This window comes from Parabacteroides sp. AF39-10AC, from assembly GCF_003635405.1.
Lineage (GTDB): Bacteria > Bacteroidota > Bacteroidia > Bacteroidales > Tannerellaceae > Parabacteroides > Parabacteroides distasonis.
Window position 1 is genome coordinate 8,720 of sequence record NZ_QTLP01000024.1, and the last position, 57,671, is coordinate 66,390.

Annotated in this window: 37 protein-coding genes, 1 pseudogene and 1 riboswitch (1 of these 39 cut by a window edge); of the genes and pseudogenes, 17 read left to right on the top strand and 21 right to left on the bottom strand. The window is 44.3% G+C overall.

The features are described from left to right. The first annotated feature begins 318 nt into the window (after positions 1 to 318). The 5 genes from DW033_RS18475 (at position 319) to DW033_RS18495 (ending at position 9,695) form a co-directional block, all read left to right on the top strand. A complete protein-coding gene (locus DW033_RS18475; protein WP_005859616.1) occupies positions 319 to 2,001 on the top strand; it encodes a putative transporter in 1,683 nt (560 codons plus the stop codon). A gap of 109 nt (positions 2,002 to 2,110) precedes the next feature. Further along, positions 2,111 to 2,316, top strand: a riboswitch (cobalamin riboswitch). 37 nt (positions 2,317 to 2,353) lie between these two features. Beyond that, positions 2,354 to 4,357 (top strand): TonB-dependent siderophore receptor, encoded by a 2,004-nt coding sequence (locus tag DW033_RS18480; protein WP_034526476.1) that lies wholly within the window; start codon positions 2,354 to 2,356, stop codon positions 4,355 to 4,357. Positions 4,358 to 4,377: 20 nt separating this feature from the next. After that, a complete protein-coding gene (locus DW033_RS18485; RefSeq protein WP_005859612.1) occupies positions 4,378 to 5,742 on the top strand; it encodes a DUF5074 domain-containing protein in 1,365 nt (454 codons plus the stop codon). Next, positions 5,742 to 6,860, top strand: a complete 1,119-nt coding sequence (locus DW033_RS18490; RefSeq protein ID WP_005867452.1) for an ABC transporter substrate-binding protein — start codon at positions 5,742 to 5,744, stop codon at positions 6,858 to 6,860. The genes DW033_RS18485 and DW033_RS18490 overlap by 1 nt, the downstream gene beginning before the upstream one ends. A gap of 63 nt (positions 6,861 to 6,923) precedes the next feature. Continuing rightward, the gene (locus tag DW033_RS18495) at positions 6,924 to 9,695 is read left to right on the top strand and encodes an FAD-binding and (Fe-S)-binding domain-containing protein (RefSeq protein WP_044544685.1); all 2,772 of its coding nucleotides are present in this window, start codon (positions 6,924 to 6,926) and stop codon (positions 9,693 to 9,695) included. Between the two features lie 100 nt (positions 9,696 to 9,795). Here the strand turns inward: DW033_RS18495 and DW033_RS18500 are convergent, their stop codons facing one another. From DW033_RS18500 to carB, 3 genes are all read right to left on the bottom strand, one after another. Then, positions 9,796 to 11,172 carry an NAD(P)/FAD-dependent oxidoreductase gene (locus DW033_RS18500; RefSeq protein ID WP_008772856.1) on the bottom strand — a complete coding sequence of 459 codons (1,377 nt, stop codon included), beginning with the start codon at positions 11,170 to 11,172 and terminating at the stop codon, positions 9,796 to 9,798. A 202-nt stretch (positions 11,173 to 11,374) separates the two neighbouring features. Beyond that, entirely contained in the window at positions 11,375 to 13,435 is a 2,061-nt protein-coding gene (locus DW033_RS18505; protein WP_048927110.1) for a transcriptional regulator, read from the bottom strand. A gap of 77 nt (positions 13,436 to 13,512) precedes the next feature. Next, positions 13,513 to 16,731, bottom strand: a complete 3,219-nt coding sequence (carB, locus tag DW033_RS18510; protein WP_122383018.1) for a carbamoyl-phosphate synthase (glutamine-hydrolyzing) large subunit — start codon at positions 16,729 to 16,731, stop codon at positions 13,513 to 13,515. A gap of 316 nt (positions 16,732 to 17,047) precedes the next feature. Here carB and DW033_RS18515 point away from each other — a divergent pair, with 316 nt between their 5' ends. Further along, positions 17,048 to 18,766: an ATP-binding protein gene (locus DW033_RS18515; protein WP_048927111.1), complete on the top strand. Its 1,719-nt coding sequence runs from the start codon at positions 17,048 to 17,050 to the stop codon at positions 18,764 to 18,766. Positions 18,767 to 18,959: 193 nt separating this feature from the next. Here DW033_RS18515 and DW033_RS18520 read toward each other — a convergent pair. The 14 genes and pseudogenes from DW033_RS18520 to DW033_RS18590 form a co-directional block, all read right to left on the bottom strand. Next, positions 18,960 to 19,335: pseudogene (locus DW033_RS18520) on the bottom strand (DUF6078 family protein). Positions 19,336 to 19,409: 74 nt separating this feature from the next. Then, positions 19,410 to 20,756: a family 10 glycosylhydrolase gene (locus tag DW033_RS18525; RefSeq protein WP_005867464.1), complete on the bottom strand. Its 1,347-nt coding sequence runs from the start codon at positions 20,754 to 20,756 to the stop codon at positions 19,410 to 19,412. A 52-nt stretch (positions 20,757 to 20,808) separates the two neighbouring features. Next, positions 20,809 to 24,039, bottom strand: a complete 3,231-nt coding sequence (locus DW033_RS18530; protein ID WP_057326220.1) for an efflux RND transporter permease subunit — start codon at positions 24,037 to 24,039, stop codon at positions 20,809 to 20,811. Next, entirely contained in the window at positions 24,029 to 25,522 is a 1,494-nt protein-coding gene (locus tag DW033_RS18535) for a TolC family protein (RefSeq protein ID WP_005867468.1), read from the bottom strand. Before DW033_RS18535 ends, DW033_RS18530 begins: the two co-directional genes overlap by 11 nt. Beyond that, complete coding sequence (locus tag DW033_RS18540) at positions 25,519 to 28,584, bottom strand: efflux RND transporter permease subunit (protein ID WP_011967319.1); 3,066 nt, start codon at positions 28,582 to 28,584, stop codon at positions 25,519 to 25,521. Before DW033_RS18540 ends, DW033_RS18535 begins: the two co-directional genes overlap by 4 nt. Positions 28,585 to 28,611: 27 nt before the next feature. Beyond that, positions 28,612 to 29,679 (bottom strand): efflux RND transporter periplasmic adaptor subunit, encoded by a 1,068-nt coding sequence (locus tag DW033_RS18545; protein ID WP_022192521.1) that lies wholly within the window; start codon positions 29,677 to 29,679, stop codon positions 28,612 to 28,614. A gap of 100 nt (positions 29,680 to 29,779) precedes the next feature. Beyond that, entirely contained in the window at positions 29,780 to 31,588 is a 1,809-nt protein-coding gene (locus DW033_RS18550; protein ID WP_009275349.1) for an O-antigen ligase family protein, read from the bottom strand. Between the two features lie 2 nt (positions 31,589 to 31,590). After that, the gene (locus DW033_RS18555; protein ID WP_008777849.1) at positions 31,591 to 33,000 is read right to left on the bottom strand and encodes a transglutaminase domain-containing protein; all 1,410 of its coding nucleotides are present in this window, start codon (positions 32,998 to 33,000) and stop codon (positions 31,591 to 31,593) included. A 6-nt stretch (positions 33,001 to 33,006) separates the two neighbouring features. After that, positions 33,007 to 33,867, bottom strand: a complete 861-nt coding sequence (gene lepB / locus DW033_RS18560) for a signal peptidase I (protein WP_057319078.1) — start codon at positions 33,865 to 33,867, stop codon at positions 33,007 to 33,009. 95 nt (positions 33,868 to 33,962) lie between these two features. Continuing rightward, positions 33,963 to 35,015, bottom strand: coding sequence for a BF3164 family lipoprotein (locus DW033_RS18565; protein ID WP_005859567.1), 1,053 nt, complete (start codon positions 35,013 to 35,015; stop codon positions 33,963 to 33,965). 187 nt (positions 35,016 to 35,202) lie between these two features. Next, entirely contained in the window at positions 35,203 to 35,433 is a 231-nt protein-coding gene (locus DW033_RS18575) for an NVEALA domain-containing protein (RefSeq protein ID WP_005859565.1), read from the bottom strand. Between the two features lie 206 nt (positions 35,434 to 35,639). Further along, the gene (locus DW033_RS18580; protein ID WP_005859563.1) at positions 35,640 to 36,494 is read right to left on the bottom strand and encodes a DUF1573 domain-containing protein; all 855 of its coding nucleotides are present in this window, start codon (positions 36,492 to 36,494) and stop codon (positions 35,640 to 35,642) included. A gap of 12 nt (positions 36,495 to 36,506) precedes the next feature. Further along, positions 36,507 to 37,556: a TolB-like 6-bladed beta-propeller domain-containing protein gene (locus DW033_RS18585; protein WP_005867481.1), complete on the bottom strand. Its 1,050-nt coding sequence runs from the start codon at positions 37,554 to 37,556 to the stop codon at positions 36,507 to 36,509. A gap of 8 nt (positions 37,557 to 37,564) precedes the next feature. Continuing rightward, complete coding sequence (locus tag DW033_RS18590; protein WP_009275352.1) at positions 37,565 to 37,783, bottom strand: NVEALA domain-containing protein; 219 nt, start codon at positions 37,781 to 37,783, stop codon at positions 37,565 to 37,567. Positions 37,784 to 37,975: 192 nt separating this feature from the next. On the opposite strand from DW033_RS18590, the gene DW033_RS18595 reads away from it, so the two are divergent. Then, positions 37,976 to 38,977 (top strand): helix-turn-helix domain-containing protein, encoded by a 1,002-nt coding sequence (locus DW033_RS18595; RefSeq protein WP_227154234.1) that lies wholly within the window; start codon positions 37,976 to 37,978, stop codon positions 38,975 to 38,977. 239 nt (positions 38,978 to 39,216) lie between these two features. Here DW033_RS18595 and DW033_RS18600 read toward each other — a convergent pair whose 3' ends face one another. Continuing rightward, the gene (locus DW033_RS18600) at positions 39,217 to 41,199 is read right to left on the bottom strand and encodes a discoidin domain-containing protein (RefSeq protein ID WP_121961552.1); all 1,983 of its coding nucleotides are present in this window, start codon (positions 41,197 to 41,199) and stop codon (positions 39,217 to 39,219) included. 771 nt (positions 41,200 to 41,970) lie between these two features. On the opposite strand from DW033_RS18600, the gene DW033_RS18610 reads away from it, so the two are divergent. Further along, the gene (locus tag DW033_RS18610) at positions 41,971 to 43,143 is read left to right on the top strand and encodes an ATP-binding protein (protein ID WP_005859561.1); all 1,173 of its coding nucleotides are present in this window, start codon (positions 41,971 to 41,973) and stop codon (positions 43,141 to 43,143) included. Between the two features lie 72 nt (positions 43,144 to 43,215). Here the strand turns inward: DW033_RS18610 and DW033_RS18615 are convergent, their stop codons facing one another. The 3 genes from DW033_RS18615 to DW033_RS18625 all read right to left on the bottom strand — a co-directional run bounded on the left by DW033_RS18615 (position 43,216) and on the right by DW033_RS18625 (position 46,740). Beyond that, a complete protein-coding gene (locus DW033_RS18615; protein WP_122383019.1) occupies positions 43,216 to 44,376 on the bottom strand; it encodes a DUF4221 domain-containing protein in 1,161 nt (386 codons plus the stop codon). 30 nt (positions 44,377 to 44,406) lie between these two features. Then, positions 44,407 to 45,669 carry a DUF4933 domain-containing protein gene (locus tag DW033_RS18620; RefSeq protein ID WP_009275353.1) on the bottom strand — a complete coding sequence of 421 codons (1,263 nt, stop codon included), beginning with the start codon at positions 45,667 to 45,669 and terminating at the stop codon, positions 44,407 to 44,409. A 129-nt stretch (positions 45,670 to 45,798) separates the two neighbouring features. Continuing rightward, the gene (locus DW033_RS18625) at positions 45,799 to 46,740 is read right to left on the bottom strand and encodes a DMT family transporter (protein WP_005859559.1); all 942 of its coding nucleotides are present in this window, start codon (positions 46,738 to 46,740) and stop codon (positions 45,799 to 45,801) included. A gap of 99 nt (positions 46,741 to 46,839) precedes the next feature. On the opposite strand from DW033_RS18625, the gene DW033_RS18630 reads away from it, so the two are divergent. The 9 genes from DW033_RS18630 to DW033_RS18670 all read left to right on the top strand — a co-directional run. Then, positions 46,840 to 47,142 carry a PAAR domain-containing protein gene (locus DW033_RS18630; RefSeq protein ID WP_005859557.1) on the top strand — a complete coding sequence of 101 codons (303 nt, stop codon included), beginning with the start codon at positions 46,840 to 46,842 and terminating at the stop codon, positions 47,140 to 47,142. Positions 47,143 to 47,224: 82 nt separating this feature from the next. Beyond that, positions 47,225 to 48,277: a tryptophan--tRNA ligase gene (gene trpS / locus DW033_RS18635; RefSeq protein ID WP_005859555.1), complete on the top strand. Its 1,053-nt coding sequence runs from the start codon at positions 47,225 to 47,227 to the stop codon at positions 48,275 to 48,277. Between the two features lie 149 nt (positions 48,278 to 48,426). Then, a complete protein-coding gene (locus DW033_RS18640) occupies positions 48,427 to 48,939 on the top strand; it encodes an RNA polymerase sigma-70 factor (RefSeq protein WP_122383020.1) in 513 nt (170 codons plus the stop codon). A gap of 88 nt (positions 48,940 to 49,027) precedes the next feature. Then, positions 49,028 to 49,837: an outer membrane beta-barrel protein gene (locus DW033_RS18645; protein ID WP_122246229.1), complete on the top strand. Its 810-nt coding sequence runs from the start codon at positions 49,028 to 49,030 to the stop codon at positions 49,835 to 49,837. Between the two features lie 201 nt (positions 49,838 to 50,038). After that, positions 50,039 to 50,881, top strand: a complete 843-nt coding sequence (locus DW033_RS18650) for a FecR family protein (RefSeq protein WP_122383021.1) — start codon at positions 50,039 to 50,041, stop codon at positions 50,879 to 50,881. Positions 50,882 to 50,894: 13 nt separating this feature from the next. Beyond that, entirely contained in the window at positions 50,895 to 53,558 is a 2,664-nt protein-coding gene (locus tag DW033_RS18655) for a TonB-dependent receptor (protein WP_122383022.1), read from the top strand. 3 nt (positions 53,559 to 53,561) lie between these two features. Further along, positions 53,562 to 54,584, top strand: a complete 1,023-nt coding sequence (locus DW033_RS18660; RefSeq protein ID WP_121961549.1) for a DUF4249 domain-containing protein — start codon at positions 53,562 to 53,564, stop codon at positions 54,582 to 54,584. Between the two features lie 140 nt (positions 54,585 to 54,724). Then, positions 54,725 to 57,484, top strand: coding sequence for a TonB-dependent receptor (locus DW033_RS18665; RefSeq protein WP_121961548.1), 2,760 nt, complete (start codon positions 54,725 to 54,727; stop codon positions 57,482 to 57,484). A gap of 4 nt (positions 57,485 to 57,488) precedes the next feature. Continuing rightward, positions 57,489 to 57,671 carry the beginning of a DUF4249 domain-containing protein gene (locus DW033_RS18670; RefSeq protein WP_005867500.1) on the top strand. 933 nt of this gene lie beyond the right edge of the window, so the window shows 183 of its 1,116 coding nt (coding positions 1-183); its start codon is at positions 57,489 to 57,491; its stop codon lies beyond the right edge, outside the window.

The window sequence follows — 57,671 nt, forward strand, 5'->3', positions numbered from 1 at the left end:
CATTCATTAAAGGCTGTTTTTGCTCGAGGGATTAGGAAAGCAGTACGAAAAGATAAGCAATATCTTAAAAGGAACAAAGACGTATGAAAAGGATCTGTTCGCACTGTCGTGCGACATTTGAATGGCCGGTAACCCTTTTGCCGGAAGAGGAAAGTTTGTCTAAATTATCAGCATAAGAAATAGAAAATATATTAGTAAATGTTGTTAGAATGGATGCCAGATTAAACTGGGATACTAAATGTTCAATATGTGTATCTCTGCCGAAGTGATTCGCCAGAGGTACTTTTTTATCTTAAATTAATATATACATGAATAGATATGGAATGGATTAATGAATTGTTATGGGGAGAAGGGGTAGGGCATTCTATCCTTTTGTTATCCGTTGTGATCGCTCTGGGGATCCAGCTTGGTAAACTGAAGCTATTCGGTATCTCTTTAGGGATTACCATGGTACTGTTTGTCGGGATCTTTCTCGGGCATTTCGGTTTTACGGCGAATCCGTCGGTCGTTCATTTTTTTAGAGAGTTTGGTTTGATCTTATTTGTTTACTCGGTAGGTATGCAAGTAGGCCCCGGATTTTTCTCTTCGTTTCGAAAGGGAGGGATCACGTTGAATATGCTTGCTTGCGGTATTGTTTTTCTAGGGGTGATTACTGCCTTGATTATACATTATATTACAGGCATTCCTATACCGACAATGGTAGGTATCTTATCCGGAGCAGTGACGAATACACCGGGATTGGGCGCTGCTCAACAGGCTTATTCAGATATGACGGGGATCTCGGATGAAACGATCGCTTTAGGATATGCGGTTGCCTATCCGTTAGGTGTGATCGGCATTATCTTGTCGATGATTTTTATCCGTTATGTTTTCCGTATCTCTTTTGCGAAGGAGACGGAACAATTGGAAGAAGAGACGGATACGGAATCGGGAGGAGAGGCTGTACCTATCTCTTTGGTGGTGAAGAATCCGGCGATTTTTGGTCGTAGCGTAAGTGAGCTATCTAAATTGTTGGAACACCGTGAATTTGTTATTTCCCGTATTTTACGTAACGATACGAATCGGATAGAGATCGTGGCGGGGAACACGGTATTGAATGGGGATGATAAGATTTTTGTTATTACCGCAGAGCATGACGTGGAGGCGATAAAGACTTTTATCGGTCAAGAAATACAGATGGATCGTAAGCAATGGATTCCGGCGGAAAGCCAGTTTATCAGCCGGCGTATTTTGGTTACCCGGTCTGAAATCAACGGTAAGCAATTAGGGGCTTTGCAGTTACGCCGTTTACATGGAATTAACGTGACTCGGATCAATCGTGCGGGGCTGGAGTTGGTAGCTACTCCTAATCTGGTCTTGCAAATAGGCGACCGGGTGACAGTGGTCGGTAGTGAATTGGCGGTGGAGAAAGTTGCCGAGACGCTGGGTAATTCAATGAAACGCTTGAATGAACCTAATTTGGTGACTATTTTTGTTGGTATAGTTTTGGGTATTATCGTGGGAAGTCTTCCTATTAGTTTTCCGGGTATTCCTCAACCGGTGAAATTAGGATTAGCGGGAGGTCCGTTGATCGTTGCGATATTGATAAGCCGGTTCGGTTATCGTTATAAATTGGTTACTTATACCACGCAAAGTTCTAATTTACTATTGAGGGAATTAGGAATCACGTTGTTTCTCGCCTGCGTGGGATTGAGTGCGGGTGAAGGTTTTGTCGATACGATAGTCAATAAGGGTGGTGTAGCTTGGATCGGTTATGGTTTTATAATAACGTTATTGCCTCTACTGATTATCGGTTGTGTGGGAAGGTATTTTTATAAACTGAATTATTTTACGTTGATGGGATTGATTGCGGGAAGTACGACCGATCCTCCTGCGTTAGCCTATTCCAATATGGCGGCAGGAAATGATGCGCCGGCGGTTGGATATGCGACGGTTTATCCATTGACCATGTTTTTGCGTGTGTTGACCGCACAGTTAATGATATTATTCTTTTATACATAGAATAAATATTTTGTTGTTAGTAATGTTTAGAAAAGTGTAAACTCCCTAGCCTTCCGCCGAAGTGATTCGCCGGGGGGCTTTTTTGTTGCTAATCAAAAAGTAAACATGTATCTTTGCGGCCAATCAAGGTGTAGATGTTATCGATTCCGATAATAATCAGTAAAAGGGAATCCGGTGCGAGTCCGGAGCTGTACCCGTAGCTGTAAGTCCTTGGAGCCCCGGCAAATCTTGTTGCCACTGCCTATCGGATAGGCGGGAAGGTAGCCGACAGAGGGTGGACGAGCCAGAAAACCTGCCATGATTTTGTTATGCGACGTTTCGGGTGAAGACGTTGGTAAATCTAAATGTTGCTATGCGAGATTTATATCTTATAAGATGCCTATGCGTTTTTAGCGCATGGTTATTCTCTTTGGGTGTCGCTTACGGTCAACAGATCGATACGACGGCCTATCACGAGCTTTCCGGGGTGGAAGTGGTGGAGAAGGTACGTCCGTCGGTCACCCGTGAAGGTACGCCTTTGCAAATTATGGACCGGGCGGGAATCGATCGCTTGGGAGTACAAGACCTATCCGAGGCCGTGAAACGCTTCTCGGGAGTTACGGTACAGGATTATGGGGGGATCGGAGGATTGAAAACGGTCTCGGTACGTAGCTTGGGGGCGAAGCATACCGCCGTCAGTTACGATGGGGTGACGATTACGGACGCGCAAAGCGGGCAAGTCGATATCAGCCGTTTCTCGTTGGATAATGTGGAGATGGTTTCCTTGTCAATCGGGCAGTCGGATGACATTTTCCAAACGGCAAGGGTGTATGCTTCGGCAGGCGCCTTGAATATACAAACCGGAAAGCCCACGTTTAAAGACAAATCGTTTCATACTTATCTTAAGGTTAAGGGAGGTTCCTTCGGGCTTTTTAATCCTGTGCTGCATTATGATCAAAAATTAGGAAAGCGTTGGAGCGCATCCTTACATGGTGATTTCGTGCGTGCGGATGGACAATATCCCTATACATTAATTAATGGGGAATTGGAAACGAGAGAGAAGCGAAGAAATAGCGATATCCATTCTTTCCATTTGGAAGGTAATCTATTCGGCGATTTTGGAAGGGGAGGCGAACTTTCCTTTAAGGCGTACTATTTTGATTCGGAGCGGGGGCTTCCCGGTTCTGTTAATTTATATAACAAGAACACTTCTGAACGATTATGGGATAATAACTTTTTCGTGCAATCGGGGTATAAGAATGTTCTTAATGAGAAATTTACGCTACGGGCCATGGCTAAGTATAATTATGCTTTTACTCGTTATTTAGATATAAATGATAAATATGCTGCGGGCGAACAAGTCGATTTGAATACACAGAATGAGTATTATGGCTCTGTAGGTTTGCTGTATACTCCTATAAAGTATGTATCGGCGACGTTGACTACGGATTTAACTCGCTCTATGCTGGACAATAATTTTGTGAACGGCCCTAATCCAAAGCGAATGGCCTCTCAATCAGTACTAGCGGTGCAATATAAGAACAGTCGATTCACGGCTACCGCTAGTTTATTGGGAACATATATCACTGATAAAGTGGAGCAAGGGGAAAAACCGGATGATAAGAGGCGTTTATCCCCGGCTGTAAGTTTGTCTTGGCGGCCATTCTCGGAAAGTACTTTGCGGATACGTGCCTCTTACAAAGATATATTCCGGGTTCCTACATTTACGGACTTGTATTACCTCCGTATGGGAAATACAAATTTGAAACCGGAAGAAACTTCCCAATATAATGTAGGGGTAACATGGAGTTCTTCCTGTGGGGATTGGCTGCGGCATTTCAGTATTTCGGCGGATGGATATTATAATACGGTGAAAGATAAGATCGTGGCTTTACCTACCATGTATGTTTGGAAGATGATGAATATGGGCGAAGTGGATATTAAAGGGGTAGATGTAAATTTATCTACACAATTCCGATTGCCCTTACGAATGAGCTTGCTTTTGGCTTCCACTTATTCTTTTCAATACGCGGTTGATGTGACAGATCCGGAAGCTAAGAATTATAAGGATCAGATTCCTTATACACCTCGTCATTCTGGCACGGTTTCCGTAACCTTGGAAAATCCATGGGTAAATGTCTCTTATATACTGACTGCGGTTGGTGATCGTTATGCATTGCCGCAAAATATAGATCGGAACAGGATTGATTCTTATATAGAACAGAGTATTTCTATAAATCGAGATTTTCGTTTTCGATATTTCGGTTTGCGTTTGCAAGGTGAATTGTTAAATCTTGCGAACGTGAATTATGATGTTATTCAGTATTATCCCATGCCGGGCCGTTCTTGGCGTTTAAGTATTTGTTTATCCTATTAGTAAACTATAAAAGTAAAGTAATGAAAAAGAAGAATTTAGTTTGTGTCTCTGCCTTGTGTGCATTGATGTCTTTCTCGTTTGTCAGCTGTGATGATGACAATGAGCCTTCACTGAACATACCAAATGTATCTGTAACTAATGTCAGTTTTACGGATGAGAATCCGGAAGCTTTAAAAGTTAGCGGAACCTTAAATTGGACAGCTCCGTCTTCTGTTGACAATGTAACAAAGTACGTGATTTATGGTTCCTCTGATGGAACCGCTAAAGATATGAAAATTGCGGAGGTAGAAGTTGGAACACATTCATATGCTATTACGGATGTCGTAAATATAGGCTATTTATTAGTTATAGCCGCAAATGCGGAAGGTGAGTCTTCTGTTTATGCTTCCGTAAGAGTTATTGATTTTGTGAAGGATAGTTCTTTCATGGCTTTATATTTCTTGAATTCGGGCAATATGGGAAATAACAACTCTTCTTTATATATGTACGACATAGAAAAGGATGAGGTTGTCCCCGATTATTTCTTGGCTCAAAATGGCAGGGGGCTGGGAGATACGGCACAGGATATGATCGTGTATGGCGATAAGATGTATATCGCGGTATATGGAGAGTCTACGATAGAAGTGACAGATCTGAAGGCAAAATCCATTAAGCAAGTCAAGACAGAGGGGCAGCCCCGTTATATGGTATCAGAGGGTGGAAAAGTCTATATTAGCTATTATAATGGATATGTCGCTCGTTTGGATACCGCATCCTTGGAGGTTGAGGCGAAAGTAAAGGTCGGACGGAATCCGGAACAATTGGCGGTATCTTCTAATAAATTGTTTGTCTCAAACTCCGGAGGTATGGATTACAGTACCGAGGTTGGGTATGATAAAACGGTATCAGTGGTTGATCTGTCTACTTTTACAGAGATAAAGAAGTTGGATGTAGTATTGAATCCCACACGGATACAGGCGGATGAGCAAGGAAATGTATATGTGGTTTCTATGGGTAACTATGCGGATATACCCAATACGGTACAAAAGATAAATACGGAGACTTATGAGGTTACTTCCCTTACGAATTGTCCAAACGCAACGGAGATGGCCTATGAGGATGGCAAGCTATTTCTGTTCTATGCGCAATGGGGAATGTCTAGCCCTGCATTTTTAACATTTGATACAAAGAGCCAATCTGCGGGAACGAGCTTTATTACAGATGGAACCTCAATACAATCCCCTTATTCAATCAGTGCCGTGGGTGGAAATGTCTATGTCGCAGAGTCTGATTATAAGAATAATGGCGATATCTATTGTTTCGGAGGTGACGGTAAATTGTTCAAGAAGTTTGAGGCCGGTTTAAATCCCATGAAAGTAGTCCTCGCTCAAAAAGATAATATCTAATGCGATTACTGATTCTCTTAGGGTTCGCTTTCTGGATGGTGGCATGTACGCCATCCGGAAAGCAAACTTCTTCCAAGGAAGCTCTTTCCTCTGATAGTATTCAATATGCCCAAGGTTTCACGGTTCAGCGCTTTGATACCTATATAATGGTGGAAGTTCGTGATCCGTGGGATAGCACCCGTCTGCTTCAACGCTATTTATTGGTAGACCGGACAAAGTCGGTTCCCGGCGGATTACCCAAAGGGACGATCGTGAAGGTCCCGGTAAAAGATATTGTGATTTATACTTCTGTCCATGCGGCTATTATTGATCAACTGCACGAAACCGATAAGGTTATAGGCGTTTGTGAGCCTCGTTATATGGATACTCCTGCCATACAAGAGGGTATACAGGCCGGAAGAATCGCTGATTTAGGTGAGGCTACCTCTCCGAATATAGAGAAAATGATAGAGATCGGCGCGGAACTCGTGATAGCTTCCCCATTCCAGAACAGTAGTTATGGGCCTGTCGAGAAGATAGGGATACCCATTATCGAAGGAGCCGACTATATGGAGGCATTTCCTTTGGGGCGTACGGAGTGGATTCGCTTTTATGGTTTGCTATTCGGAAAGGAAGAGATGGCCGATTCTATATTTAAAGAAACAGAGCAAGCCTATTTGTCTCTAAAGGACTTAACCGCAAATATAGATAATCGTCCTACTGTTTTGTCGGAGAAAAAGTTCGGCTCTTCGTGGTATGTACCATCCGGAGATAGTTATATGGCTCATCTTATCGAGGACGCCGGAGCTGATTATATGTTTAAGGATTTACCGGGTGCCGGAAGTACCCCCTTAGCGTTTGAGACCGTGTTTGATAAAGCGATCCATGCGGATATTTGGCTTGTTAAATATAATCAGTCTTCTGAGATGACCTATAACGATTTACGCTCCGAATATACTCCTTACGAGAATTTCGACGCTTTTAAAAAAAAACGGATTTATACCTGTAATACAGGTGCAGTTCCTTATTACGAGGAATTCCCTATACATCCGGAATATTTATTGAAAGATTTAATCTGGATTTTCCATCCGGAGCTAGTATTCGGGTATTCTCCCCGTTATTTTAGAGAAATGCCCTGATTGTCTTAAAGGTTTCATATCTTTGTTGAAATGTCGTTTCTAGACAAATAAAGGTATTAGACTATGAAGATAAAAAAGGTATATGCTGATGCTTTAACTACATTAGCGAAGGGAACAGATGCCGGGATTTACAGGTTGAATCCCAAACGAGTTGAAATCGTGAGTCGTGAGCAAGATGTAAAACGTGTTCTTGCTGAATGTGAGAAGACTGGTAAATCTGTAACCTTTAAAGCTGGGGGGACCTCTTTATCCGGCCAGACTATTACAGATTCTGTATTGATGGAAATCAGTCCTGACTATGGAAAGGTTAAGATTTCAGGAGATGGGAGTTTGGCTAAATTCCCTTGTGGTATAACTGGAGAAGAGGCGAACCGCTGGTTGAAACCTTATGGCCGTAAGCTAGGGCCTAGCCCTGCCTCCATCAAATCCGCACGTATCGGCGGGATCGTAGCGAATAACTCGAGTGGTTCTAGCTATGGTATTATCCATAACTCCTATAATACGGTCCGGGATATGGAGATTATCTTTGCGGATGGAGCCTTTTTGGATACTTCTTCGTTAGCGAGTCGCAGGGATTTCATGCAAACGCATATAGGCTTATTGGAGAAGTTGATGAATTTCCGTTTGGAGATCTTGTTGAATCCGGACATGGAAGACCGGATTCTATCTAAATATGAGTTGAAGAATACATGCGGTTATGGAATGAACTCTTTCTTGGATTATACCGATCCATACGATATACTCATGCATTTAATGGTTGGCTCGGAAGGAACCTTAGGGTTTATTTCTTCGGTTACTTTCGAGACAGTCCCCGATGAGGCTTTAAAAGCTTCCGCCTTGATTTATTTCCCCTCTTTGATGGAGGCGTGCAGAGCCATAGCCCCGTTACGCCAATGCAAAGTGTCCGCCGCCGAGTTGATGGATAGAAACGCCTTACATGCGGTAGAGGATGAACCGGGGATGCCGGAGATATTACATTCTTTACCCGAGGATGCGGTAGCGTTGCTGATCGACACGTCTTCTAATTCGGAAGAAGAACTTCAAATCCAATTCCGGGATATAGAGGAGCGGCTAGCAGATATACAGACCTTATATCCGGTATCATTTACGACCGATCCGAAGCTTTACGCTACTTATTGGCGGGTACGAAACGGTTTATTTACTTCCGCTGCGGGAAGACGGCCACGGGGTACGGTATCTATTATTGAAGATATCGCTTTCCGGGAAGAGGTTTTAGGAGAGGCTTTGGAACAAGTGCGTGGGGTCTTGTCGGATTATGGATACGGAAATGCGGTGATGTGGGGACATTTATTGGATGGAAACGTTCATTTCACGATTTTTCCGGATATAAACGCACAGGAAGGTATCGATCATTACGCTTCTTTTATGCGTAGCCTTGTAGATGTGGTACTTTACTACGACGGTAGCTTGAAAGCGGAGCATGGCACGGGACGAAATATGGCTCCATTTGTTAAAGATGAATGGGGTGAGGAGATTTATGAGTTGATGTGGAAGATCAAAAGGCTCTTTGACCCGGAAAATATATTAAATCCGGGTGTCCTTTTAAATCGGGACCCGGATGTGTTTATAAAGAACTTAAAGCAAATACCGTTGGCGAATGAGCTGATCGATAAATGCATCGAGTGTGGTTTTTGTGAGATACAATGTCCGTCAAGGCATGTGACATTGACACCCCGGCAACGTATCGTGATCTATAGGGAATTATCGGCTTTGGCGGAACAGGGGGAAACAAACTCTAAGCGATATAAAGAACTCAAGAAAGCCTTTAACTATAAAGGTAACGCTACCTGCGCTACCGATGGCCTATGTGCTACGGCATGTCCGGTTGGCATTAATACCGGTTTATTGATCAAAGAGTTACGGTGGAAAGAGAATGGTGTCTTGGCGAATGCTATCGCTTCGGGCATCGCCGGGAATATGGGAACCGTAACGGGTATGCTTCGTCCTTTGCTTAAGCTGCCCCATGTGCTTTCAAAGCTGGTGGGGTATAACGCATTCGAGAGATTTGCCTCTTTCTTGTTTAGGGCTTCCGCTCATAAATTCCCGCTTTGGACTCGGCATACACCTTCTGGCGCGTCAAAGTTCAAGGAACTGACGGGTGTAGAGAATGGGATGGAAATGGTTTATTTCCCGTCTTGTATTACCCGTACGATGGGAGCTTCAGCTGATTATGAAGATGTGGATTTTGTAAGTGTAACGGAACAAATAATCGCTTTATTGACAAGAGCGGACTTTACGATTCGTTATCCTGAGAATCTAAGTAAGCTTTGTTGCGGCATGGCTTTTAGCAGTAAAGGGTTCCGGAAGCAAGCGGCGCAGAAGGCGGAGGAATTGAATGAGGCTCTTTTGCGGGCGAGCGATAACGGTCGCTTGCCTATTTTGTGTGACATGAGCCCTTGCTTGCTGCATATGAGGGAAACCTTGGATAAACGTTTACGATTATATGAACCTGTGGAGTTTATCTATGACTTTATGCGTGATCGTCTGAACTTTACTAAGTTGCCGGTTACGGTAGCGGTACACTCTACTTGTAGTACAACGAAGATGGGAGTACAAGACAAGCTGGTGGAACTGGCGGGCTTATGCGCGAACCGGGTGGTCTCTCCCGCTCAAGTTACTTGTTGCGGTTGGGCGGGCGATCGTGGTTTCTTCTATCCGGAACTAAACGCTTCCGGTCTTCATTACTTGAAACCGAATTTGCATGGGGCGACGGAAGGATATAGCAATAGCCGTACGTGCGAGATCGGTTTGACGATGAATAGTGGGATATCCTATAAATCGATCGTCTATTTAGTGGAAAAGGCTACTCGTTAAAAATCAAAAACCCCGGTTTCGTACAACTGAAACCCGGGGCTTTGTAGTTTGGCATTCGAAATTATAGGGAGTTTTATTTCATAGATTTTTTTTATTCATATTATGCGTAACCGTTAAGCATTCCGTTGAAATACATCGGTTTTAAAATATATACCTTTAAGATCCAAGCAAGCCATTGCTCTTTTGATGTATCGATCATCGAGAATGGGAATGAAATGTCTGGTTTCTTTTCGTAGTCAAACTCACAAAGCAACACATGACCGTAATCCGTGACGATCGGGCAAGCGGCATAACCGTTGTATTTCTCGGTCGGCTCTTTGCCTTCCATGAGCGCGATCAGGTTCTTGGCGGCGATAGGTACTTGCTTACGGATAGCGGCAGATGTTTTACTGGTCGGGATACCGGCTACATCACCCAGAGAAACGATGTTCTGGTATTTCTTATGTACCAAGGTCTCTTTATCGACCATTACCCATGCGTCCGCGGCCAATTTACCTTCTGTCCAACCTAATCCGGCATCACGAACGAAATCAGGAGCGGACATAGGCGGGGTGAAGTGTAAGAAATCGTAATCCTCTACGAACGGCGTTACGATCTTTTCTTCGCCTTTTGTCTCTATCTTCTCAAAATGTACTTGCTTCGCGGATGTGTCTACACCTTTTACACGTACATTCAAGTTAATAGGTATGTTACGTTCATTATATATTTCTAGCAAGCGAGGTGTGAAATACGGGATATCGTATAGTTCCTTCGATGCGGTAAAATAATTCAATTGCAGTTTGTCGCGTGTCCCTTGTTTCCTTGCGTAATGCTCGGATAATAAACAGATCTTTTTGGGGGCGCCGCCACATTTATGTTTTGTATAGGTATCGGTATAAATACCTTTGCCTCCTTTTTTCGCGAATTCTTGAAGAGCTTTCCATGTCTTTTGGGCTCCTTCGAAATCGTAAATAGAGTTTGCGTTTCCTTGTCCCAAGGTATCGTGGGTAATACCCTCTACTTTTTCCCAGTTACATTGTAATCCCGGGGTCAGTACTAAAAAGTCGTATGGAATCTTTCCGTTACTTTTGGTCGTTACTTGATTCCATACGGGATCAACCGCGGCGACCGAGTCCTTTATCCATTTTATACCGCTAGGCATACAATCCTCTTGCTTCTTCCAAACATCTTCCGGTTGGTACACACCTGAGGCGATCAGAGTGAATCCCGGTTGATAAAACTGACGATCGCTGGGGTCAATCAGGGTGATATCCGGTTCATCAAGCCAATGTTTTAATCGGGCAGCCATACTGATACCAGCGGCTCCTCCACCGATAATAACGATTTTACCTTTTGCGCTGCTTGAAAAAGCGTTTGCTTTTCCGGTATTAACTCCCGCGATCAGTCCTGTCGCCGCTAATAACTTAAAGAAATGTCGTCTGTCGACACCTTTCTTTTCTAGCGCATCTAATTGTTTCTCCAGTTCGTGTTTCATCATGTCGAAAGAATTTAAGATTTTATTCGCCGGCAAAGGAAACATAATAAATTACGGTAGCCATGAAAATGACTACTACACGACTTGCGCAAATGATTTTTTTATTGGATAAGACTACTACAAGACTTTCTCAATCTCTTTCTATGTGCGTTTAATATGCTGTTATGTAGAATATTATATATTAAGCATATTCTAGAAAATATTTTTAGTAGTTCATTAAGAAATCGACAAGATTCGTATCCCCATCAAGGGCTAATCGCTTTCTTAAGCGGTATCTTCTTAGCTCGATAGCTCGTACGGATACATTCATTAACGACGCGATTTCCTTCGTGGAAAGGTTCATGCGGAGTAAACAACAAATGCGCAAATCGCCTGCCGTTATATCTGCGTATTGCTGGCGTAAACGATCCATGAAATTCTGGTGGGCGCTATTAAAATAGGTCTCGAACTGCACCCAATCCGCTTGATCGTTCAAGGTAGATTCGATCAAGGAACGTAAACGGGTATATAACTTATTGGGATATCGGTCACCCAATGTCTCTTTCTGTTTATCCAGTTCTTCCAACAAAGCTTGGATTGCCTCGTTTCTTTTTACCAAAGCTGTTGTCTGGAGAGTAAGCTCATTGTTTTTGTTTTGCAACTCCGTTTCCAGCATCTCGCTTTTCATTTGTTGAAGCCTTTGCTGTTCGGCTTGTCGTTCAGCCTCCAACATTTCTTGTTCTTTTTTTCGCAAGTTCCTTAAATGATACCGAAGCCCTTCTTGAATGGCGAACCATATCAAAGCGACGTAGATCAAATAGGCCCATACGGTATTATACCAAGGAGGGCGCACCGTGATTTGCATCGTGATCTCGGGAAACGGACCCCGGGTTACATATTTACGTACCCTTAGCTCATAAGTTCCTTCCGGAAGTTGTAAGAAGGTAATTTTGCCGTCTTTCTGCCAAGAAGACCAATCGGCGGATACACCTTCCAGCTTATAACTGATTTGGTGATTAGGGGTGAATACCGTTGTCCCGATGTATAGCGAGAGTTCTTGGAAGTTATGGGGCATGTTGATTCTTTGAGTATCTGGATATAAATAATGTGTACCTTCTTGATCTTGATACTCGATGCGCATAAACCGTGGCATCGTCAATCCTCCTAGGCTTCCCTCTATTAATTGGCGGGTGTTGATTAATAGGGTTCCTTGCATGGCGGATACCAAATCAAGAGAATCATTCAAGGGGATGATCCGTTTGCCGTTGGTCACCAGATTCAGATCGTAATTATCGAATAGGATCCGGCATTTTAAAGTTCCTGTACCGTTTTCCCGATGGAAGAGTCCGGCCTCATTCTGGATCGTGAGCCAATACAAATTGTCTGGAACCGGGTAAATACTTTCTGCGTTGGCGAATACGCCCAATACATCTTTATTCTTAAATAAAGTGCTTACCGATAAATGATTGTCGGCCGTATCCGGATGGATATATGAACGTCCGATCTCACCGGATATCGGGGTAAACTTATCACCAAACATCAAGCTCCGGCTGAAGTAGCCGAGATTTGTCCGGATATAGAGGCGGTTATCCTCTTTTACAGCGTCTTCCAACTTTCCGATCTGGCTTCTTTTACCTAACATGGCGATGGGAGGATTGATATCTATTTGGGAGATACCATTATCCAAGGCGACCCAGATTAAGTTATTATCCTGTACGCAGATGGAACGTACGATATTATCTTGTAACTGATTATTGATGTTGAGATGTTGAAAGATCTCCCCTTCGTCGTTGGTGATATAAATGCCGGACGTAGATGTTCCCGTGAAATTGAGACCTCCGGCGCTAGCGAAAGAAGTAGGGTGCTTTTCCTCGATTTCTTTCGGGATCGTGTAGTTCGTCTCGGGGTTATCGAAACCGACGTGCGATGGGAGCGTATCGATCGGATGGTATTCCAGATTCCCGAGTTCGTCGTATAGCCAATAGCCTAACGATGATTTGCCTTGGGTATAGATAGAATCGTTCTGGAAAGATACTTTATAAATAGGGGTTTTATCCGGTAATGGATATGTGTTCCATGTATTCCCGTCAAAAGTAACCAGACCGGAATTATTAGCTACATATAAGATGCCATGATAGGAAACCGCTAAATCCCAATTCTGGCAACTAGCCTTATAATCGTCTACGGAATAATTTTGTACGAGGATAGAGGGAGCGACCACAGACGCACGCAAGGCGAAAACCGCCAGTATAGATAATAATATGATAAAAGGTAGCCGTCTGTACATGGTCTTTAAACTATAGAGACAAGGCATAAAGCCTTGTCTCTTTATATTACACACATGCAAATATAATCAAATTTTGATTACTTGTACTCCTGCCAGCTCTTAATCTGTATATCTTCTACGTTCATATTGCAGAAAGCGTCGATAAAGGCGCTAGCCAGACGGGCGTTCGTGATCAATGGAATGTTATGATCGATCGCCGCACGGCGGATCTTATAGCCATTGGTCAACTCACGTTTGCTATGATCTTTCGGGATATTTACTACCAATTCGAAAGCGTGATTGCTGAACATATCCATGATATTCAAATTACCTTCCTCATCCGGCCAGCAAACGGCGGTTGCCTTGATTCCGTTATCGTTCAGGAACTTGGCGGTTCCGTGCGTACCATAGATCGTGTAACCCTTGGCATCTAGCATGCGGCAAGGCTCCAATAGATCGACCTTACTCTTAGCTGCGCCGGAAGATACTAAAATGTTCTTCTTAGGAATACTGTTGCCTACGGCGATCATGGCGGAAAGCAAAGCCTCGTTGAAATCGTCGCCGATACAACCTACCTCGCCGGTGGAGCTCATGTCCACACCTAATACAGGGTCTGCCTTGTGCAAACGGGCGAATGAGAACAGGGAAGCCTTGATTCCGATCCAGTCGATATCGAATGCGCTCTTATCCGGTTTCGTATACGGAGCATCCAGCATGATACGGGTAGCCGTCTCGATAAAGTTGCGTTTCAATACTTTAGATACAAACGGGAAACTACGTGAGGCACGTAAGTTACATTCGATTACTTTCACGAAGTTATTCTTCGCCAAGAACTGGATATTGAACGGACCGCTGATATTTAACTCCTTTGCGATCATCTTGCTTACTTTCTTGATACGGCGGGCTGTCTCGAAGTAAATCTTCTGAGCCGGGAACACCAAGGTAGCGTCACCGGAGTGAACACCGGCGAACTCTATATGCTCGGAGATCGCGTACTCAACCACCTCGCCATTCATAGCGACAGCGTCGAACTCGATCTCTTTCGTTCCTTGCATGAACTCGGATACGACCACCGGATATTCCTTGGAAACCTTAGCGGCCAAATCCAAGAACTCGATCATCTGCTCTTTCGTATGGCAAACGTTCATCGCCGCTCCGGACAATACGTAAGACGGACGGATCAAGATCGGGAAACCTACTTTCTCGATAAACGCGTCGATCTCTTCCATGCTGGTAAGCTCTGCCCAACGAGGTTGGTCGATACCTAGCGAATCCAACATCGCGGAGAATTTATGACGGTTCTCGGCACGGTCGATCGATAGCGGGGAAGTACCTAATACCGGAACATTCTGGCGGTACAGTTTCATCGCCAAGTTGTTCGGGATCTGTCCACCTACGGAGACGATCACGCCCTTCGGCAATTCCAGATCGATCACGTCTAGCACGCGCTCGAATGAAAGCTCGTCGAAGTACAGACGGTCGCACATATCGTAGTCGGTAGATACGGTCTCCGGGTTATAGTTGATCATGATCGATTTATAACCTAGCTTACGAGCGGTCTGGGCGGCATTCACCGAACACCAGTCGAACTCAACGGACGAGCCGATACGGTAAGCTCCGGACCCCAAGATAATCACGCTCTTCTCATTCGGGTAGTAGGTGATATCGTGCGGCGTGCCGTCGTAAGTCATATATAGATAGTTGGTCAATTCCGGATGTTCGGAAGCGATCGTGTTGATACGTTTCACGGTAGGGAGAATGCCCATTTTTTTACGCAAGTTACGTACGCGGATATTCTCTTTCTCCATATTTCCTTCCGGGTTCTCTACGTAACGAGCGATCTGGAAGTCTGAGAAACCAAGGCGTTTCGCCTCTTTCAATACATCTTCCGGAAGATCCTCGATCTTGTTGTAACCTTTCAATACGTTGGCGTAATCCACGATATTCTTCAAGCCCTCCAAGAACCAGCGTGTGATCTTTGACAACTCATGTATCTTGTCTACGCTATATCCCTGTTCCAAGGCTTGCGCCACGGCGAAGATACGCAAGTCGGTAGGGTTCGCCAACTCCTCGTCCAAGTTATCGAAATGGATATCGTTGTTACCTACGAAACCATGCATTCCTTGTCCGATCATACGAAGACCCTTCTGCATGATTTCCTCGAAGCTCTTACCGATCGACATGATCTCGCCGACGGATTTCATGCTGGAACCGATCTGGCGGCTGACACCCACGAACTTCGTCAAGTCCCAACGCGGGATCTTCACGATCATATAATCTACCTCCGGCGCTTTGTACGCGGAGTTCGGAGTACCCATCTCGCCGATCTCGTCCAATCCGTAGCCCAACGCCAACTTAGCGGCGACGAAAGCCAATGGATAACCGCTGGCCTTGGATGCCAAGGCGGAAGAACGGCTCAAGCGAGCGTTCACCTCGATCACACGGTAATCGCAAGTCTCGGAGTTGAAAGCGTATTGGATATTACATTCACCCACGATACCTAAGTGGCGGATCGTCTTGGTAGAAAGTTCTTTCAATAAATCTAATTCTTTCTCGGTCAAGGAGCAAGTCGGAGCTACTACGATACTCTCGCCGGTGTGTACGCCTAGCGGGTCTACGTTCTCCATGCTCACTACCGTGAAGCAATGGTCGTTCTTGTCGCGGATCACCTCGAACTCGATCTCTTTCCAACCCTTCAAAGATTCCTCGACCAAGATCTGGGATGAGTAAGCGAAAGCGCTTTCCGCCAAGGTGCGAAGCTCGGCCTCGTCCTTACAGATACCACTGCCCATACCACCTAATGCGTAAGCGGAACGGATCATTACGGGGAAACCGATCTTATAAGCGGCAGCCACGGCGTCGTCCATGCTTTCTACGGCTTGGCTGATCGGGGTCTTCACTTCTATCTCGTTCAGTTTCTTAACAAATAGGTCACGGTCCTCGGTGTACATGATAGCCTCAACGGATGTACCCAATACTTTCACGCCATATTTAGCCAACGTGCCGCTGGTGTAAAGTTGAGTACCGCAGTTCAAAGCGGTCTGCCCGCCAAACGCCAATAGGATTCCGTCCGGTTGTTCTTTTTTGATAACTTCCTCCACGAAGTAAGGAGTGATAGGCAAGAAATATACCTTATCGGCTACTCCCTCGGATGTTTGGATAGTCGCGATATTCGGATTTAGCAATACGGTACTGATCCCTTCTTCTTTCAGAGCCTTTAACGCTTGCGAACCAGAGTAGTCAAACTCCCCGGCCTGTCCGATCTTCAGGGCACCCGAGCCCAGAACAATCACCTTTTTGATATCACTTTTCGACATAGTAATTTGGGTTGTTTTGTTTATTATAATGATTTTAGAATATTATATTTATATTATATCACCGGACCGATGGACACAAAAAAAATGCGTTAGTAAAAGTAACCAACGCATCTTATATAACCAAATTATAATCCCGTAAAATAGAGAAAAGAGCCTCAACCTCCGACATATAACCGGAATAGAACTTCGGATTATCCTTATGTGTCTTGTTTGTCATCTGCTCTCTCTTCAAAATTTCGGCAAAGATAGGGCTTTTGTTTGAAAGAACAAGTTATTTTCTTAAATTTGTAGTATTGTATCAGAAAAAAGAAAGCTTATGGCACGAATAACGATTCCTTATGCGGTAGCGGATTTTGTAGAGATGCGGGAACGCAATTTCTACTATGTGGACAAGACCGATTTCATTCCGGGCTTGGAAGACTATAAGGCTCCAGTCTTCTTGCGTCCCCGTCGTTTCGGGAAAAGCCTGTTTATCTCTACCTTGACCTGTTACTACGACCGTACCAAGGCCGACCGGTTCGAGGAACTGTTCGGCGGGACTTGGATCGGGGAGCACCCGACGGAGGAGCATAATCGTTATATGATCGTGCGCTATGATTTTTCCAAGATGGTGATGGCCGATGACATGGAAGGGTTGGAGCGGAATTTCAACGATCTGAATCGTTCTCCCGTGGAGATCATGGTAACGCATAACCGGGACTTGTTTAAGGATTTTCAGTTCTCCAGCAAGAAAGAGGCCTCCAAGATGCTTGAGGAAGCTTTGGGGTACGCCCGTGAGCATGGACTGCCTAAAGTGTATGTGTTGATCGATGAGTACGATAATTTCACCAATCAGTTGTTGACGGCCTACAAGGATCCGCTCTATGAGCAGGTAACCACGAAGGATAGTTTCCTGCGCACTTTCTTCAAGGTGATCAAAGCGGGTATCGGCGAAGGTAGTATCCGTACATGTTTCTGCACGGGGGTTCTTCCCGTCACGATGGACGATTTGACAAGCGGATATAATATAGCGGAGATCCTGACCTTGCATCCGAGGTTTCTGGATATGCTTGGTTTTACGTATGAGGAAGCGAGCGCTTATCTTCGTTATGTCCTTGACAAATACGGCACGGGGCAGGACTCTTTTGAGGAACTTTGGCAACTGATCGTGAACAACTACGACGGCTATCGTTTCCGTCCCGGCGCGGAGCCTTTGTTCAATTCCACGATCTTGACCTATTTCTTTAAGAACTTCGCCACGATGGATGGTATGATCCCGAGTGAGCTGGTGGATGAGAACCTGCGTACGGATATCGGTTGGATCCGTCGCTTGACCCTCTCGCAAGAGAACTCCAAGGAGATGCTGGATGCGTTGGTGATTGACGACGAGTTATCCTATAACGTTTCCGACCTGTCGAGCAAGTTCAACAAGAGGAAATTCTTCGACAAGAACTTCTATCCGGTCAGCCTCTTTTATCTGGGTATGACCACGCTGCGGAATAATTACCGCATGGTGCTACCCAACCTTACGATGCGCAGCATCTACATGGACTATTATAACGAGATGAATCATATAGAGGGAAACGCCCAACGCTATGTGCCTACTTACGAGCGTTTCACGGAAGAGCGTCGTTTCGAGCCGCTGGTACAAAACTACTTCGAGCAATACCTCGGGCAGTTCCCGGCGCAGGTGTTCGACAGGATCAACGAGAATTTCATCCGTTGCTCCTTCTTCGAGCTTTGTTCCCGTTACCTGAGCAGCTACTATACGTTCGCCATCGAGCAGAACAATTCGGCGGGCCGTTCGGATTTCGAGATGACCGGTATCCCCGGTACGGACTATTACAAGGATGACCGGTTGGTGGAATTCAAGTATTTCAAGGCGAAGGAGGCGGAGCGCATGCTGGCGCTCAGCGATCCCCGTCCCGAGGACGTGGCGCAAGTACTCGCCTACGCCAAGGATACCAAGGAGAAGTTCCCGTACTACCATGTCCGTTCCTACATTGTATATATCTGTGCCAACAAAGGATGGAAATGCTGGGAGGTGACTCCGTGATATCAATCCAATTGCTTTATTAATAGTACTTTGTGGTGCCAATGATGTGCCATGCTATTGGCACAGTTGTGCCACCATGCTGGCACGCCCGTACCACCTCGATGGCAAAGGCGTGCCACTGCGATGGCACACGCATGCCACGGTGATGGCACGTTCGTAACATGGGTAGTGGCACAAGCCTCTCTTCCTTGGTTTACCAGTCGTACTCTTCGAAATAAGCGTCGAAGTCTTTTGGTTCCTTCACCCCACAGCGTTTAAGCGCATTCAATACGACCTGTTGTTCGGAGGGTGAAAGCGGCCTTTCTCCCTTGCGGACACGGTAGTAAGTACGCCGGCTGAAGTGCCTCATGAGTCCCGGGATAACGGAGAGCATCTGTTTGTGCGGCAAGCTCTCCAATAGGCTTACGAATCCCGCGGCATAGCGTACTTTCTTGTTCGGACGGTAATAAGGGCAAGTTCCCTTCAATGAGGCGAGGTGTCTCGGGCTGATGATCTGCCAATAGGCCGTCTCGTCGGGCTTTATTAAGTATTCTTGTTAAAGGTGATTGTTTGTTTCGGCGTTCTGGAATAGGGGTGTTTACGCGTGCGGCCTACCTCATGAATTTACGAGGTAGGCCGCATAAAAATAGCTATTATCAAGTACTTATTTAACCGTAACATTCCATCCGGAAAGAATACCTCCGTAGAAGTAAAAGTCTACGCAGAATGTTTTTCCTGTGTTTAGCTCTTTGACCTCGTAGTATTTCGTGGCACCTTTTTCGTTCACCAATTTATAATCGGCGATATTCGGAATAGGCACGTTGGCGAGCTCCTTGATCTTTGCGTTTATCATGTTCAAGATATCCATGTTCTCGAAAGGATTCGTTACTTTGGTACTCTTGGATAAAGCCGGATTCACCCCATTGTTCTCGGCACGAACCGCACGAACACTATCCGCATAAGCCTTGAACATCGCACGGCTTTCCGGAGTGCGTAAAGCGGATACGGTAAAGATAGAGATTCCTTCCGCCCCATGATTTAGCGCGGCGTCCATGCTGGCTTGCATATCGTCTGAAACCATTAAGCCGCAGTAAAGCGTTGTTTTCGGGTTCTTATCCCGAACATCCTCTATCATACAGTCTGAGATAAAACTAATATCTTCCGTGTAGAAGTTATGGTATACCATGGGGAAGACAATGTCCAGATTCCATTTACCCCAGTCTTGACGAACCATTTTGGACGCCATCTTGGGGGTTGGGAAAGGAGAGGCCGCCATTTTCTTTCCATAGGAGTGAACCACGTCGGCGATCATATTGGCAACCTCGGTAATCTGGTCACAACGGAATTGAAGCCATTTCTCGTCTTGCGAGGGATCTTCTTGTTCCCTTGGATCATATCCGTAAGCGGCCTTGAACTTCTCGATCATAGCCGGGTGATAGCCAAAATCCCATTGCGGATATTCTTGATCTTGCACGATACCGTATTTCGGCCAAAGGGTAGTCGGCAGGATAACGTCCACGAAACGGTTGTAATCGATAGCGATACCGTTCAAACCCTCTACCTCGCAGTAAGCCTCTATTTTCTTCTTGATAAACTCCCGTACCTCGGGTAAGGCAGGGCACATAAATTTGTAGTAATCCACGTAAGCGGTCGTATCGGCCAAGCTTTGTCCGTTACGGTTTACGCTGAACCATTCGGGATGTTCTTTTAAGATAGCGTCTCGGTCATGTTCCAGATTCATCGTCCATAACCAAGCGTAGACCTCTATCCCATGTTTTTGGGCGATGGGAATAGCGGCCCGATAATCATCCGGAGTAGGGGCGTTTAGCATGACACCGTCTATCCCCGCCTCATTCATGATCGTGCAGATGGAGTCGAAATTCATTCCGGGCTGGTAATCCAACCAAGTCCAGAACATCGGATAAGCATCTTTCGTATCATTTTTCGGGGAACTGCAAGCACCTACGCAGCAAGCTACCAGAAGCAATACTAAATAATTTATGTGTCTCATAAGTTTAATGAATTTGATTAACGATTTATCCGTTAAAGATACGTATTCCTGTTTAATGCCGTTCTTTTTTCAGCGTAAATATCGGTAAATAAAAGAAGATGCCTAGGATAGACATGATAAGGCCGCCTATCGTTCCGGCGGCGAGCGGGAACCAAAAGGCTTCTTTATCGGTGCCTAGCATGAACGGGATAAATCCGAGTATGGTCGATATAACGGTTAGGAAAATCGGCGTGATCTTGGCGTTCCATGCCTTTAGATAAGCACGGATTGGGGAAATAGCGGGTATCCGTTCCCGAATTTGGTTATATTCGTTTAAGATATAGATACTGGCGTTTACCGTGATACCGCATAATAAAACGAAGGAGGCGAATCCACCTTGGTCGAAGTTCAGTTTGAACCAATAGAAGGTCAGGAATACCCCGATATAAGAGATCGGTATGACAAAAATGACCGCCAGCGGTTGTTTCAAGGAATTAAACAAGATACTGGTCGTAAAGAAAATAATAACGATGATCAAGAATAATAACGCATATTGTTTATTATCTTTCTGATCCCATGACCAATAGTTCTTTTCCGCTTTAGCCGTATATCCCATAGGCAGGATCTTGTTAAACTCTCTAAGTTCCCTTTTCTGTATCTTCTCGCCTTGTGAGGAAGCTCCGATATATTCATATTGCAGGCAGAGCCTGTATTGCTGGTTTACTTTCGCTATCTGTTGAGGGGTCTGGCTTTTCTCGACGATAGCGAGTTCGGACAACTTATAGGATTTATCACGGATGGTTTGAGGTACATATTGCATACTCCATATATCGAACTCCTTTGATTGGCGGGAAGAAAGTTTTAGCTTTTCCGTCTCGTTATCAACGACGATGGTACCTGCGTAGATATCTTTACCGAAAACGGGCCGGATAGACGCGAATAAATCGATAGGCAATATATCCGCTTGCGCCATACGGGATTTATTCAAGTTGAAGTAGAATTCCTGATAATCATCCTTCCACCAAGAAAACTCGGAATTGATCAATACTTCCTTGATACGGCGATACGTAAGCAATTTCTCCCGCAGTTTCTCCGCCCATTCGTATAGCTCGTCATAATTATATCCGTACATCTCGATCCGGAAAGAACCTGCGTTCTCACGGACATCATTGCTGAAACCTTGGTCCATAAGTCCCCATACGCCCCAACTTCCACCACCTAATTCCAACGCTTTGCTAATCACCCTGCTTTTCAAGGTGTAGGGGAAACCACTTCGCTCGTTCTCACGGGTGAAATAGACGTTGATACTGGCTTGACGTGCGTTATAGATACTGGTCTGGAACTGCCGTATTTCCTTATAGGTACTCAAGTAAGCCTCCATTCGGTTGATCAAGTGGTTCATTTGATCAAGGGTCGTACCGTTTGGCATGGAAGCGCTGATACTTAATACCGTTTCTTCATTCCGGGTAAAATAACTTCCCTCGTATACCTTTTGGACAAATAGGCGCAAGGTTCCTCCCAAACTCTTATCGACGATAGGTTTTATCGTTTCCTTCCAAATATCTTTCGCTGCGAATTCATTGTAGCGGGCGATCCACAAAGAGTCCCTTGCGGATAGATCCTTCTCTTCCGGCTCGATCTTCTCCGGCAATAAAAATATCGGTAGTCCGAAAGCCAGTACTAGAATAAGGCAAGCCAGCTTTTTCCAATTGCAAAGGAAACGGATCTGCGTCCGGTAATAATGAGAGAAATAGACTGGGAAACGGTGTATGAACGACCGTATCGGACGGACCACCGGATGTTGTTTCCAATGACTCCGAGCTTTTGGGGAAGAAGAAGCGGCTTTCTTCGGGTGCAAATTCATCTTATCGATCAATGCCGGAACCAAGAATAACGCGATGAACAAAGATACGGCCAGATTAATGATCACGACAGCGGCGAAATCTTGTAAATTCAACCGTATCTTCTCATCCAAGAAGAAGATAATCACGAGGGCACCCATAGTCGTCAAAGTTGCCGCCAGAATAGACAAGAAAGCTTTCCGGTCATGATGGTGCCGGATGTGATCAGTCATCACGATCGTATTATCGATCACCAAGCTGAGAGAGATCGTGATACCCGCCAGCGAGTACAATTGCATCTCCAACCCTAATAAATAATAAAGGATAACGGCTATACACAGGTTGATACTTAAACTGATGATGATCAAGAATAGATAATGTACATTCCGGGTAATCAGCAGAACGAAGAGCAAGAGGATCAAGATGGTCAAGCCTGTACGGACGTAGATTTTATCCAATTCTTCTTGGATAAATTCGGTAGCGTCGTAACTGGTATGGATCTCGTAACCGGGAGGAAGCAAGGTGCGGATATGTTCCATTTCTTCCTTCACTTTCTTGGCTAATTGCAACTGGTTGGCAGTCTCTTCCGCACGGATAGACAGGTAAATAGAGTTTAAACCATTGATCCGGTAGTAACTTTGCGGGGCCTCTTCTTGCCGGGTTACCTTTATCAATTGATCCAGCCGGATTAAGCTACCATCTTTGTTTGCGACGGTGATATGCGATGGTTCGAACCCATTCGTGATCTTTTCCGGCATTAACGCCAGACGAATCCATTCCTTGCCGATATCTCCTTGTCCCATATTAGCGGTTCCAAGGAACTCTTTTTTGTAATATTGGCTGATCGCCGATTGGATATCCTCTATCGTGATCCCCAGATCCCGTAGCTGGCGGCTATCGTATTCCAAGCGCCATTCCATAGGGGTTGCCCCGCTAACATCGATACGATAAATACCTTGCACGCTGCTAAGCCGGGGCTTTATCTGATCCTCGGCGAATCGCTGAATGAATATCGGGGTAGCGGAAGCGTTCAAGGTATAACTCATGAACGGGCGTGATTCCTTGTCGTCCGGACGGCTCATCTCTAAAATCGGATAACTTAATTCCTCCGGAAGGTCCGGCCACGTCTGCCTTACAATGGTTGATGCCTCGAAACGTGCGGCGTCTATATTCGTATGTTTATCTAGTTCTAAGGTAATCCTTCCCCATCCGTTTCCCGAGGTCGAGGAGATCTCTTTAATTCCTTTGATACGGGCAAGCATCGCCTCCAACCGGGAGGTTACCTCCATCTCGATAACCCTCGCTGAGTTGGAGGGCATATTATAGCTGATACTTAATTTCGGCAGCGTACGGGAGGGAGATAGCTTGATCGGCAATAAAGGCACGAAAGCGATCCCCGCCAATGCGATACAAAGGAAGGTGACGATGATCGTAAAGGATGATATGTTCGGCTTAGAACCCATGCTCGTAATCAAATTCATTGGCTAATGAGATGCCTGTCTCGAAATCATGTAAGGTGAGCTTACGTATTTTGTAATAGCTCAACCAATAATTTTGCAAGGCCGTGATATAATTACGTTGCGCTTCCTGCTGTCGGTTCAAGGAGAGCGTAAGGCTATTGATATCCGCTTTGCCGATCATGAAACGTTGCTTGGTCTCGTTATAGGCCATGATCGCGATGTCCAAAGCCTCTTCGGCGCTGGCGATCAGGTTTTGCTGTACATTGAAATCGCCGACAGTCATGATTACGTCTTCCTCCAGAGTGACTTCTGTCTGCCGTGCGGATATTTGCGTAACATTTAGATTGCTTTTGGCTATATTGTATTTACCCTTCCGTACTCCCCAGTCTATAAGGGGAATAGAGATAGATATCGATACCAAGTCCTGCTGCAGCGGATTCTTGTAAACTTCCTTAAACTGGGTCGCTACTTGATTGAAACCGATACTGGCATTCAAGGAAGCGTTGAATAAGGTTTCCTTTTTGGTCTTATCCACTTGTTGCTCGGCCTCTAACACCTCTTGTCGCACTTCCAGAAACTTGGGGTTATTCTCCCGGGCTAACGTCAATGCTTGATCCACCGGAATATCCATATCATGGGGGCGTGACGGCAGACGAAGCCGTATCTCCGTATTCTTATCGAAATTCAAATACGAGGCCAAGCTGAACATGGCTCGCTTCAAGGCTATATCGGCGTTTTGTAACGTATTGCGGGCATTGATCGCATCCAGCTTGAGTGTCAGTAAATCCGCTTGACTAATAGCCGCGATCTTATGCCGCTCTTGGCCGGTACGGTATAACGTATCGGTTGTCGCTACATTTTCTTTGGCCATATCATATTCTACTTGAGCCATGGCTAAAGAGAAAAAATAAGTGGTGGCTTGCTCGCTGACGGTCTCGATATTATAAAGCAACTCTTTCTTTACTTTCTCATATTTTAGAGGCTCTATCTTCTTCTCCCACCGGAAAGGATTGTATCCCAATAAATCTTGGCTGTATCCGATACGGATTGGAACGGAGGTGAACTGATTATAAGTATTCGAGCCGAAATAGCGCATATACCCCAGATCCGTATCCACGAAGAAACTACCACCCAGCATATCGAAGTTCTGCTTGATCTTTAAGTTTCCTCCCGCATAAAAGGACTGTTGCTTACGGTATTCGTCAATGTCTTTTTCTGAATCGTATCGTTTCGTGATATCCCGGTAATATTCGGCGGGTGTGATATTCAATGTAAGACTAGGCAGTCGCTCCGCTTTGTAATTACGAAACTCCCAGTAGCCGGACAAGAATAGGTTTTTCGTACGAAAAGCCTCCAGCGAGCTATCGGCGGCCAATGAGATCGTCTTCTCAAGGGAAAGGACGAGCGATTGGGCCGATACTCCTTCGGCTAATAGCGAACAGAACGCGTATAAAACTAGGAATGTCCTCTTGTATCTTTTTTTCATAATGCATGTCTCCTATAGATAAACCAATAAACCAAAGGGATAATAAATAAACTGACTACCGTACCGATCAGCATCGCCGAGATCATGGCAATGGAGAGTGGCTTTTGCAACTCACTACCCATATCGAACGTGAATAGTAGCGGTACCATACCGAATATAGTTGTCAATGAGGTCATGATAATCGGGCGCAGACGGCGACGACCCGCCTCATGGATCGCTTCCATCAAGGGTACACCTTCTTTCCGAAGCTCATTGATCGCGTCCAGTTTCAAGATAGAGTCGTTTATGATGATACCGCAAGTTACCACGATACCGATAGCACTCATCAGGTTTAAGGTATGCCCGCATATCCATAATACCAGTAAGGAGGCGGCTACGTCTATAGGTATTTCCAGCAGGACGATCAAGGGCTGCAAGAAGCTCTCGAATTGCGCCGCTAAGATAAAGTACATCAAGAGAATGGATATGAACAAGATGACGACCAGTTCATTCAGCATTTGTTGGTTCGAGAAGAAGCTTCCCGAGAAATCGATGTCCCAATTCGTCTTATCTTTGGATTCGCTGCGGACGAGCTCCCGAATATTTTCCATTAACTGTTCCGCATTCTCTACTTGATAGAAGCTAAAAGGAATATATTCCCCGTTCTTTCCAGCGGTGAGTATCTTCAAATCCTCTCCGGGAGTAATTTTTGTTACTGCGCTAAGAGGGACATGATTCGTCTTTTGGTTTTCGTCCGGTTGCGTACGGATTAACGTATTATGTAGGATATGATCGACCGTTTGCTCGTTTCCGGCTAGCGTGATCGGTAAATACTGTTGATAAGAGCGTAAAGTAGCGACTTCATTTTCCTTGAAGGCCGTCTTAAGTACCCGGTAGACCTCTTCATAGGAGATATTATAAAGTAATAGTTTCTGATGGTCTATGGATATGTTTAATTGATTCTCGAAAGCTACGCCAACGGGAGCGAGACCGGTCTTACTCTCTAGTGTTTTCTCTAGTTTTTGCAAAGTAGGGGCATCCGGAGCTTGTTCTTTGTTACGGGCATAGAACTCGGCTACGATATCGGCCTCACCGGTTACGAACAGTTTCTCAAACACGGTCTCCGGCGGAGAGAACGATAATACGGCTGTCGGGTAATTTCGCTTTACCCAAGCGGAGATTTCTTGTTGTAAAGGAGCGATAGCATCGGTCTCTTCTGTCTTGAAATAAAGCTCTACTTCCGAGATGGATAATTCCCTGTCTCGGTTTAGCAGGAATTGTTGCTGTCCGATATAGGCCGTGTGTTGCGCACCTAACCGATCGGCCTCACCAAATAATTCGGTGACTCTCTTTCTATTCTCATCAATATGGATGTTCTCATTCCATTCAACATGTGCGATTAACTCATTCTGATCGATTTCCGGCATCCGGCTTTTGGGGATCATATAGAATAGGATCGCGCAAAGGGGGATAGTGACAGCTACAAATAGTAGGCTAGTGGTTTTATGCCTGAATATGAAATCAACCCCTCCGTCATAGAATCGGTCTAGCGTATGCTCCTTGATCAAATTGTTTATTTTCAGATTGAAAAAGGAATGCTTGATCTCCGGTATGCTGTAAACTAATTTGTAAAGTACAGGCAGTAACATGATTCCGGTGAAATAAGAGACCATTAAACCAACCGTAACAGCAAACGCCTGATCGAAGAAAATCGCTCCCGCTATACCACTCATAAATACCAGCGGGACGAATACGGCGATCGTGGTAAATGTGGAACTAAGCATGGGGGTGATTACTTCTGTGGTCCCTTTTATACACGCTTCTTCCAGATTATCTCCTTTTGCCCGGTATTGCGCTATATTCTCCGTCACGATGATGGAACTGTCTATCATCATACCCAATGCCAAAATCAATCCGGATAGGGAGATGATATTTAAGGACATATTGAAAAGGTAGAAGAACAAGAAACTAATGATGATACTGACTACCATACTTAGTCCGATTACCGCCGGGCTTTTTACGTCCCCGAGGAAAAGGATCGCCACGATGCAGATAAATAAGAAACCTAACGATAGATTCTGTTTGAGGTTGGAGATCGTATAATCCAATAACTCGGTCTGGTTTCTTGTGATCGTAAATTCAATATCCGGGTAAATAGACTTGAAATAATCGGTAACCTCGGCAAGCGCCTCTTTCATATTGTCCATATTCTCATCCGCTTGCTTGATAACGGCTAACGTGACGGCCCTTTCCCCGTTGGCTAGCGATAAGCCGGTTTCTTTTTCCGGTACGACAGCTACTTTTGCCAGATCTTTTATCTGGAAGATCCGGTCATTCTTACGGATATAGATATTTTGTACGTCTTCCGGTGTACGTAATAAGGTAGAAAATTTGATATTGTACTCATAATAACCATCCCGTACGGTCATGCTTCCCGGCTCTATATTATTGGCAGACAAGGCTGATTCCAAATCATTTAACGTAATATCAGCCATATCCAAGAGCTTCATATCCGGTACGATCTGTAATTGCCGTCCTAATATGCCCGTGATATCCACCATTGCGACTTCCGGCAACTGTTCGATCCTTCGTTTGATTACTGTTTCCGCGAATTGGCAAAGATCGAGGAAAGCCTCGTCGTTTTCAATTGTCTTGAGTGTGAGGTTGAGGCAAAACACCGGAATGTCCGTAGCGCTCGCCTTGACTACCCGTGGACGTTCTACCTCACGGGGCAGGTAATTCATGGCGGCGTCTATTTTCTCATTGACCTCTATAAAGGCAAGATCCGTGTTCGTGCCAAAGTCGAAGCTAAGGCGGATAATACCCGCTCCATCACGAGTCTCGCTATGGATATCCCGTAATCCTGCCACTTGCATCAATTGCAAACGGACCGGCTTCACGACGGTGTTTTCCAATTCCCGTGCGGATGTATTTTGTCCGGATATCTGAACGGTAATCTCAGGTATGGCGATATCAGGCAATAAGGAGACCGGTATGGTGAAATAAGTCACCAACCCCACGATAAAGCAAGCCGTAAAAGCCATCAATACCGCTATCGGACGTTGTAGCAGGAAGCGAATCATACGCAACTAATTTTCAATTCTCAATTCTCAATTTTCAATTACCTTGACCGGTGACTCATGCGCCAGATTAATATTGCCGCTTGTAATCACGACATCCCCTTCTTTCAATCCTTCCAAAAGGGTATAACTATCCGCGTTTTCCAGTCCGGTGCGCACGTAGTTCCAATAAGCGTGCCCATCAACTAAAGTAAATACGACTTGTTTTCCGGAACGTAATACCACAGCCGTTTTAGGTACGACCAATTGCTTCCCAAGCGAGCGTTGTACGCTAACCCGTACATTCATGCCTTCGAATAATTTACCTTTGTCGTTTACCGCCGCTTTCACTTGTACCATCCCGTTCTCATCCACTAGCGGGTTGATCTCGGATATACGTCCTTCAGTCTTTAAGCTGGTGGTGGCGAAAGGGGTAACTTCCACTTTATCTCCGTTTTGGATAAGCGGCAACTCACTTTCCAATACGGTGAAAGAGGCTTCCAGACTATGAGGATCGATAACGGTACAGAATGCGTCCGTCGTAGACACCACGTTCTCTTGTTTAGCGAAAAGGTTTGCGATAATACCGTCGAAAGGCGCGATTAGCGTCGCATTCTGTTCCTCATATTGGGCAAGTTGATATTGGGCGAGCGCCAGATCATATCCACTTTTTACCCGTGCTAGGTTGAGCGTTGCGGGCGGGACTTTCGCTGAGTCTTCCAGCATATATCCTTGACCGATCAATACATCCTTTAATTCAAGCCTCGCTTTCTCGAGGGCGTCTTTGGCTTGCGCTGTTTTGTTCGTGAGCCGGAAAGTAGCGAGTTCCGCTATTTTCTGTCCTTTGTTTACCCGGTCTCCGTTCTTCACGTAGATACGGGCGATGGGTTCCGCCGACTCAAACCGTAAGTCCACCAACTTGCGAGCGGACAGTTTACCATTGCTTATCAACTCATGATTAAATTCCGTTTGCTTCAATGTCATGATCGTGACTTCGTTCGCCTCATCCGGCAATACGGTCTCTACGGAATCCTGTGTGGCATCTGTATCTTTCTTTTCTCCGCCGCATGCGCTTAAACAGAATAAAAGCGTAAAGGTCAACAATTTATAGTATTTCATACTCGTATGATTGATCGGTTTGTACAATTTGTCATTCGCAAATATAAGTATTTATTGTTACGATGTAGTCATAATTGCTATAAAAATAAGGATATTGTATTCATATTGATGTGTTGTTTAACATACTTCGTGCTTTCTCTTTCATTTCTTTAATAGCGGAACTTTCCACTTTGGGTTTCTTAGTTAATACGGAATCAATCGCCTTTTTCAATTTTGCAGGTTGAAAATAAGATGGTTCCGTATAAAGATTCATTAACAGATAATACGGATAGATACGTTCCGGTAAAATATCAATGGCATGTAACAGGTGCTTTTCCGCTTGTCGGTATTCACCTAAACACTGCTCATTTTTAGCCATTACGTAATAAAGCATGGGATCGGAGCTTAATAAGACAGCTCTTTCCAGATATCCATTCGCTTTCTCGTATCGTCCGGTCTTGCTTAGGCATTGAGCGACCTCGAAAAGGAATTCCGGTTTATGCTTCAATAATGGATACAAAGGTTCATATACCTCCAAGGCCGCTTCGTAAGCTTTATTATTGTAAAACATTTGCGCCTTATTCCATTGTTGATAAGCCTTATAATGATCTTTTTGCATCCAGAACAAACCAATTCCAAGAATAGCGATTCCCATAAAAAATATCTGTTTGCCCCATCTATGGCCATTTGATTCGGCTTGGTTCTCACGGATCTCATCCTTGTCCGGTGTTACGCTCATCACCCCTAGGAATATCAATACTACCCAAAACTCCGGCAATTGCAATGGATAAGAAGAGAAGGCGAATATAGCCATAGACATCAATCCCCCGCAACAAGCATACCTTTTGTTCTTTATTCCTTTATAAAATAGAAGCCCCAGCCAGCCTATAAATAGGGCTAATCCTACTAACCCCTGTTCTAATCCAATCTGCAAGTATTCATTAAATGCGTACTCCGGGCATCCGGCAACCAACTTTTCCTGTTCAGTCGCTTTTCCCGAAGCCATGTATTCCGCTTGTGTTTCAGCGTAAGCGGCAGGGAACCCACCTAGGCTGGTACCTGTAATCGGTTGTTTTTGTATCGCTTTCGTCGTGATCTTCCACATCAGAAACCTTCCGTCTGCCGAATCTTTCTTTAATGTATAGAGTGATGCGCTCCCGCCAAGAAGCAATATGCCGCCTAGGATACCGCCTATGATATACCACCTTTTGTGTTGTCTCAGTCTGGTCGCTGCCTGTTTCCTGTCAAGGCGGTACAGGGCATATACCCAGGCGCAAGAAACGACCACCGCTATCCATGCCGATCGGCTCATTCCCGCAGGAAGTACAACGATCGCTGTGCCTATACATCCCATGGACAGGTAATAGGGCATATTTCGTTTGGACTGTTCCAGCAAGATGCCAAGAGCCACCGGTAATGTGATCGCCAAATATCCGGAATAAGGCCCCGGATTGAAAAAAGAGCCGGTCAGCCGAAACAGGGAATGGTTCGAATAGGCCCATCCCTGTAATTGACGGAAGCCCCAGATGGCTTCTATAAGGCCTGTCGCGATAAAGAACATTGAAAAATATCCTATGAGCACCGGATATTCATGGAACACCTGCCGAAGCAGATACCACAAGACAACCATTTGTCCGATAAACAGGAGCTTTTCCGGCTCCGGGTGTATGGAGTAGGGATAAGAGAGGAGGATAAGCCCCAAGAGGGAAAGGGGGAGGATATCCACGTAAGTCCATGGGCACAGCCCCTTGCTTGGATTCAACCACAAACCTTGTAGGGACACGGCGGATAAGAACAGGGCGATTAGTTGAATCCAAAAGGTTTTCTCTGTCACCAAGTGTGTGGATAGCATTCCCAATCCTGCGAAAGGGGCGCTTAGCAAAAGTGTCCCGAGTAGGGTATATACGCCGAGTTTCAACAGCTCTTTCATGGTTAATATCTTTTTACCGTATCGTTTTCCACCAAAAAGATACGATCTTCCGCAGCCTTTTCCGGTCGCGAGATCATCGCTTTCAACAGGCTCCCTTTAGGTATCTTGCGAATGAGGATGCCACCGGGTATCGTGTCTGTCGGGAAATATCCGTTTTTAAAACACTGCTGTTCCTGTTCCCAATAAGCGAGTGTATACGGCACTTGCTGTTGATACGGGTTGTCCGAGGCGATAAAGATGGAATCGGTTCGGGCCGGATCGGGCTTAATTTTCGTGATGATCCCCGTATTGCTCACATGGAAAGGGGATGTGATGAAGCGTAGTGAGCCATAAGCCTCTTTGTCATATTCGGCGATGATAAACACATCATCGCCTACGATCTTCGGGAAGGTACAGCGGTTGCCGATCCGTTCGCTCATGGCGAAAGGCCTCCAGTTACCATGATTATAGGTACAGAGGTAAATAGGTGCTCTTTTTGATCTCACCGGGAGGTCGCAAGTCGTATGGATATCTGCGACAGGTGGTAGGTATTGCTCCGTGACAGCGGTCAATAACGGATTTTTTAAGAACGTACGGTATTCATCGGTCGACTCGGTCGTTACCGGATGTAAGGGGGCGAATCCGTATCTGTAAACCTTGGCCGGGGTCAAGAACGGCTTGGTTAGGTTGTAGATCAAGGAATCCGGGCCTTCGTACTCCGGAGCGAAAGGTAGGAATCGCCCATCCTCGTTTAAGAATGCGCACCAATAATGTTCCCCGTTCCTACGAGTCCAGATCGTATGTTCTGCTACAGTGGGAATACCGGCCGCACGCATCAGCTGGATACCATACAAGACTACCCCATCACAACGTCCAACCCCTGTCCGGTGGATCTCCTCTGCGGTTGGATAGTGGATGGGTATCTCCGTTTGATAGGTGACTCGGGTTCGTAGTATCTTTTGTAACCTCACGGCCGCATCGTACGTGTTATCAATATGCAAACTATCCAGCAAAGGGAGGTACGTCCGCATCAGCTCCTCACGTAAACCGGAGGGCTGTTCGTATAACCCCCGGTAGGGAAGTATATACCTGCAAAAATTCTCGAAACTTACCGATTTATTCCAGGGCTTGGGCCACGCCTGAAACGCCAGCTCGATATTACGGATTAGATAGTCCGAGGATAGGGTGGTGATGTCTGATACCCTCTCTCGCTTCTCATATCCGAAATGATAGACCATATTGCGTATCAAAAAGCGGGCGGCCTCTCTTTTTAATGAATCCCCTTCATAGTATTTGATGACATATTCCAACTCTTTCCTGTTATCGCCGGCTTGCGACAACGCATATTCCAACATACTTTCTTCTTGGCTTTTTGAGAAACCGCAAGAGTGCAGACAGATCCAAGCGCATACATATAAAATAAGCTTATTCATAATTCTTCAATTGTTTCGAATATTTTTCCAAAAACGTCCCTTTCTGTATTCCCCCGTGTAAGGGTCAACGGATTTCCACACTTTCCAAGCTACCCCTACGATAAATTCCTCCGGTATAAGTCCGAGATAACGGGAATCTCTAGAGTTTTCTGTCTTATCTCCGGCCACGAAGTAATAGTTGCTTTGGAACCGGTATTGTCTTACCTGTTTGTCTCCTATATAAACTTTACTATCTTTCCACGATAGGGAATCTTTTGATTCCCACTCGATCATTTGTTTGTATAGCTTATAATTTGTTTGATTCACGGTAATTCTATCCCCTTTTCGGGGGATATACAAAGGACCGAAATCATGAACATTCCAATTGAATGTAGAATCAAAAGGGAAACAACGGTAGACACCGTCCGGCATCCGATCCGCTTTTTGTCTGGATAGGTTCGCTTGACTTTCCACATTCCCCAAAGGCTCTTTTGTATGGTTGTTTCGGTAGAATCCCTGTTCGATCCGGATGGAGTCTCCCGGTAACCCGAGGCAGCGTTTGATATAATATTGCATGATGTGCATTTCGATCCGCTCCCATGAATAGGGATGCGGGTAGTTGAATACGAGAATATCATTCCGTTTGATTTGCCCGACTCCGGGTACTCTGTATATATCTACCCGCTTCCCTTTCATAGATGCGAAAATATTGAATAACCTAGGTCCGGCTATCCATTTGTTTACTAATACTTGATCTCCGGTTTGGAGTTGAGGCTCCATGGAATCGGAAGGGATTTTGAACGTGCTGAAACAGAAGATGAGGAGGAATGCGTATATGCAACCAATACCAAATACCCCATAAAATATAAGTGTCAGATATCGTAACATCTGATTTATATTTGTTTTGTATATACGTTTTTCTATTCCCATTCTTTTATGTTTATGCCTCATTTCCTAAATCCAAATTCTTTGGATATCAGTCATCAATAGTCGAACACTACGATATGATATTCCGGATCATCACTGATACCATAGATCTTCCGTTTTTGATTGTCTACAGCGATGGAGGAGACTCCTTGGTCTAATGTGTAATGGCATTCAAGGCTACCGTCCCATCCGATTACAAATAATTCTTTGCATAATATATTGTAATTAGGCTCTGTCACCATTTTTCCATTATAAAGAACAAATAAACTATTCCCCACGTTTACAGGACTATAAAAAGCGTCTCTATAAGTTTGCGGGCTCGCTTTACTTCCGATAATGTCTCCATCCCTAAATTCTTTGAAAACAGATGCGAAATGATCCGGTCCCCGTAATTGTTTTTCCAAGGTCCCGTTCACGTTATAGATGCAAATTAAATCAGTGAAGTAGTGAGTGATTGCAACCTTCTCTTTTCGGTTGGTGGTTAGGTCTGCCCGAAACGCATTGATTAATTCGGCAGGAGTATACTCCTGCTCAGTTTTAGGATAAGTACCGAAATCCATCGTTTTCTTACCTGTTTGATCAAAAAGGAATCCAGGACTCGTCTCTTGATAGGATACGCCTAAGAACCCGTTGCCCAAGCTTCGAATATTGCTCCATAGCGGTTTTGTATCTAGGGAGATACGGCTGGCGTATTCCGGTTCTTTTCCACTGGTAAATTCCGGGATAGAGTAAGTGAAAATCGTAGAGGTCATCATATCAAAAATGACTACGGAATCGTTCCGATTGACGAAACATGGTGTCATCATCTCTTTAGGCCCTTGTCCTACAGGAATACATTCTCCTTCCTTATGTGCCGTATTGAGGTTGAAGATGTGGAATTGTTTTTCCGCCCCTTGATTGCAAGTAACTAGGAAGGAGTCGAATAATTGGATTTGTGAAGGTCGTAAAATAAGACTGTCAAATTCAATAGTTTTTCCGGATAGTGATTTTCGGACTTTGAAATCACTTCTCTGGAAGGTTATGTTTTTGTCATCTTGTTTTTGATCATCGGTACAAGCGATGAATACTAATAGGATGAGTGAAAGATGTAAGATAATGTATTTCTTCATGATACTGATTTTTTAAGGAGGGCATGCCAAATTAAGGGATTGAACACATTTTCTTCTTGCTCAAGATACCTAGAGTCTATGAAATACAAATTAAAAATCAATGAGAAAACATCTGCATTCCATTGATTTACCGACTGTATTCCATTGTGATTTTTTTCGTTTTGGCACACCCTCCTTTGATTAAATTTTAGTTCCAACGTCCCGGTATGTAAGTGGATGTCCCATCGGAATATTTGATAATACATCCTCCCCCAGAGTAACTGCAATATCCGCTTCCACCTTCCCCACTAGCCAATGCCTCCACATTGTCAAGCGCTAAATCAGAGAGTTTAATCTCGTTTTCACTCTGGTTGATGTTCCATGCCGCAGCTACTGCTACGACTGCCATTACGGCTATTCCTAAAATCTTTTTTCTCATGATATTTCTTTTTTATAGTTTATGTTTTTGAGAATTTAATCTCTTGCTTACTATTCTTCTGCAAGATAAGGATATTCTCGAATTCCTCTTTCAATTTAATTTACTACTTTTGTGTCACCTCCTTTCTGCTTCATGAGTAAAAGTGGGGTGGGAGGCTTGCTTGTGATCGTTCCAATATATCCGGCAAGCTCTCCCTTCTCTTTTATTTATTGAGCCATCCCCCGAATGTTTAATTTTATCAGTTGATTCGTATTGCATTTCACGGAAATCGTCTCGTCAAAGACTCCTTTGTCTTTCGGTGTCATGATGACTCTTACTTGAAGGATCTCTCCCGGCTTGGCGGGATGTTTGTCGAAAGATGGGCGGGCACAGCCGCAGGTTGTAGCCGCGTCTAGTATGACTAACGGGTTGTTTCCTGTGTTTGTTAATCGGAAAACAGCTTCTTTGCTTTCTCCCATTTGGATAGTTCCTAGCTGTATGGATGCCTCTTCCACTTTCACGGTGGTCTGTATTTGTGAAGCGGGTTGTTTTCCGGTGATCTCTTTTAGGTATAGCTCCCGGATATTCGGGTTGTGGATAGGATTTCCTATCACTACGACCTTATTGTCCTTATCCAATAGAAAGGTTTGAAATCTCCCGTCGGCCGGGAAATGATTCAGTTCGTTCAGTCTGTCTGATTGATCCATGCAGATAGGTTTGTCGAAATTGTCTTTTTTCAATAGATACCGTATTTCTTTCTTGTCATCGGACTGGAAGAAAAAGAGGAAGGGAACCGTTCCTTGGGTAATGGAGTCGGTGTATTGAATCAGTTCTTTCCATCGGTGCAGTTGGAGTTTGCAACTGGTACATCCTATGGAATCCACGAAAACCAGCACCTTGTGGGGGGATTTTGGCAGGGTGAAGTCTACCGTATCGGTTGCAAACCGTGCAAAGACCATGTCTTTCGGAAATCGTATCTCTTTTCCTTGCCATTCGGATACTAAATGCTTGATCTCGTCTTTTTTCTTGTCTTGGCAAGCTAGAAGGAATAATAATAGTATGATTAGATTTAAGTATTTCATGATATTTTGTCGTTATATTTTAAATGAAAGAATCGGATCGTTGCTGTTTACATCCGTGGCAAGGATCGTCCCCGTATCCTCATCTACGTCGATACCATAAATGGCATGGTCGAGCACGTATTTCCGGACGGGGTTTCCTTTGAGGTCGAATACATAGATGTATCGCCCGCCATCCTCGATATCTTCCCCTCGTTGGTATGCCTGCCCGATATCTTTGAAACTACGGCCATGAAATACGGTATAAATGAAATTGTCTGTGATATGAACATCACTGAATCCCATGATACCCGTTGGAATTCCCTCCGATTGTGAGATTGCGAATTGAGGTTCTCCATTAGGTCCGTATCGTACGGTTTGTGTAGTATCTGTGAAGTTGTATATTTCTAATGCTTCTCCTAGTTGGGTTGCCATGACCAAGATGCCTTTTTGGGGATTATAGTCGAAGAAGCTTCGCCACGCTTGCGCCAATGCGGGGCGAGCGATGTCTTCATAATTATTTTCGGTTGGGATCTGATTAGCGGAGTGAATCCATTTCCCTTCTCGGTCTGTCCACTTTTGTCTATATTCACCGAGGTAGTCAGATACCAAAAAGCCCGATTCCATCGGGTAAAAGTCCAATGCCCTAACCAGCCGCTTGTCCATATCGATCGTTTCTACGGGGATGATGTTGTTCATATTTTGTTCAATCTTCCACCGGGTTGTTCGCATTTTGTTCGCATCGAGCGTCCAGATAGAATCCTTGGAGATAAATCGGAAGCAATCTGCCGATGCCATTTCTTCAGGTCCCTCGCCTCGTTTGCCAAACGATGTCATATATTCCCATTCGGGGTAAGAGAAGGCATGGAAGAAATAATCTACGTTGTGCAAGTCCATGATAATAGCGATACCATCCTTGACCGCTACCCGGAAAGGATAGCGGAACAAGGCGGTATCTAGGTGGATAACCTGCGCATTTAATGCCTTTTCATCGGGAAAATCCTCGTAGCGGGGGAAGTGCCGTGAGGATTCCGAACAGGATACCAGACTACCTATTAATAGAACTATGTATACGTAGTAGTTCATGTGTTGTTTTAACGGTTGTATATATATTTGTAATATCCTCCATTACATGATAGAGAGCCAGCCATATAACAATCTTTGGATCCACTTTCACCGGAAGCTAGCGCTTCAATATTAGAGAAAGTAAGATCTGAGAAATTTTGTTTTCCTTCTTTCAAAAGAAAATACGAAGCACACAAGGCGCAAATGAAAATGATAGCGAAAGCTTTCTTGAAAGTAATTTGTTTCATGTCGTTTCTAATTTTTGTTACAAACGTACGGCTTGGTCTTTGGATAGCCAATCTTTTTAGGTGACTTTTAGCTGACAGTTGAAAAATAAGCCTTTTGTCTACCTATAGTCATCTTTCATCTTGCGAGTTGAATGAATTTATTCGTAGAAAGGGATGGAAAACGTATCTTTGCAGTTTCAACGAGGAATAATTATGGAGAAGCAAAATTGGAAATTTTATTGGAAGTGGAGTGTATTTGTTCTGATGACGATGATTTGCTTGTTGTCTTTTTATAAATCATACCAAAATGTAAAGTATGAATTACAAGAAGAGTCTCAAACGTTATTTCAGCAGGCAGTTCAAGATGATACAAATAGGCGGATAAAAGATTTAGGGGATGCTTTTTGTTTTTCCTATTCAGGCGCTAATCGATTGGAACGAGATAGCATTACAATCAAGACTGCCGATGCGATTATACATATGAGGAATAATAAGGAGGTGGCACGGAGGATGTCTTCACAGGAGAAGTCTGATTTTTGTCTCCAACATTGTTTGTCCATGGAGAATCCGATTCAAGTAACCTTACTGGATAGTGCTTTTCGTGCATCTTTGTATGAACATGCGATTTCGGCTCAGACCGTAACTTGTTATACCTTTATAGACAAGACGGAATGTAGCTCTTCAGATACTTCTTTTTATCAATCTTTCATACCATTAAAAGAAATTGTTTTTGGAGCGAATCGGGCGATCGTTTTGCGAGCGTTTGTTCAATTTCCTTTCCTTTATATAGTAGGTGAAGTGTTTTTGCGAAATATATTTTGGATTCTGGCAATGGTTATTCTCTGGGTTATCGCTATTGTCTTGACATGGAAAAGACCAAGGATAAATATCTTACCGCTACAAGAAGCACCTAAAGAGATGATACAAATAACAGAAGATATCTTGTTCGATGAAACACATGGCGTATTGCATTATCATAGGCATCGTATCGAATTGGCAAATCAACGGCTGAAACTGTTTTGTATTTTATTAGAACATAAAGGATATTTCATTGAGTCCGATCGGCTGAAAGAAGAAATCTGGCCGGATGGAAGTGTGTCCAAAGACGCTCTTACCGCTACGGCTAAAAGGCTTAAAGAGGATTTGTCTCCTATTCCGGGTTTGGTGATTGAGAGTGCTCGGGGGCATGGCTATGTGCTGAAGTGTGGTGGGTAGGTTTTACAAGGTGGGTTAGTGTATTTTTTTGAATGTTTATATTCTTCTCGACTTCGTCTTCTAAAAAACACGTACGTGAATTTTTAGAAACACGTACGACTTTTAGTAAAAACACGTACGAGTTTTTCGGAAAATATAATGATGTTTTTTACACGCTGATTATCAGTTATTTATAGATAAAATTAAAATTGCCTACTTGTTGTAATTAATTTAATATGGTTCTCATGGAATAATAAAGATTACCACCAAACTTGTTTGTCATTTTCATATGTGAATATGCGTTCTTCTTCCCCTTTGGTTAAGTCTTTTAACAACAAGAGAGTATTGTCTGGTACATTTGTATAGGTTAGCTTTGATTCAATAGCTCTTTGTTGGCCTAATGACATCCAATGGTTATATTCCCAATAGAATAGCTCATATAGATCACCTGCGTGGATGTTATTATCATCGTTTCTTGGCGTATAAATGATCTTATTGATAGATACCGGTTTGTTGAAGTCCAAGCCTACCCATGGATAATCAACCGTAGAAGGGGCTTCATAGTAAGTTAGGATATCTTTGTCAAATACTTTGGATTTATCCATTGGCATAGTATCGTAACGAACCGAGGCATTTGTTCCAATGATTGTGCCGGTTAATTCTTTTTCCTCCTTGTCTGAGTAGAAAGCGAGTTCGGCTAGATTACAACCCTTGTTTTTTGCTGATACATAGCGCCAATAGCGATATGTTTTTTGAGGTTTTATCTCGAAAGAATCTGCGGACAATAACCAATGAGAAATCGTATGTATTGTATCAGGATCGGAGAAATCCGGATTATTGGAAGCTTCAAAATGTCCTCCGGTGAGAGTTTTTGCATAATCGAAAATATGTTTTGCGAGATAGTATTTCCTAGATAATATAACTTTCTTTCGTTTACTGGTATCTGCATGTAGATATTTTATTCTACCTCGTGAATCAAGTATGAATGGATCTGTAATAGGATGAATACCTTGATTGTCATAATAAAGTGGGAGATAGGCAATATCTTTTCCTATTTCATTGAAGTAACAAACTTTTCCTTTTTGTGTACCGTAACATATAGGTACCCATTTCTGATTGTCGAAAACGGCTAGGTAGGCATGTTTATGGTTTCGTTTTTTTTGTGTTGGAATCATGATATCACAAGTTTTCATGTATTCGGAGGTAACATCTTTCATGAAAATATTCCGGAAGAGGTCGGGCACGACCTCTTCGGTTGTATTCAGCTTTACGAGATCTTGATTAATAGCGTATGTTCGCCTATACACTTTAGCCATCTTCTGGCTAGGTTTATGCAGTATATCCGGATCTGTTTTTGTCTCGCATCCTCCAAACGCTAGATTCTTTCCTGTATTATCTAAAAGTACATTCCAATAATGCCCCATCGAGCGGAAAGGCCATTGTGGTGTGAAATCTAGCATGACGGGAATTCCTATGCTTCTCATCATAGCTAACGCTATTAACGAGAATTGATTACAAGTGCCGAATGATATCATGCTCCTAGTGGAGGTTTTTGCTATGAACGGAATGGAATATACCGAGTTTTCAGGAACTAATTTCTTCTCTAAAAACTGATTGATATGCTTACAAGCCCAAAATGCTGAGTTTTGCATATCGGAAGAATAGCTGAAGTCGTTGAGTTCTGTTAATGTCGTAGAATCTATTTGTTGGTACATGCCAGTCCTCCAATCCTCCAGTACATCCATGGCTCCGATAGAGTAGGGCAATAGGTATTCACAGAAGTCATCAAAATTTAAATGTCGGCTCCAAGGGGCATCTTCCCATAGGTGGAAAGCCTGCTCGATATTTTGAATAAGAAAATCAGCTGTAATTATACGAATGTCTTCTTGTATCGGGAATGAGGTGTTCTCGTGGATTTTAGAGATTCTATCAATGCGATTGGCAAGATAAGGTGTATCATGATAACGCCCCTCTTTTTGTGTTTGAAGTATTATAGAGTCAATTTGTTTATTATATGTGTTGGTGATTTTCCCGCAATAAGAATAATGCCCGGGCATATTCTTAATAAGAAAGCAAGCTGCACGATATTTCAAGGAATCATTTTTGTAATGTTCCAATACCTGTTCTAATTCACGGCGGTTTTCGCCTGCTCTTTCAAGAGCGAATGAGAGTTGTCTGTCTTCTTTGAAATTGTGACAAGAGACTAAACTAGATATAAGTAGCGTGATCCAAAAGAGTTTCATTCGTTTTATTTGTTCTTTTTGCGAAGGACGGTGTTTTAATAGATTGCTCGTTTCATATCGTATTTAATTTTTCACAAACATAAGTTTATTCCTTTTCATGGCCAATTGTTTTAGCTGACTTTTAGCTGACAGACAAAAAATGAGGGTTTGTTGGCATAAAGTTATGTATTTGTATTGCTATCATTTCAACAGGTAGTCCAAGAGGATACAGATCGGCGTATCAAAGAACTTGGGGATGATTTTTGTTTTTCTTATACAGGGGGGGCACTTCAGATATTATCATTAGATAGTACTTTTCGTGCATCTTACCGTTACGGCTAAAAGGCTTAAAGAGGATTTGTCTCCTATTCCGGGTTTGGTGATAGAGAGTGCTCGGGGTAAAGGATATTCACTAAAGATCGTTTCGGGAGAGTAAATTCTCCATTTCAACGTTCATTTGATGGTTTATTTGTGTGATGAGCTTGCTATCGGCAGTAGTACTGACTTGGCTAAGTAATATATACTGTGTCGGGCAAGTCAGTATATATTACTTAGCCAAGTCAGTATTGCTCTTAGGATTGCCAATCTAAGGTCACCTATTTATATCGTGAGTTGAATGAATTTGTGCAAACAATGTTAATTATTTTTGTCCGGGTAAACCTCGTTCATCAATAGGATAGAACATGGTCAACCTATATAAAGGAAATTGCACATCGCATCGTGCAATTTTGTATGAAAATTGCACATCGCATCGTGCAATTTTGTATATTTGTCCTTTAAACATGAATCAATATGGAGACCTTATTTCGTTCCTTTAGAACTCAATTAGAGCATACTTCGACAGAAGTCGTGCGTTTTCTTCACGATCAGATCGCATGGGATAGCCGATTGGTTGCGATTTTAGGTGCTCGTGGTGTTGGGAAGACTACCCTATTGTTGCAGCATATCAAATTGTATGATCGTGAGGATGAGTCTTTGTATGTTACGGCAGATGATTTCTATTTTACCAAGTATCGGTTATTCGACATGGCTTATCAATTTTATAATCTGGGTGGGAAAAAACTTTATATTGACGAGATTCATAAATACAAGGATTGGTCTAGGGAGGTGAAGAATATATACGATCAAATTCCTGGTCTTCAAGTTATCTATACAGGTTCGTCTATTCTTGATCTGGAGAAAGGTGGTGCGGATTTAAGTCGCAGGAAGGTAGAGTATAGATTACCCGGACTTTCTTTTCGGGAATATTTGAATATATCGCAGGGGTGGCAGCTTCCATCGTATTCGTTGGAAGAGATTCTTGCTGGGAAGGTTGAGTTCCCTTATAAGGAAGCTCGTCCACTCAAATTATTTAATGATTATTTATCGACAGGTTATTATCCATTTTTTCAAGATACGGAATATCTCTTGCGTCTGCGTAGCGTGATTAACCAAATGGTGGAATCTGATATTCCGATTTTTGCGGATATGACGGTGGCTTCTGCCGTAAAGTTGAAGAAATTATTATATGTATTAGCTCAAAGTGTCCCTTTCAAACCAAATTATACGAAGTTGGCGAGAGATTTGGATATCAGCCGGAATGTGTTGCCCGACTACATGAGTTATTTGGAGAAGGCAGGTCTGGTTAATTTACTGCGAGAAAAAGCGCAGGGCTTGAAATTATTGGAGAAAGTAGAGAAGATCTATCTGAATAATACGAATCTGGCTTATGCGTTGTCGGAGCAGGTACCGGATATCGGTTCCGTGCGTGAGACGGTTTTTCTATCTTGGATGCGAGTCGTATGCTTCGTTACTTCTTCTGCGATTTCAGACTTTGAGATAGATGGCCGAACCTTTGAGATTGGGGGAAAGAATAAGACGCGGCAACAGATCAAGCAAGCGGCGGATGGGTATGTGGTGAAAGATGACATAGAGTATGCTTTCCGCAATATGATTCCTTTATGGATGTTTGGCTTTATCTATTGAATATCTATTAGGAAATCCACTGGAATAAGGCTTGTCTGTGCTTGCTGTAATATGCTGATATACAGTATTTGTTTATCTCCGGTCGTATCGAGAAACTAGATCGAAACGAATAAAACTTAATATATCGTCGTTGAAATCGGGGTTCATGAAATGGCTGTTACATATGTAAAGGCCATCGGGTAAAACTAATAATTGTCTTGAATTGTACGTGTAATTAGGGAAAAGAGTCTCTCCTAGCTTGTTTAACTCTTTGTCAAGGATTATGATTGAAAAGGTCTTTCGTCCATATTCTATAAGTTCCATAGCTTTAACCCCTTTCTCGATCGTAGTGGATGGATAAGCGATCCGATAAAAAACCTCTCGGTAAGGATCGTATATCAAGTCTCCATACATCGCGTTTTGACAGAAATCGATCGCTTGGGCGGTTAGCTCGTCTGGCAATTGCACTTGGTCGATATACTCGCTTTTCACGGATACCTTGCGGATGGAGTCGTGTGCGATATTCGCCACATAGACAGATTCATCGTAAATGAAAGAATATACAAATCGCTGTCCATCAAAAGAACGGCTATAGCTACCCTCTAGCCCGTATCGTTTCAATTTGACCGAAGAGCCGGGATAGTCCGGATAAACAAAAGGTAATGCTCTGATCTCCTTCGTGTCGAGATTGATAGTAGCGGAGACATAATCTTTCTCTATCAAACGGTTGGGATCTGAATAGATATATAGATCCCTCCCCATCAGGGTGGCGGTTCTGAAACTTAGGAAACTACTGTTGTAAAGTCTTGTGCCATCATTTGCTTCCTCATAATTTATTTTTTCTAGTATTTGGCAATCCTTATTGATGCGTATGATCTCTGGTTCAAATAAGCTGGTGAGATATAGGCTGTCCCAATCCTGTATATAGCATCCTAATACACGGCCTACTCCATTAGAACCCTCGATCTCCGGTTCTATCTTGAACGCTAGTTCTTGACTATCCTTATCATAAAAATAGAATTTATTGCTACGGGACTGCATGGAGTAAGATTGTAACACAATATATTCCTTTCCCTTTTTGTCACGATAGTACGATAAGAAAGGGGTTACGTTTTTTGTCTTATCATCCAAGGTGAAAGCCAAGGTCTGATCGGATCTTACTAATTGATAAGACCTACTTTTCTCTGCTTGCTCACAAGAAGAGAGGATAAAGAGCAAGAGTGATAGGAATAAGAAAAATGGTTGTAGTTTCATTCGTTTATTGTATTATCTGTCACATATCTATCAAGGTCTTGCCACGATCATTACATAATCCCTCTCGAACACTTTAGGATCGTCTAAGAATTTGATCAGGTCTTTTTGGCGGGAGGAGCCTGTGCGTTTAACGGTCTCACGCATTTCGGTGACGGTACGAATCATATAAACACAGTCATCGGTTTGTCCGTCTGGCCAGAACGGAAGTCCATCATCTATATCATTGATAAATCCTCCGGAGCTTTTGGGTAAGGCGTATGTTTTCTTCTCTTTCTTGAGATAGACTACTCGATGGGTGATAACCGGTTTGTAATCGTCCAGCCATCCCAGCCAATTATAGATGGCGGGAGAACCTTTTTGAAAGACTCCCATAAATAGCCCATTCGGATTCTCCAAGAAAGAACGAAGACCGGTCGGTTTATCTTGATTGTCTTTATGAAGCGCATATAAAGGGGTGATCGAGTGGGAACTTGAAAGCTGGTATACCGTATCTCGATAAGGAATCAAGAAATTTATTCGGTCTTGATCCGTATTCCAATAAAAGGTTTGAAACCGGGTGATCGTATCCGGAGAGACGTTAATATCTTTGGCATCCGCAAGGATGAATTTGCAAAGCGTATCTCCTCGAAGGTTGAATGTCGTTATTCCTTTCGGGATTTTAGAGCCTTCCGCGTAATCACAAAGCATATATCCCGAGGAGGAGAAGCCTACTATTTGACTGGCATCCGCATTTATCGAATATTTGGTAGGCAGGTTTTCGGGGAATATATAATTCTGAATGGTCAGCATCGTATCTAATGTGGGTAATTCCCCGATACATGGCCTTATATCGTTGAATGTGGTCGAATCTTTTTTATTGTCTTGGTCGAGGCCGCTCAAGGCGCAGTACATACGGGTTGTTTTCTTGTCGTAAAATAGATTAAGGCCGTTCATCCCATGGTTCCATTTATAATCCAAGGCCTTAAATCCATATCGTTTGCTGGGAATGCCTTGCTTACGATAATAAATGCGTGGGTTATTGAATGTGATGAAAGCGTCGCTATCCGGAATAGCGATCGCTTGTGTTACCGTGTAACGAGCGTCTCCAACATTATAATATTCCAGCTTAGAGGCTATTTGACTCAGTTTCAACATCGCCGGATGGTCCAGCGCCTTTTCTATATCAATGAGGGCCGGAGTCGTCGAACGATTATACTCCGCTTCATATTGGGGAGAGGTGGGTTGATTCCTTTGCTGACAACTATTTAAGAGCAATGCAAGGAACAATAAGCATGTTGAGAACTTGGTGATCATGATTGGATACGTATTGTTTATCGCAAACATATGTAAAATAATTGATTGTAACAAATGATTTTACGAATTTATCATAGATTTGCGATAGCCCCGTAGAATAGTATCTAGAAATGATGCCTGTATATGATTTTATGATTTAGCGTTCTTTTTCTTAAGCGGAAGCCTTGGGAAAAGCTTTCGAAAACGAACTAGGTGGCTTGTTACGTTACTTCCTGCGATAATGAGGGTAACGGCTAGGATGATCAGGATGATTCCGCAACACAATCGTAACGTTAATGATTCACCGAAGACAGTCACTCCGAAGAATACGGCGGTCAACGGTTCCAAGGCTCCGAGGATCGCCGTCGGGGTGGAGCCGATATATTGGACCGCCAGTGTCGTGCAAAGGAAAGAGATAGCGGTTGGGAATATGGCTAGAGCGATCAGGTTACCCCATAAATACCAATCATGGACAATGTGAAGGCTCCTGCCGAAATCTATACGGACTAAAAACAAGGTCATTCCGAAAAGCAAGACATAGAACGTAAGTTTCAACGTAGCGATATTCTTTAATAGCGGACGATTCGCGCCTACGATATAAATAGCATAGGAAAGAGCGGAAGCCATGACCAACAGGACACCGGTTAAACTAAGAGTCGTTCCGTCGCCACTTTTATAAAGTAAGCCGATACCGCCTAATGCCAGCAAGATACAAAAGATGGTTTGTAACGTTAATTTCTCCTTGAAGACAAACGCCATGATCAGCGCCACTAAGATCGGATAGACAAACAGCAAAGTCGAGGCGATGCCTGCTTCCATATAATTATAGCTTTGGAATAACGCTAGGGAAGAGAAGGAAACCAACAGCCCCATGAGGATTAAAGGAACGATCTCGTTGGGTTTCAACTTAAAGTTCCGCCCTCTCGCTTTGATCATGATACCCAATACCGGGATCGCGAATAAATATCTGAAAAACAGGACTGAATCCGGATTCATACCGGCTTTATACAAGGGTAGGGCGAACAAGGGGTTCATTCCATAAGTCGCGGCGGCGATAGCCCCTAGAACATATCCTTTTGCTTTTGCATTCATGATTAAAAATATTAGCGCGCAAAAGTAGTATATTCATGATAAATATTATATATTTGTAGATTATCATTTCAATAAATCGTTAACTAAAAAGTAATAAATATGCCTCCAGCAGCAAGATTGACAGATATGCATACATGTCCTATGCAAACCCCGGCTTGGCCATCACCGATACCCCATGTAGGCGGTCCTATTGTAGGGCCGGGAGCGGCGACTGTTCTAATCGGCAAGCTACCGGCGGCGGTAATGGGAGATAATTGCGTTTGTGTAGGCCCTCCGGATACGATCATTAAAGGATCTTCCACCGTGATGATCTGCGGTAAACCTGCCGCCAGAATGGGAGATACGACAGCTCACGGAGGGCAAATCGTATTGGGATGTCCCACCGTTATAATAGGTGGTTAGGAGGATCTGCGGCATATAATATATGTATATTGTGAGAATATTACTATCTTTGCCGCCACTTGAAAACTAAAAATAACAAGACATGGAAACAGTAGTAAGTGGAATCAGACCAACAGGTAATCTGCATCTAGGCAATTACTTTGGCGCGGTAAAGAGTTTCTTGCGGATGCAAGATGAGTATAATTGCTTCTTCTTTATCGCTGATTGGCATTCGTTGACTACTCACCCGCATCCTGACAATATACGAAATAGCGTAAAGACGATCCTCTCGGAATATCTGGCTTGTGGTATCGATCCGGAAAAAGCTACCATTTATATTCAGAGCGATGTGCCGGAGGTGGTAGAGTTGTATCTATATTTGAATATGAACGCCGGTATCGGCGAGTTGATGCGTACGGCTTCCTTTAAGGATAAGGCCCGTCAGCAGTTGCATATCAGCCGGGAAGGATGTGAAGGCGATGTAGAGAAAGAGATTTTTAATGAAGGTAATAAACATAGCGTAAGCGCTGGTTTGTTGACTTACCCGACCTTGATGGCCGCCGATATTATTATCCATAAGGCGTTGAAGGTTCCTGTAGGTAAGGATCAAGAGCAGAATATGGAAATGGCTCGTCGTTTCGCCCGCCGTTTCAATTCTACCTATGGAGTAGATTTCTTCCCGGAACCTGCGTCGTTCCATTTGGGCAATAAGTCCGTGAAAGTACCGGGCTTGGATGGCTCCGGTAAGATGGGCAAGAGTGAGGGTAACGCGATCTACTTGATCGATGATGAGAAAACAATCAAGAAGAAGGTTATGAAAGCGGTTTCCGATGCGGGACCAACCGAGCCGAATAGCGTGAAGCCCGAGCCGATCGCCAATTTATTCACGATGATGGAAATTGTCTCCGAGAAAGAGACCTATGATTTCTTTAATGAGAAATACAACAATTGCGAGATCCGTTACGGCGATATGAAAAAGCAGTTGGCCGAGGATATCAATAAGTTCTGCGCTCCGATCCGTGAGCGTATCTTGGATATGGCCGCCAATACGGAATATCTGGATAAGGTAGCCCGTATGGGTGCGGAGAAAGCTCGTGAGAGCGCTTCTAAGACTTTAAATGAGGTACGCCAGATTATCGGTTTCCGTCCATATTGATACTTATTAATTAAAAATAAGAAAAAGCGTTTAGGGATAAGTCCTTAAACGCTTTCTTTTTATTAAAACCATTATAAAGAACCTGAAAAGCGATTTGTTAAAAAGAAAAGGTTGTTACTTTGCGGTGAATAGTTACAGATAACAAACGTATGGCTGCTATTACCACCCAAGAATTTGAACATCATTTCAAGAGTTTATATAAGCCCTTGTGTTTGTTTGCGCTTCGTTATACCGATCAGGTGGACGATGCCGAGGATATCGTGCAACAGGCCTTCGCGGATGTATGGGATAAGAACCGGGCTGGTAATGTGATCGGGAATCTCAAGGCTTATTTATATCAAGCGGTGAGGAACCGTTCTCTTTCATTTACCTCACAACCCGTAAACGCTGAGGCCACCGAGCAGTTACCCGACGTAGAAGATACCTCGGAAGAGGAAGACATCCTGCAATCGGAGCGTGACGCCCGCCTGTGGGACGCTATCGATCGGTTACCTCCCGAACGGAAGAAGATTTTCTTGTTATCCAAACGGGATGGCTTGAAATACCAAGAGATCGCGGAGGAATTGAATTTATCGGTAAAAACGGTTGAGAACCAGATGAGCAAGGCATTGAAAGCTTTGCGAGAGACCGCTATCCGTGTTTATATGTTCTTTTTCGGATAAATTTTATAGAAAGGAATGGGGGTTTTTCATATTTCTCTGTCTTAGAGATAAAGGTTACTTGTTTATTTCATTAAAGCATGGAGAGTGTATGAGGAAGTTGGTGGTATTTGTGATGTTGATGACGTGCGTGATCTCGGCCCAAGCGCAATGGAAAGTGACGCCGGAAGCCGGTATGAACGTGACAAAGTATAAGGGAGATGTCGCTAAGGTAGGCTTTAAGGCTGGGGCTGCGGTCTCTTATACATTCGGATCGGGCTGGTTCTCGCTTCAATCCGGTTTGTATTATGTGCGACGGGGGAAGGGGCTGTCTTCTTATAGTGAGATTTATGGAACTAGTGAGAGTCCATATGGGGGACGGGAAGGTACGAGTATATTTCTCTATCCCGTTTCCAGTGATTATTTGAATCTGTGGGGATACGGTTATGGTAATGGTTACGGCTTTACGGGCTTCTATTATGATACCTATGGAATTAAGGATTTTGATGTAGAAGGTATAAGGCATCGCAGTCAGAAGGAGCATCGTGAATATATCCAATTACCGATCTTGGCTCGTTTCGATTGGCAGGTAAGTAAGGATGTTCGGTTACATTTGGCGGTCGGTCCCTATTTGGCGGTTGGCTTGGGAGGAAAAGTGACGTATGAGGAAAGTGATTATTCTTTAAAAGGAAAGCTGCCCTATAATAAGGAAATATCATATAACCCGTTTAATCCCGGCCAAGGATATGCGGTAGCGCCTCGTTTTGACTGGGGAGCTACCATAGAGGCTGGTATAGAGGTGAAACGGGTCGCTTTTAAGGTTGGCTATGATCTTGGTGTAGATAAGCAATACAAGGGATATGCTTATAACATAGGCCTGAACTATCATACGGCTAGTTTTACCTTGGGATACACATTTTAAAGAGAAAATAGGATGAAAGCGATGGTTTGTATAAAGTGGGTATTTATATTCGCGGTGTTGATGATGATTTTCTCATCTTGCGTATCGTCTAGGATCTCGCCCAGTATGAGTGTGGGAGTTCCATTGAAGAAGGGGCAGGCCCCAAATGTCGGATTCCAGTGGTATGAGACTGGAAGGACTTATTAAATAAAAGGAATAGTAATGAATAACGAGCATGGCAATAAATTAGAACAACGCATCCGTTTCGTAGCGAAGCGCTATCGGGAAGGAAGCCTTGACCCGGATAAGGCATGGCAGAAGTTCGCTTCTGAGCATGCGATTAGCCGGAAGGTCTCGTTTCGCCGGTATTGGATCGGGGCGGCCGCTGTCGTGTTAGTGCTCGTAGGTCTGGGGACATGGTTTACGGTAGAGAGAAACGCCCCGGATTGGGTTGCGATTACTACCGCCCCCGGACAAATGAAAGATGTTTACCTTCCGGATAGTACCTTGGTCGCTTTGGCCGGCGATTCATGGATCCGGTATGACGCGAAGAGATATGATAAAGAGAGGCGTGCCGTGGAGATGAATGGAAAGGCCTTTTTCCAAGTGACGAGGAACGAGGCACGCCCTTTCTCAGTGAAAACGAGCCAAACGGAAGTTACGGTGCTGGGAACAAGTTTCCAGATAGATGAGAAGCCTACCGTTACGGAAGTCAATGTAGTTACCGGCAAGGTATGTTTTACCGCCGGGGAGGAAAAGGAGAATGTGATACTTACCGCTGGAATGTCGGCTCAGTATTCTATGGAGAACAAGGAGATAACGGTAGTGACGGAAGAAGACGTGAACAAGTTGGCTTGGAGGACAGGGCAACTTCGTTTTATGGAGACACCGCTGGATAAGGTGATTGAGGACTTGAGTGATTATTATCAAGTCAAGATTGCGAACCAGACAAAGAATGAGGGAGCGAGATTGACCGCTACTTTTAATAATCTGCCTTTGGAGGATGTATTGCAGGTTGTTAACCAGACATTGGACGCTCATTTGGTTTCCACTTCGAAGAAATAAAATCAGATCATTTATGAGATCTATTGTTGTATGGCTGATAGGGATTCTTTTGCTTCCCGGTTGGATGGGACATCTATATGCGCAGATGCCCGAACCTACGCCGACGGTTACGTTGGATATGCGGCAGGTTCCCCTGTTGGATATATTGATGGAGCTTGAGAAACAAACCGGATTGTTCTTCTCGTACGAGTCTTCTCTGCTGAAAGAGCTGCCAGAGGTTTCCCTGTCGGTCCGGGATGAATCCTTGTCGTACTGCTTGAAGCGCTTATTTTCCCCATTACCGATTATCTATCGGGTTACGGGGCAATATATCATCTTAAAGCGAAAGCCCCGTCAATATACGATCAGCGGATTCGTCAGGGATTCAGCCTCGTATGAGAGTTTGTTGGGGGCCTCGGTTCTGGTGAAAAGTTCGAGGGGAGGGACGATGTCTAATAATTACGGCTTTTACAGCTTGATACTTCCACCCGGTAAGGTTCGCCTTAGGGCCTCGTATGTGGGCTTTAAGGCGATGGAGATAGAGATCGATTTGCAAAGGGATACGATGATCGACTTCCCGTTGAGGTCATTGGCCTCGTTAGGCGAGGTCGTTATTCGGGGGACCCGGCCTCGCTACGAGATATTGAGTAGCCGTGCGGGGGTGATCGACGTACCTGCCGAGCGGGTGAAGTCGATGCCCGCTTTGCTGGGGGAGGCGGATCTGGTGAAGACCTTACAGCAGTTGCCGGGCGTGGCGGTAGGCACCGAGGGAATGACCGGCTTGTATGTGCGTGGGGGCGGGGCCGATGAGAATTTGTATCTGCTGGATGGAAATCCGGTCTATCATGTGAACCATTTGTTGGGGTTTTTCTCGGCGTTCAACCCGGACGCGATAAAGAATACCCGGTTTTATAAAGGGAGCTTTCCGGCGGAATACGGCGGAAGGCTCTCGTCGGTTGTAGATGTCCGTATGAATGACGGTAACCGGCAGGAGTATCACGGGAATATCTCCGTGGGTTTGCTTTCCGCACGGGCCAATCTGGAGGGGCCGATTGTTAAGGATCGCTCCTCGTTTAATGTCTCGGTACGCCGTACGTGGTTGGATTTGATAACAGGGACGGCTTTGGCGATCGTTAATAAGAACAGTGATACCAAGGAGAGTTTCGGTTATCACTTTTTTGATATAAACGCGAAGGTGAACCATTCTTTCTCGGAACGTAGCCGGGCCTATTTGAGCTTTTATATGGGGCAAGATGCTTTTCGGCAGGGAAGCAAGGAGAAGCATGAGGATTCGGATGATATGTTTCTCTGGCGTTGGGGAAACTTGATCGGCTCCGCAGGGTGGAACTACGTGTTCGGGCAAAAGCTGTTTGGTAATCTAATGGTGGGCTACAGCCGTTTTCGCTCGCATATCCGGCAAGAGGCGAAGGGGTATGAAATCGAAGGAAATAGGGCAGAGCGGCAATCAATTAAGCGGGATAGCCGTTATAAATCGGAGATGGAGGATCTGAGCGTACGGCTGTCAGTGGATTACAGTCCTTCAATGAATCACCGGATACGAATGGGTACGGATTACCTGTATCATAATTTTCGCCCGGAGAATAGCCAGCAACGGTCTTGGGTGAACGATTCGTTAGTAAATCCCGTATATGAGCTTTTGTATGATTATTCCTTGATAAAAGGGCATGAGTTCTCTTTGTTTGCCGAGGATGAGATGCGGGTCACGGATCGCTTGCGGGTGAATGCCGGATTGCGGTATACCTTGTTTCATGTAGAGAATGAGATCTATCATTCTTTTCAGCCTCGTTTGTCGGCACGTTATTTACTTCGTCCGGATCTATCGGCGAAGATATCCTACAGTAAGATGAACCAATATGTCCACTTATTATCGAATACCTATGTGAACCAACCTACGGATATTTGGGTCCCGGTGACGGAGCAAGTCCCTCCGATGAGTTCTCTCCAGATTACTGCCGGGCTTTATTATAATCTGAAACGGATGTATGATTTCTCGATCGAGGGGTATTATAAACGGTTGAATAACTTGATTGATTATAAGGATCATTGGCCGGTTGAGACACATTTCTCCGGTTGGGAAGACCGGGTCGGTTTGGGAAAGGGTAAGACCTATGGTGTGGAGTTTATGGCGCAAAAGACAAATGGGAAGACAACCGGATGGATCGGGTATACGCTCTCTTGGTCGGATCGGTGGTTTCCGGATGGTTCCGTGAATAAGGGGCGTCATTTCCCGTTTCGCTTCGACAACCGGCATAAGGTGAATGTGGTCGTTTCTCGTAAGTTATCCCGGAAGGTGGAGTTAACGGGAGCTTGGGTGTTCGCCTCAGGAAACCATATTAGCTTGCCGGAGTATAAATATCTGTCTCCGATTTATCAGAAAGAGAACGGGTATGCCGGAGTAGATTCATACAGACCGATGAATTCAGGTTTGAGCGCTCGTAATAATTATCAATTGTCTCCTTATCACCGTTTGGATCTGGGCGTGAATTTTTATCGATATAAAAAGAAGGGTCGGATGGGGATTTGGAACATAAGTATATACAATACGTATTTGAAACCGAATCCCTTCATGACGGAGGTTATGGTAAACCAGGATATAAATCAGCGATATCATGTAGTGCTACAGGAGACGATTTTGTTCTATTGCATGCCCTCGGTTTCTTATACTTATAAATTCTAGCTTATGAGAAGATATTTACCTTACCTGTTCGTGTTAGGATTATTGATGGTCTCTTGCGTTCGGGATGTGGAGATTGATTTGGAGGATCTGCCGGATCGGATTGTACTGAACGCATCGGTATGTCCCGGAAAGGAGGTGTGTGCTCATCTCTCGAAAACATGGTTTATCATGGATAGCGTTCCCGATTTTGAGCTATCCGACGCAAAAGTCCGTGTCTATGTCAATGATGAGTTTCAAGGTCTTATGCGCAATGATGACCTGCCGGAAGATTCTATACATTCACGGGGGCAATATGTTCTGCCCGGTTGTTTCGTGAGACAGAGGGATTGTTTGCGTATAGAGGCCGAGGCCGATGGGTATGAGCCGGTATCCGGGGAAACTCGTATCCCCGGTCGGGCACGGATTTATGAGGTGGATACCTTATCCTATCGATCTTCTGCCTACAATGCCGAATATCTGCGTTTCTCTGTTAAAATCGGGGTTGAGACGGATTCCTATTATCGTTTAATCGTGGAGCAGATCTTGGACTTCCGGAAGGGGGATAGTACCCGTACCGTAACCTCTTTCCGTAGCTTAGGAGGATATAGTTGGTATTATTCTGGTTTTAGCGTGGATTATGAGGATCCTGTTTTCCAGTCTTTTGGAGGTAGTCCTATCACGAGCCAGATGGATGGGCGTTACTGTATGGGTGTATTTAGAGGGGAGGATCTGGTTAATACGAATGCTATTAAGGTTTCTGTTTTTCCTGTTGAATACTCGTATGAGAGTGATACCCTTTCTATGGACGTTCATTACGATGTGCGCCTGTTGTCTATCTCCGAGGATTATTATCGATATATGAAGATTATGAGGGGCTACTCTATCACGATCGGCGATGCGAATTTCGGGGCGTTGATAGAGCCTGCCGATACGTATTCGAATGTGGAGAACGGCTTTGGGATTGTCGCCGGATATCAAGAGGATAAATTGCGTATCACGATGCCGAGAGACACGGTGCCTCCTTATTGGAATCCTTGGGATGGATAAGCCCATCCCGCGTTGACGACCTGTGCTTGCCGGTTCATACATCATGAAGCGGTAAGTTCACGAGGTATGAAAAAAAGGCTTTTCCTTGATAGGGGTATTTCCGGGAGATCCTGTCTTATCAATGAACTCAATAAAGTAGAATGATGACAGAGTGGATGAATAAATGGCTTATGGCCATTTTTTGCTGGATGATTTTTATGCCTGTTCCAGACCTCTTGGCCCAATCAGCCAAGACGAAGGATGATCCCCGGATTACGTTGCGTATGAAGGAGGTTTCGTTGCCGGAGGTCTTGTCAGAGATCGAAAGACAGGCGGGCGTGACCTTCTCGTATGAGTCTTCTTTGTTGAAAGAGCTTCCGAAGATCAGTTTCCAAGTGAAAGATGAGGCATTGACGGATTGTTTGACCCGCTTGTTCGAGTCGTATCCGATCGTGTATAAGGTGAGTGGAAAGATCGTGATTCTGAAGCGTAGACAGAGACAGGTAACGATCAGCGGCTTCGTGAGGGACCAAGCGTCCTCGGAGTCTCTGATCGGAGCCTCTGTTTATGAGGTCGCCAGCCGGAAAGGCTCGGCTACGAATAGCTATGGTTTTTTCAGTTTGACGCTTCCGCCGGGGAATATCCGCTTGCATGCTTCTTACATTGGTTATGAGAGCTGTTCCTTTAATTTCACGGAATTGGATAGGGATACCATATTAAATATTGAGTTGCGTCCGAACGCCCGTCTGGAGGAAGTGGTAGTTACGGCCTCGGAGCGGGATCGTTTGTCTGTAAATAACACCTTGATGGGAACGATGGAGTTTAGCCAGAAGACGATCAAGGCGACACCGACCCTGTTTGGTGAGTCCGATATCGTGAAGACCTTGCAACTGACTCCGGGTGTAGCCAGTGGGACAGAGGGACTGGCCGGTTTATATGTTCGTGGCGGCGACCAAGATGGAAATTTGTTTTTGATAGACGGTAATCCGGTTTACCAGATCAATCATGTCGGCGGGCTATTCTCCGCTTTCAATCCGGAGGCGATCCGTAATCTGGACTTTTTCAAGGCGGGTTTCCCTGCGAGATATGGCGGGCGACTCTCGTCTGTGGTAGATGTCCATACCAAAGAGGGCAATATGAAAGAGTACCATGGTAGCGCTACGATCGGGCTGATCTCCGGTAATCTGAGCTTGGAAGGACCTATCATCAAGGATCGCACGGCTTTTCAGATAGCGCTTAGACGCTCGTGGCTAGATGTATTCTCTGCCCCGACGATAGCGATCGTAAACAGGGTCATAAAAAAGAACGGGAGCCGGATCAACCTTCGTTACGCTTTTCACGATTTGAATTTAAAGCTTAATCATCGTTTCAGCGATCGCAGCCGGATGTTTTTCAGCTTATATAACGGGAATGATGTATTAAAAGGAGGGGGAACGGATTTCTCAACAGAAGAAGAGCAAGTCCCTTATACGGATGGTACCCATTCATCGCTGCGTTGGGGTAATTTGATGGGAACCTTGGGCTGGACTTATGTCTTCAATAACCGTTTGTTCGGACGGGTTTCCGGGGTCTTTTCACGGTATCGCTCGAATGTACGGAGTTCAAAAGAATATAATTATGGTGTGGAAGGAGAAGATAATTATCTCTCTTCTTCATCGGAAACGAGTAGTTCTACCTCTATCTTGGATATGGGCGTCCGTTCCTCTTTTGATTACACGCCTTCTACGTCGCATGTGATTCGTTTTGGAGGGGATTTCTTGATGCACCGTTTCCGCCCGGAGTATAATGAGGTGAAAGCAGCCGGTTCCGGTATGCTGGAGTTTTCGAATATAGGGAAAATATATACGAATGATCTGCTATGGGCCCGTGAGGCGGCTGTCTTCGGAGAGGATGATTGGAATGTCTTACCTAGCTTGCGTTTGAATGCGGGGCTTCGGTTTAGCCTGTTCAATGTGGAGCGGAAGGCTTATACCTTATTGGAGCCTCGCGCTTCCTTGAGATGGTTGCTACGTGACGATCTTAGCTTCAAAGCCTCATACGCCCGTATGGGGCAATATATCCATTTATTGGGCAACAGTTATATAAATTTGCCGACGGATGCGTGGATGCCTGTTACCCGTAAGTTGAAACCTTTAATCAGCGATCAAGTCTCCGCTGGTTTCTATTATAATCTGATGCGTTCTTATAGTTTCTCGGTGGAGGGGTATTATAAATGGATGAAGAACCTGTTGGATTATAAAGACGGCTATTCCTTCTTGCCCGGTACGGCGGCTTGGGAGGAAAAAATGGCGGTCGGCAAGGGACGTTCGTATGGCGTGGAGTTCTTGGCTCGCAAGGAAAGCGGACGTACGACCGGTTGGATAGGATATACACTTTCATGGTCGGATCGGCGTTTCGATGAGATCGATAACGGGCGACGCTTTCCGGCACGTTACGATAACCGGCATAAGCTGAATATCGTGGTTTCGCATAAACTGTCGGATAAGGTGGAACTGACAGCCGCTTGGACGTATACTTCCGGCAATCGAATGACCTTGTCGTTGGAGAGTTATGAGCAAGCTGGTACGCTTACTATTTCCAACCAATACAAGATGAATAACTGGTGGGAACCATCCGGGGAAGTGGTGGATTTGTATACACGTCGTAATAATTACCAGATGCCGGCTTATCATCGTCTGGATTTGGGACTTAATATTTACCGTCCGAAGAAGAAGGGACGAATGGGCATCTGGAATATCAGTATTTATAATGTATATAGCCGGATGAATCCGTTTATGGTCTATAAAAGTGATAACTGGGAACGAACGAATAACTTAGTCCCGGGTTCTTCTTCTCCCTATAGCGGTAAAACAAAACCTTGTTTTAAGTTGATAGGTATTATGCCTATCATACCTTCCATATCATATACTTATAAATTCTAGGAAGATGAAACAGATAAAGAGTATCCTAATAAATACGATTTGTATAGTAAGCCTGTTTGGTTTGATGTCTTGCATCAAGGAGATCGATCTTGAATCCTTACGGCCGGATCCTACCTTGGTAGTGAACTGTGTCGCTATAACCGGCGAACCCTTAACCGTAAGTGTCTCCCGTACTTGGTTTTTCACG

Bases quoted from the DNA above. Each gene is read 5' to 3' on its own strand.
- DW033_RS18505 (WP_048927110.1), bottom strand. From the start codon at position 13,435: ATGTACAGACGGCTACCTTTTATCATATTATTATCTATACTGGCGGTT.
- DW033_RS18500 (WP_008772856.1), bottom strand. From the start codon at position 11,172: ATGATGAAACACGAACTGGAGAAACAATTAGATGCGCTAGAAAAGAAA.
- lepB (WP_057319078.1), bottom strand. From the start codon at position 33,867: ATGTTACGATATCTGACACTTATATTTTATGGGGTATTTGGTATTGGT.
- DW033_RS18555 (WP_008777849.1), bottom strand. From the start codon at position 33,000: ATGAATAAGCTTATTTTATATGTATGCGCTTGGATCTGTCTGCACTCT.
- DW033_RS18485 (WP_005859612.1), top strand. From the start codon at position 4,378: ATGAAAAAGAAGAATTTAGTTTGTGTCTCTGCCTTGTGTGCATTGATG.
- DW033_RS18525 (WP_005867464.1), bottom strand. From the start codon at position 20,756: ATGAGACACATAAATTATTTAGTATTGCTTCTGGTAGCTTGCTGCGTA.
- DW033_RS18620 (WP_009275353.1), bottom strand. From the start codon at position 45,669: ATGATCACCAAGTTCTCAACATGCTTATTGTTCCTTGCATTGCTCTTA.
- DW033_RS18565 (WP_005859567.1), bottom strand. From the start codon at position 35,015: ATGAAGAAATACATTATCTTACATCTTTCACTCATCCTATTAGTATTC.
- carB (WP_122383018.1), bottom strand. From the start codon at position 16,731: ATGTCGAAAAGTGATATCAAAAAGGTGATTGTTCTGGGCTCGGGTGCC.
- DW033_RS18665 (WP_121961548.1), top strand. From the start codon at position 54,725: ATGATGACAGAGTGGATGAATAAATGGCTTATGGCCATTTTTTGCTGG.
- DW033_RS18530 (WP_057326220.1), bottom strand. From the start codon at position 24,039: ATGGGTTCTAAGCCGAACATATCATCCTTTACGATCATCGTCACCTTC.
- trpS (WP_005859555.1), top strand. From the start codon at position 47,225: ATGGAAACAGTAGTAAGTGGAATCAGACCAACAGGTAATCTGCATCTA.
- DW033_RS18655 (WP_122383022.1), top strand. From the start codon at position 50,895: ATGAGATCTATTGTTGTATGGCTGATAGGGATTCTTTTGCTTCCCGGT.
- DW033_RS18645 (WP_122246229.1), top strand. From the start codon at position 49,028: ATGAGGAAGTTGGTGGTATTTGTGATGTTGATGACGTGCGTGATCTCG.
- DW033_RS18610 (WP_005859561.1), top strand. From the start codon at position 41,971: ATGGAGACCTTATTTCGTTCCTTTAGAACTCAATTAGAGCATACTTCG.
- DW033_RS18580 (WP_005859563.1), bottom strand. From the start codon at position 36,494: ATGAAATACTTAAATCTAATCATACTATTATTATTCCTTCTAGCTTGC.
- DW033_RS18595 (WP_227154234.1), top strand. From the start codon at position 37,976: ATGGAGAAGCAAAATTGGAAATTTTATTGGAAGTGGAGTGTATTTGTT.
- DW033_RS18640 (WP_122383020.1), top strand. From the start codon at position 48,427: ATGGCTGCTATTACCACCCAAGAATTTGAACATCATTTCAAGAGTTTA.
- DW033_RS18475 (WP_005859616.1), top strand. From the start codon at position 319: ATGGAATGGATTAATGAATTGTTATGGGGAGAAGGGGTAGGGCATTCT.
- DW033_RS18590 (WP_009275352.1), bottom strand. From the start codon at position 37,783: ATGAAACAAATTACTTTCAAGAAAGCTTTCGCTATCATTTTCATTTGC.
- DW033_RS18545 (WP_022192521.1), bottom strand. From the start codon at position 29,679: ATGAAATACTATAAATTGTTGACCTTTACGCTTTTATTCTGTTTAAGC.
- DW033_RS18630 (WP_005859557.1), top strand. From the start codon at position 46,840: ATGCCTCCAGCAGCAAGATTGACAGATATGCATACATGTCCTATGCAA.
- DW033_RS18615 (WP_122383019.1), bottom strand. From the start codon at position 44,376: ATGAAACTACAACCATTTTTCTTATTCCTATCACTCTTGCTCTTTATC.
- DW033_RS18600 (WP_121961552.1), bottom strand. From the start codon at position 41,199: ATGAAACTCTTTTGGATCACGCTACTTATATCTAGTTTAGTCTCTTGT.
- DW033_RS18480 (WP_034526476.1), top strand. From the start codon at position 2,354: ATGCGAGATTTATATCTTATAAGATGCCTATGCGTTTTTAGCGCATGG.
- DW033_RS18650 (WP_122383021.1), top strand. From the start codon at position 50,039: ATGAATAACGAGCATGGCAATAAATTAGAACAACGCATCCGTTTCGTA.
- DW033_RS18515 (WP_048927111.1), top strand. From the start codon at position 17,048: ATGGCACGAATAACGATTCCTTATGCGGTAGCGGATTTTGTAGAGATG.
- DW033_RS18585 (WP_005867481.1), bottom strand. From the start codon at position 37,556: ATGAACTACTACGTATACATAGTTCTATTAATAGGTAGTCTGGTATCC.
- DW033_RS18550 (WP_009275349.1), bottom strand. From the start codon at position 31,588: ATGAAAGAGCTGTTGAAACTCGGCGTATATACCCTACTCGGGACACTT.
- DW033_RS18575 (WP_005859565.1), bottom strand. From the start codon at position 35,433: ATGAGAAAAAAGATTTTAGGAATAGCCGTAATGGCAGTCGTAGCAGTA.
- DW033_RS18625 (WP_005859559.1), bottom strand. From the start codon at position 46,740: ATGAATGCAAAAGCAAAAGGATATGTTCTAGGGGCTATCGCCGCCGCG.
- DW033_RS18490 (WP_005867452.1), top strand. From the start codon at position 5,742: ATGCGATTACTGATTCTCTTAGGGTTCGCTTTCTGGATGGTGGCATGT.
- DW033_RS18495 (WP_044544685.1), top strand. From the start codon at position 6,924: ATGAAGATAAAAAAGGTATATGCTGATGCTTTAACTACATTAGCGAAG.
- DW033_RS18540 (WP_011967319.1), bottom strand. From the start codon at position 28,584: ATGATTCGCTTCCTGCTACAACGTCCGATAGCGGTATTGATGGCTTTT.
- DW033_RS18660 (WP_121961549.1), top strand. From the start codon at position 53,562: ATGAGAAGATATTTACCTTACCTGTTCGTGTTAGGATTATTGATGGTC.
- DW033_RS18535 (WP_005867468.1), bottom strand. From the start codon at position 25,522: ATGAAAAAAAGATACAAGAGGACATTCCTAGTTTTATACGCGTTCTGT.